Origin of the sequence: Ruegeria atlantica (assembly GCF_947495585.1) — a bacterium.
Classification (GTDB): domain Bacteria; phylum Pseudomonadota; class Alphaproteobacteria; order Rhodobacterales; family Rhodobacteraceae; genus Ruegeria; species Ruegeria atlantica_G.
In genome coordinates this window covers 338253-395923 of the sequence record NZ_CANLZK010000002.1, presented here as the reverse complement: position 1 = coordinate 395923, position 57671 = coordinate 338253, and the positions used below count along the sequence as shown (strand labels likewise).

Sequence of the window (57671 nt, the reverse complement as noted above, 5' to 3'; positions counted from 1 at the left end):
TTGTGATTGATCCTGAACAGATTTTTTGGATCATATTTGCCCTTTATTTTCGAAAGCTTCCCGCTGTTTAGGCCGTATGCACCAGCCATATGTTCCGCTTCGTCTTCGGGCATAAAGTTTACATACGCGCTACCGGTCGCATGAGGCCGCATCTGATCATAAAGTCCTTGCGCCCACGCAATACACTCACCATCCTTGTTTGGGTCTTCCCATCGTGTGTGAACATTCATTATGAAGTGTGCTGATCGTTGCGGATAAGCTGTTGAGTCTGGTTCAATGCGTGCCATTGCGCCACCTACATGCGCTATAAATACTTCGCAAGCAGGGTCGGGAAGGCTGGAAACCGCGTCGAGAAGTCCTGTGATTGCTTCCGAGGAAAGCGCGTCGAAATCATGGCTTTTCCAATAGTTCCGAGCGCCCGGTGTAAGCAAAGGGTCGAATGCTGCTTGCCAGTCTACAAACTTGTGAGGTGAGATAACGTCGGCTATAGGTTCTCCAAGCGCGCGCAAAGCCGACATTGCTATTTCACCCTCGTTCATAGGGCCGCTGTAGCAAGCCGCGAAGATTAGCACCTCTCTACCATGCCACTCTTCTGGTAGGAACGGGAGAGGAGGAGCTTTTCGCATCACGCTCCAGACGGTCAGCTCATCGGGTGAATCATCTGCAATGGCTGCGAATTCTGCAAGCAGCTCTGGCGCCTTTTCGATCGGGTGAACGATCAGGCCGGACAGAACATCGGGCCCAAGATCATGCAACTGGAACTCGAATGAGGTCACGACGCCGAAATTGCCGCCTCCACCGCGGATGGCCCAGAAAAGCTCCGGATGGCTTGTGGGCGAGGCGGTGACAATCGTCCCATCTGCCGTCACAACTTCTGCCGACAGAAGATTGTCGATCGTCATTCCGAATTTCCGCGTCGTCCACCCAAAGCCGCCACCAAGAGTCAGGCCAGCGATTCCAGTTGTCGAATTGATGCCGACAGGGACAGCAAGCCCATGAGCCTGAGTTTCGCGATCTACATCGCCAAGCAATGCACCCGGTGCAACCCTAGCAGTCTTGTTGACAGGGTCTACGTGTACCGATTGCATCTGGGACAGATCGAGTAATACCGTCTCGTCTGCAACAGCGTGACCTGCAATTTGATGCCCACCTGATCGGATTGACATTATGAGGCTGGCGTCTCTAACAAAGTTTACAGCTTTCTGTACGTCGCTCGCCCCCATCGCGCGGATCACGAACCCAGGGTGACGTTCGAACATGCTGTTCCATGTTGTTCTTGCGCCTTCATATTCCGGAGTGCCCTGTAAGTAGACGCCGCCGCGAAGCGAGGAATTAAGCGCATCCAAAGCGTCTTTACTCACAGTTGCCGTGATTCCGTCGAGTGTTTTTATGTCGTACATGCATAGGCCTCCCTGTTTTCAGGTCAGGCTTCTTGCGCGGCTGCCTCATGTAGTTGTGACTTCCGATGCGTTGTCCCGCAGATAAATCGCCTCGGATTAGGTTTTTGAACTGCGAATATTCAGGCGAAAATTCCGGGATCTATCTGATCCACGGGTGTAATGACATCGGCTGGGATGTTAAGGCGCTCGGCCGCCTTTCTAAGACTTTCCTCGTCGGGGGCCTCATACAGGCAGTATGTTTTGCGCTTGTCTGCGCTGAGGAACGAGAAAATCCACTCGACCCCGACTTCGTCATTGATCTCTTTGATGTGAATTTTGTCGTCGTCGCTGACGTTCAGCTGCTCGGCAAAATTTCTCTCAATTATGTACCTTGGCATAATGCTCCCCCAAGCATCTAAATGACTTTAAACAGCTACTCCCTCGAGCTTTGACCTAAGGAAAACCATACTCAATTGCTGTGAAATTGCCAACGCTTCCCCTTCTAGTTGAAACGCTAGTTCCAAATCATTCGTGCGACCCCGTTGCCTTAGCGCGGATGCATACGCGGCCTTGCTGTGCGCAATCCACGGTGGGCACTTCATGCGCGTGTCTATTTCGATGGCCTTATGGAACATCCTCTCAGCGGCGTCCCAGTTTTTCAGCACCGCTGCCAGATTGCCCAGACGTCTTGCAGCCGCCCCGGCGCAAACTGTTGTGGCCCCAGCGGTGATCGTTAGCTCTTCGTATGGGGTCAGCATTTCATAGAGGGTCTCAGCATGTCCCAGATGCTCGACTGCGACACAAATGTCAGCGAGATAAGACAAAGTAGTTGAAAACATAGCATCAAGGGGAAGATCGAAGCCATTCTCTGCCATTTCATTCAGTATGCGTTCAGCTGGTTCCTTGTATCCCAACTCGGCGGCAATAAGGCCAAATCCTGGTTTCCAGGAAATGTCTTCCGGGCTATCCGTCATCAGCTTCTTGATCACCGGTGCAACTTCGTGCAACCGTTTTTGTTCGCGGCGGATGGTAAACATCTGAACACCGAAGACGCCCTCAACATGTTCTCCATGTGTCTGTCGACCGATTTTCACCGCTTCGTTGGCATGCATCTCCGCCTGCTCAAAATTGCCATCCATAATTGCAACCATGGCGCGTGCGTGTTTCTGTACCCAGTAGAGTTGCAGATGGTTGTCCTTTTCCGAAATCTCCGTCAGCAATTCGAGTGAATGATCCATCAAGTCGCGGTCGGCCATTTCGGCCCCGACAAAAAGACTAAGTGTTCGGTCCCGGCCCTGATCAATACTCCCCAGGTTTTCGGCCGCTCGATGCATCGCATCAAGATTTTCACGCCAATGACGTACCTCTCTTCCTTTGCGTGCGACGAATGGTGCCCCAAAATGCATCATCATCACTGAGAATTGGGATTTATAGTCCCCCAGTTTCGCGGCCAGTTCCATTGATTGCTGACCAAAGCGTGCGCCTTCAGAAAACTGGCCGACAAACATATGTGCCCGTGCAAGTTGGCTCATCAATCTGCACTGCCGAACTTCGTCATCGTCGGGAAGGTCGTTTAGAGCTCTAACACAAAGCTCAATGGCCTCGCCGTGTCTCTTACTCGACATCATACACGAGTCCGCAAAATGGTTCGCAGCATCAGCGGCGAGCGCCACATCGTTTATTCCACGGGCGGCGTCCGAGGCCTCTTTCAAAGCCGCTATCCCCTCTGGCAACTGACCCAGGCTGTCATGGCTGCGACCAATCAGGATTTTGGCTTTGATCGTTTCGACGCCGTTGTCAGATCCAAGATTTTCAGCCGCTTTGAGTGTTTCCCTAGCGTTGACCATCGCCTCTTGGCTGGCGGATCGCGCCAATGCCATTTCGGTTGCCGTCTGCCATTTGTCGAACGCAGCACGCCATTCTTCGGCCTCTGAAAGATGGCGGGCAACCAACTCGGGCCGGCGTTCAATCTCTGCTGACCGCAACTGCATCAAAGCACGGGCCACGTTTGCGTGTTGTTGCCTGCGGGTTGAGCCCAACATGGATTGATAGGCGGTATCCCGAATAAGGGCATGACGGAAAACGAAATACCCTCGATTGTGCCCGCTTTCAAAGATCAAACCCGTTCGAGAAAGCTCTTCTATACGAGATTGAATTTCCGCACTGGCAAGACCTATTGCGGAAGCCAGCAAGCTAGGCTCGAACTCCCGTCCAATGACGGCTCCTGTTAACGCTACTTGTTTGGCCTCTGGTGAGACTGCGTCAAGACGTGCCATCAGCGTGCCTTTCAAAGACGAAGGTATGTGGACCTGCCCGTGCTCACCCGCCTCAACAATCGCCCGGGCCAACTCCTCGACGAACAATGGCACGCCGTCCGTCTTTTCAATGATTGTGGCGATTAGCGCATCGTCCGGTGCTTTTCCGGTAACATTGAGAACTAGGTTCGAGACATGGGTCGTATCAAACCGACGCAGCTGGAGCGTATGTACGTGCGCTTCGCCGTCATCATGGGCAAGTTCCCAGCCGGGCCTGTGGGTGATCAAAATCATCAAAGGCAGATCTGCGCAAATTGCTTTGAAGCGATCCAAAAGAGCTTGGGTGGAAGGATCAATCCAATGCGCGTCCTCAACACAAAGAATAACAGGACGCGTGCTTGCGCGTACCTGAACCGTGTGGATTAACGTCTGAATCGTGAGGTCACGTTGCTCCTGCGGTGACATATCGAGAACGCTTCGGGCAAGAGCACTGTGAGGCGCAACCAGCGCGGCAAAGACGGGCAGAACCTTTTCCCATTCCAAGCCCTCCCGGCTTTCCAACATTTTTTTGACAAGATCGAGAATTTGATCGTCATCAAAATCTGTCCCCACACCAGCATCCTGAGAAATCCTCTGGGCGACGGGGTGGAACGGGCTACTGGAAAGGTAAGGAGAGCAGTTCAGCCTGATAATATCAGCTTCGCTAGCCGCTACGGCATTAGCGAGAAACTCTTCCGCCAATCGCGATTTACCGATTCCAGCTTCACCGGCAAGCAGAACAACCTCTCCCTGACTGTTCTGCGCACGCAGCCATGATTGTAAAAGGATACCTTTTTCGTAGTCGCGACCAATCATGACGCTGCCACTTTCGTCCCTATAAGACGCTCGAAACCGGCTTTCCGCGCTGTGTTCTGATACGACAGTCAAAAGGGTCCGTGGTTCTTTGAAACCTTTCAGCTCGGTTTGTCCAAGAGACGTAAACTCAAATAGCCGATGCAAAGTTTCTTCGGTCTCCTCAGCAGATAAAACAACTGAGTTCGGTTCTGCGTGTTCCTGAAGCCGCGCTGCCAGATTGACAATTGGCCCCGTCATGGCCCCTTCTTCGTAGGTGTTTTCACCGATCGTATCGCCAACTACCACGTCGCCACTCGCGATACCTAACCTGGCTGACAAACGCTCACCGTCAGGTGTTTTAAGCTCTCTGACCCGCCGAACGGCCTCAAGACCAGCCTTTACAGCCCGAACTGCATGATCTTCATATGCCGTCGGCCAGCCAAAAAACACCAGGAGACCGTCGCCCAAATACTTCGAGACGTAGCCGCCATACCTGCTAACTGCACCTGCAACCGCATCCTGGTAGCTCTGCAGCAGTTCGCGCATGTCTTCGGGATCAAACCGGTTAGTCAACTCAGTCGAGGCGACGAGATCAGCAAACAAAACTGTTAAGTGACGCCTCTCTGCGAGCGCTAATGAAGCAGGCTTCCTTGCGGATAAGGTCACGCCTTGCGATTCATCCGAAATGGGGACCCGGCCGACTTCGCCTGCATCCGCGTCTACGGCTTGTGGCGGTTGAGACCAGTGCTTTTGGCCAGTCAATTCCTGAACCGCTGCCAGGATGATTTTTCGGTGGCCCAGACTAACCCCAAGCTCTTTAAGGTCGTCGTTTGACAGCAATGGTAGTACACGCGCGTCGATATCATGCCGTGCAAAAGCGTCTGAGTATTGTCCCAGTTCGAGATCGTCCAGCCATTTGTCGATTTCAATCGCCATAACGGGATCATGCTGAGATACGAGGCGCTAATCAAGAAAACGCTGTAAACACGGGCTGTTTTTTGGCGGCCAAACGTCTGTATTGCCTTTGACAGAAATGACACCTGCTGATCCAACTCTTTTCAGAATGCAGTGGTTTATTGCAGGTAGATCTCCCTTAGCGTGCATTTGCTGCGCTGCCGCGAAAGGCAACTTTGTCCGCAGAGTGGTCGTTCGGATGTACTGCAGCGAAGGTCCGCATCGAGCCCAAAGTAACCTATGCTGGAGTTTGCACTGAAGTCAGCTAAGCACTGAAAGGCGACATCAATTGCAGCTCAAACTGAGTTGGTGCGCAAGGTCATCTTACGCGCACCAACCCCAACCGGATCAGATCATAGTTCCACAACGACTTTTCCGACGGCACCTCCATGCGTTAGATGCGCATAGGCGGCATCGACATTGCCCCACCCAAACTTCTGTTCGTCGACAATTGGCTTGAGCCTGCCAGAATCCACCAGATCCGCCAACGACCGCAAGATGTCTCCATGGGTTTGCCGCCCGACATCGTGCATCATTGGGATCAGCATGAAAACGACGTGCAGAGACAGACCTTTGAAATGCGCAGGCGTCAAATCAATCTCGACCATCGCGACCGTTGAGGCAATTTGACCATTAAGTTTGGCCGCGGCGAATGAGTTTGTCATATTTGGCCCACCAACGCTGTCAAACACCACATCGAAGCCTACGCCATCAGTATGCTCGGCAACAAAGTCCTCGACTGTTTGCGTTGTAAAATCTAGGGGACGCGCACCAAGACCCTCGATCAAGGACAACTGATCTGCGCCGCGGCCTGTCGCGGACACGTTTGCGCCAAGATGACGGGCGATTTGAACCGCGACATGACCAACGCCACCTGCGCCGCCCTGAACCAGAACAGTCTGCCCTTCGCCAACACCGGCGCGGGTTAAACCTTCGTAGGCCGTGATGCCAACGAGAGGTAGAGCGGCGGCTTCCCGCATGCCCAGAGTCTTGGGCTTATGTGCAATCAGGCGGGCATCTGCATTGATGTACTGTGCCAGAGAGCCCGGAAGGTCCACCAAACCACCGGCGCAGCCGAACACCTCATCGCCTATGGCAAAACCTGTCACGCCTTCGCCAATCGCGATGACCGTGCCAGCAAAGTCCATACCAAGCACAGCCGGCAATTTGGGGGACAGGGGCAGGTCCGCGCCCATGCTGTGGATCATTGTATCGACGGTATTGACGCTAGTCGCGGCCACTTTGACGACCACATGCCCAGGTATCGCGACCGGGTCGGGCACTTCAGCAAGCTCGAACGGTGCATCGGGTCCGTAGGTATTTAAAACCATTGCTTTCATTGGGGTATTCCTTTTCTTCCGTGATGGTTTGGTTCGGGGGATCAGTTGATGTCCTGCACCTGCATCACCAGATCGCCCCACTTGCGCTGGTTTTCGATGTCGTGTTCCAGGCCTTGTTCATCCGCGATGGTGAATCGTTTGACCGCCGGAGTTTTGCTGGTGGCCTGATAGAGCCAATAGGCTTCGGCCTTCAGCGCCGCATCAATTGGTTTGTCGATGGATTCGTAGACCATCTGCTTGCAGGCATTGATCGACTCTGCCGGGAATTTTGCGATCCGTTCGGCCAGAGCGGTCACGTAGGGACCAATTTCATCCGGCTCCAACGCCTTGTTGATGGTGCCCAAACGCTCGGCATCATCCGCGTCGTAGTCTTGCGCGCTCAGGATGATCTCGAGCGCTTTGCCAAGACCGGTTTGACGCGCCATGCGCGAGGCACCGCCGCCACAGGGCAAGATGCCCATGCCAACCTCCATCTGCATGAACTTGTACTTGCCCCGCGCCGCAAAGCGCATATCCAGCGCCAACGCCAATTCGTGACCGCCGCCGCGTGCAAACCCTTCCAGCTTTGCGATGGTGGCCTGTGGAACCTTGCTGATCCGCTCGCAGACCGCCTGCAGATCCAAAAGCTGCGCATCCTCGCGGGATACTGCCTCAGTCGACATGTCCTTGAGCAGGTCGGTGTCGTAGTGGCAGACCCAGATTTCCGGATTGGCAGATTGAAAGATTACGACCTTGGTGTCGCGATCACGCTCCAGCCGCATGGCCAGACTGTTGAGATCTGCCAGCATTTCCTGGCCCTGCACATTCACGGAGCCAAAGTTGAATGTCACTGTAGCGATACCGTTCTCAACGGCTACGTCAAAGGTTTGAAAGTTCTCGTATTTCATCAGGCAGTCCTTTCTTGGGCCTCGACGCGGCATGCGCGAGGGTCAGGGGAGAGTTAATGGTGGAAGTACGAGGCGCTTTCGCGCCGCGTTGGTCAGGCAGTCTGGCTGATCAAGCCTCTAATTGTGTTCATGACGTCTGCAACGTGACCTTTGTCCAGCGCCGCAGCATGCGGATTTGCGAAGGCTCCACTATCATTGTCGAAATATGCACCCGACGCACCAGCGAACTGCTCACCCAACGCCGCATCAACAAGAACATCAGCACCTATGCTCATGTCGTTCCCGGCAACGCCGAAGCCCTCTTTCACCATTTTTGAGGCCAATAGTGATCCGGGATTTACAGCAACCAATACCGGTGCCTCGGTTTGCGATCTCGCCCATTCACGGGTCCAGATGGTGATGGCCAGCTTGCTTTGAGCATAGGCTTCCATATCCGCAAGCGGAACATTGCCCTGCATGGCCCGGATGTTCACCGGGGCCTGCGCCGCCGATGACAAGTTCACGACACGCCCGTCAGCAGGAATGATAGGCAGCAGCAACTCGGTCAGCAAATACGGAGCGAGCGTGTTGACGACAAAGCGGATGTCCAGTCCGTTCTCAAGCACAGTTTGCGGGGCTTTCAGCACACCTGCGTTGTTGATCAATACATCCAACCTGTCATGTTCGGCCCGTATGCTTTCGGCCAGTTTTCGAACCGCGGACAGATCGCTCAGATCAGCGGCATAGGTTTCGACATCGCCTCCGACAGCGGCAGCTGCGCTCTCCAATTTGGGTACACTGCGACCATGCAAAAGCACTTTGTGCCCATCGGCGGCCAGCTTCTTTGCTGTGAGCAAGCCAATGCCGTCGGTCGAGCCTGTGATGAGAATAGTTTTGGTCATCGGTCTGATCCTTTAGGAAAAGTCAGACAGCAAAGTGTCTGCCAGGTGTTCGAGGGTTGAAACGATAGATGCTTGATTGAACCGAAGGTTCAGGGCGACGTGATTGACCCCGAGCGTTTCAACCTCGCGCAGATAGCTGCGAAGGAAATCGGTGCCAGACTGAAACCCAAGATGGATCGGACGCGGAGGCGCAGCGGGGTCGGCAACGACATCGACATAGAGCGATTGCATAACAGGCTTATCCGGTTCGCCCGCTGCTTTCACGCGTCGCCGGTAGTCTGCGATGACTTGGCCCTGAGCCACCGCGTTGCGAGGATAGGTCATCCAACCGTCCCCGTTCTGCGCTACCCAATCGGGTGATTGCTGGCTACCACCGGTGATGAGCATCGGCAGTCGTGTGCCATGCGGCTTTGGCAATAGGTCAATACCGCCAGACAGCGTGCCCTGAGCGCTATCATACTTGGGATAGGCCGTTCCAACCGCGCGAATGTAGTCAATGCTGTCGCGGAAACGTGCCCCTCGGTCGTCAAAGCTGTGGTTCATCGCCGGGTACTCCTCGGGGCGGTCACCTGAAGCAACGCCCAACAGTAACCGACCACTCGAGAGCATATCTGCGGTCGCCGCTGCTTTGGCCACATGCGCAGGGTGACGCAATGGCAGGATGACACTCGACGTTCCAAGCGCAATCCGGTCTGTCACTGTTGCCAGAGCCCCCAGATAGACAAATGGATCGTAAACTTGTCCGGGATCACCAAAGCTTGGAACATTGAAAGGTACGTCGCGCAGCCAAAGTGCTGCAAACCCAAGTTCCTCGGCTTTCTGAGCCGCTTTCAGGTGTCCCCGTAGCGTCGGCTCTGCGTCGACGGCATAGGCTTCGAGAGGCAACACAAGGCCAACGCTCAGTCGTCCGGGACGGAACACCCGGTTGTAGGCCACGTTGATCTGGGCAAACTCAGTAGGCTGCACTTTATCCAACATCTCTGGGTTCCTTTAGTAGAGCACCAAAGTGCGGCTCTCGATGCATTTGCGCGTTGCATGGGAGTCATCCGTCCGACCAGTGTGATCAAAAACTACAACCTCGCGCACGCCCAACCTGTCCGACAACGTCGCTGTCAGCTCAGCATCGTATACCGGTTTCCAAGCCTCTCCGGCAAAATCCCGAGCCTGCGTTTCTAGCGATATGAATTCAACGGCATCAGAGGCAAATGCAACTGTGTTGGTAGTCGCGCGGGTATCTTCCAGTGCAACAACCGCGGAGGTCAGTTCGGGGGACACCAGACTACCAGCAGTCCCGCCTTCATCTAGCTCAAATGCTTGCCGATAGGGTTTGTGAACGTGGTAGTTGACTGTGGCTGTCCACGCCATTTGCGCCTCCTTCCCATGCTTCATTGCATCGATGAGAGGGATTTAACGTCAATCCAATTGCATATAAACTACCTATTCACGGATTGATAATTCGGGTTTGCCACATAATGGGAATTGATACAGACGCGCTGCGATTATTTGTAAGAGCGGCAGAAATGTTGAACATCAGCGCGGCGGGGCGCGCATTTGGAATGGCCCCGGCCGTCTCAAGCGCAAAGCTCGCCAAGTTGGAGCAGAGCTTGGGTTCCGAATTGCTGCATCGCACTACACGCAAAGTGTCGCTGTCAGTTGAAGGTGCCGATTTCCTGCCTTTCGCCCGAGAAATCATCGCGCAGGAAGAGGCCGCACTTGCGGCTCTGGGCAAGCAAAAAACAACCATCAAGGGCACGTTGCGCTTCGCTGCGCCAAGCAGTTTTGCACAGCTCTACATTGCGCCAATCCTGCCTAAGTTCCTTGAACAGCACCCCGACCTCACAATAGATCTACGTCTGTCGGATGTGCAGTTCGACCTGATCGAAGGAAGCTATGATCTGGCACTCAGGAACGCGCCACTTGTCGACAGCAGCCTTAAGGGTCGCAAACTGGCTGATGACCAGCGTATTCTTTGTGCCGCGCCGCACTACCTCGACACGCACGGCGTTCTCGATACACCAGCCGATTTGACAAACCACCATCTGATCGCTTTCCAAAACCGACAACCGCGACCACTGACAGGACCGGCAGGCGAGAACGCCATTTTCGATCCCGCATCAGCCAAAGGTCAATTGATTATCGATGACGGTCAATGCCAGGTTCACGCCACATTAGCCGGAGCCGGTATTTCCTTGAACGCTCTATGGAGCGTGCACGATCAACTAAAATCAGGCCGATTGATACGGGTTCTCCCAAGCTTTGAGGCCAGCGAAGACAATGTCTTGTGGTTGATCTATCCCAAGTCCAACGTGCTGTCCCCCAAAGTGCGGGTGTTCATGGATTTTCTGGTCGCTGAGATTGGCACAAAGCCTCCTTGGGAGACATGAGTGCAAAGTAGGTCAAGTGCGCTTTCAGACATCCTGACGCCAAGGTCGGAGACTGGCGCTAAGCGGACATGCTTTGTCCAATCGCGAAAGCCTGGTTTGTCCGCTTATCGGGATTTGCAAAGTTCAGATGGGAACGTCCGGTTAGGGCTGGAAGCGGCAGTCTTCGAGCTTCACGGGAGCCACGACAATGGCATGGGACCAACCAAAATTTGTACAGTGCGCAATTAACTTTGAATTCAAAATTCAATTGGTGGCTATTGCGTCCAAAGTTTTGGGCCAAAGACGCAAACCTTTAGGCGAAATGCAATGCTATGGGCGCACCTACAATAAGCTGTAGGGACGCGCATAACACCGCACTGTGGCGCACGAAATTGCAGTGAAGATTCGGCGTCGTTACCAAAAACTGTGCACTCGGATTCAACAGTAACTTTGCACTCCAAATTTCTGGTTTATTTCGCATGCCGCCACCGTTCGTGGTCGGCGAAGCTCGCCTCTCCCATCGAAATTTCCGAAGGAGGCAAACGGCCCAAAGCGGCCGTTTCCGTCGGCCTCATCGAAAGTCGGCTTAGAGCCCAAAGCAGTCGTTCATCCGTCGATGCAGAGTAGGTGCTCGAAACATGTTTGGTGCCGCCGCTACTGACGGTGAGTTATGATGTTAAAACCTTCTTCGGGTGATGGTGGCACGAAATGCCGCGCAATACGGCGATATTGATCTTCTGTTGGTGCAAAGGCATGCGCGCCTTCTCTGTTGCGCTTATGCAGCCGGTGCAGACAAACCTCATCTGGCAAATCCAAAAAGTGAAGGTGGTGCTGCGCAGTAGTGTCTTTCAGCAAGTCGCGCATCCAAGCTCTATTTTCAATTGTGTTAGCTGGAAAATCGAGAACCACTGAAACGCCAGCCTTCAGCAAAGAAGCCACGTGACGCCCCATGACCGGTCGCAGTTTCAAAGCGCAATTCACGTAGTCCTGCAGGGACTTCATCTGGTCGCCAAACAGGGCGCTAAGCCATTCATCTTCCGAAATGAGCACGACTGCGTCTCTTTCCGCTAGTTCCGCTGCCAGAGTAGATTTTCCAGAAGCGACTTTGCCGCATAGCAAGTGAAGCGTTGAAATAGCCTGTGACATAGAACGAACTCCCGGATTACCTGATGGCCCCTGCGCTAAGTTGGTCCGCTAGTTGATCAAACACCAACCTGATCCTTCGTGCGGTATGTAACTCGGAGTGTGTCGCCAGCCAAATCGGGAACTTAAACGGCTCGCGGTCGGGGAGCACGCGCTCCACACCAGGTGTTAAGGCAGCCACATCATCCGACATTACACTTATGCCAAAACCTTGGCGCACCAGTTGCCAGGATACAATCCCGCTTTGTGAGCCAATCCTGAAGCTCTTTCGTGTTACTTTAATGCCCGCCGGATCGAGAAAACCGATCATCGTGTCGATGTCCCCAAACCCGACAAAGTCCAATTTCGCAAGTTCGTTTTCATTTTTCGGCCGTCCCACCTGATCAAGGTACGAAGGTGCTGCGTAAAAATGGGCCGTGGCCTCGGCGACAAGCTTTGCTGTCAGATCCGGCTGAGTTGGACGCACATGTCGGATTGCGATATCAGCCTCACGTCGCTGTAGGTCTCGTATGTCATTTGCAGCAACGATGTCGATCTCTAGTCGCGGTGCCGCAAGTCGGATCGTTTTCAGTATAGGTGGCAGCTGATAAGCAGACATCACATCGGACGCAGTAATCCTGACTTGCCCTTCAACAGCTTGCGACTGGCTTGTCGCAGTAAGAGAAATCCTGTTCGCCACATCCGCCATTTCTCTGACATGCAACAAAAGCTCGGCGCCAGCAGTCGTCAAATTAAGCGACTTGCCGACTCTTTCAAACAGGGTGATGCCAAGGGCCGTTTCCAGCGCAGCAACTTGACGGCCAACAGTGGGTTGAGTTTGCTCAAGAACGCGTGCCGCTGCAGAAAACGAGCCTTCTTCGGCTGTCGCAAGAAAGGACCGTACCTGGTTCCAGTCGAAATTGATTGCTTTCCAGTTCATGCATTTATGCATAACACTTCTGCAAATTGCGGCAATTCCATAAATGATTGTTTGGAAGTAAAGGATACGGCAACAACCTTTTTTGAGAGTAATGAAATGACTGCTTTGTCCAAGGATGCTGCGTTCTGGAGCAAAATCTCGCAAAAGTACGCGGCAGACCCAATCCGCAATATGGAAGGGTATCTGAAAACACTCGAGCTTACGAAGTCCTACCTGAAAGCGGAGGACAACGTACTGGAAATCGGGTGCGGGACGGGTTCAACCGCGCTGCTGCTTGCACCGCATGTCGCCCATGTCACTGCCACGGATCTCGCTCCGGGCATGATCAAGATTGCCGATGAGAAGCGTGCTAAAGAAGGATTGGAGAACGTCACTTTCAAGGTGGCTGAAGTTCTTGAGCACGGTTTAGATGAAGGTTCTTACGATGCGATCTTGGCGCATAATTTGCTTCATCTTCTGCCCGATTTGGACCAAGCGCTCGAGCACATTTCCGCGCTTACAAAACCCGGTGGGCTTTTCATATCCAAAACCGTCTGCGCACCTGAGAGCGGTGGTTTCAAGTATGCGATGATCAGTCGGATCGCCATCCCAGTCTTGAAGGCTCTTGGGAAAGCCCCGTTTGTGCATTTTGTGTCTGGATCAGTGCTTGAAAGGAAAATCGCGTCCGCAGGCTTCGACGTGCATTATACTTCTGATCAAGCCTCAATGCTCCAGAGCCGCTATATTGTCGCGCAAAAATCTTGAAGTTTTAGTTCGTTTAGCTGCATCCGTTGAAACGATCTTTGCGTACACTTGCACGATACTTTCATACTGGAAGGAACGGAGTTACCTCGGTCTGCTTGTACCTTAAGAGTGTTGTTGCGAAAGGCCGTTTTGTCCGCAATGCGGCCTCTCTGGAAAATTTAGCAAAAGACCGCATTGAGCCCAAACTCTCGAATGCTGCGCAAAAGAACGTCGGTACGAATTAGGCGGAGGCCAGCTGTTGACCTCTGCCTTATGGGGTCATTTGCTGAAAAACTCTGCCACAGCATCAGTCGACGCTTTCACTGCCTCAGGCTTGTAGTAGAAGTCCACATGAGAGAATTCGTCAAACGCCAATTCTTCATGTTCGTTCGTCAGCTTGGCAACAAACTGGGTTGAGCAAGGCGCGATAGGTGTCTGGACACTCGGAGATCGACTTCCAAGTGAACGCCATGACTACTTGCCGAAGGTCTCTGTTGGTAACCGCAATGGCTGATCCGCACACTGCGCGGGGACAAACGGTGGCGCTGATTGATGCGGTAAGTAATCTTCCGCAGTTGCACTCTCTACAAATTCAACACGGAGACGAGGTCATTTTGCTCAAGCCCAACATGGCGCTGGCTTTGATAGGTTGGCCAATCTGAAGTTTTGTTCGAAAAGCATTGTGGCTCTGTTGCTATGGACGGCAATAGATCGGCAAGAAATCCCACCTGTAGTCGAATTTCCTTGTTGGGAACTCATTTAGTTGAGAAAATCTTCACCGAATTTACTTGCCACGTCGACCACACGGTTATCGTCAGTTTGAATTGAGTTCGCGGGATTGCACCCTCCAAGTTCAGCCTTAGGAGAGGTCATCCAAAAAGCTCGTTGCCAGGGCGTCATATCGGCCGGCAGCGCCTTTAACACAGTTTCCATCAAAGGAAGCGGAGTTCCGTCTTCTGCGAACTGGAAAGATGGGTACGCGTCGATGCCTTCATATGGGACAGAAAAGACCTTTCCGGTCCTCTTCCAGATCTCACCTATTCGCGTGATTTGCCAGGAACCTTTCTTCCACTGCGCATGTACAGACCCATTGTCCAGCAACGGATATTTCCGGGCAAACTCATCTTTGCGGATGTCATCGTCCGCGCAAAACGGTTCTTCGAATTTGGTAAAATACATCTTCTAACCAACAACACTTGTTGAAACACGCAGGTCTATACTGTCAGAAACCCAACTTCTTGAAAGTAAGGTTGTTCACACATCGTAATACGTTCTTTAGTGAGATTTCAGGCTTATACTATTGAGTTTAAAAGATTTATTTCTAGTTCAGTTCGAAGGGAAATCGCCATTTGCTCAGCGTAATAGCCCCCATTGCCGCAGATCGGGGCGACAATCATTGCAACATGAACGTATTGATCACACATCATGTATGAGCCGCGTAGAGGTCTGCATCGAATGGGTTATACGAAGACTGCATTATTGATGGCCGCAATGACGGCCTTGTTCATGGGGTTGGGATACCTTCTGGCAGGAGCGGGCGGCATGCTGTTCGCATTGGTGCTGGCAGCAGGCATGAACCTGTTTACATGGTGGAACTCAGACAAAATGGTCCTTCGTTTGCACAACGCAAGGCCAGTTTCATTTGGTGACCATACGGGGTTGTCCCAAATGGTCGGCGTAAAAAATTCAAACCGTTTTCGCGAATCCAAATTGAGTGGCTGCGACGGCGGGGAGGTTAATAGTAAACGATCTTTCAGGAAATGATATCTGAGAAACGATACTCGTGTCGGAAGATCACAAAGCGTGAATGTCGAATGGATCGGAGAAGCCCTTGATCTGGGTCCCGCCAAATGTCTCCTGAATATCAACTCCGTCGAGCAGATCCAGGGTCTCTTGATCGACCAAAATCCGGCTTCCGGTGTTCTGGGTTTCCGCTTCCAATCGGGCTGCGAGATTTACCGCGGATCCGATACAGGTATAGGTCGCCCGGTTGTCAGTGCCGGCATAGCCCGCGACGACTTCGCCTGTGGCGATACCGATACCGATCCTGAGATTCCGTTCTCCATCCGCGAGCCGTTCGTGATTCAGCATCTCTATCATGCTATGCATTTCATGCCCCGCAGCTACTGCACTTTGGGCTGTATTGTTCAGAGGTTGTGGAACACCGAAGAGAGCCATCAACCCGTCACCCAGCATCAGGCTGACAATACCGCCATTGCTGGTCACCGCCTCGAACATCAACGTGTAGAAGGTGTTGAGCAGATCAATTGTTGCCTCGGGTGCTAGGTTTTCCGAAAGGGCTGTGAAACCGCGAATGTCGCAAAAAAGAACCGAAGCGTTTGCACGTTTGCCACCGATGGCAAAGCCAGACTCTTGCAGGTCTTGCGCAACTTCTGTGGTCGCGAAACGTTCGAGCAGGCGTCTTTGTTCGTCCCGCAATCGCTTCTTTTCAATGCCGCTGGAGACGCGGGCGCTGAGAAGCGTCTTGTTCACCGGCTTGGGCAAGTAGTCTTCTGCGCCTAACTCGATGCAGCGCACAATATTGTCGAGCCCTTCGACAGAGGAGGTCACAATTACCGGCAATTCGCGCAGGTCGGGGTCCGCATTGATTGCCTCCAGAACCTGAAACCCGTCCATTTCCGGCATTTCGATATCGAGTAGAAGCAGGTCATAGGACTGACTCGACAACATCTCCATCGCGACAAGGCCGTTCTCCGCGACAGAGGCTTTGTGCCCCAACAGTTCAACATTGCGAGACAGGAGTAGCCGATTGACTTTGTTGTCATCAACGATGAGGAGATGGCCGGGTGTATCAGTCATTGTTCAGGGTCCGCAGGGCCGCAGCAGCTTTGGCGAAAGCGGCCTCCAGAGCTTTCGCATCTGTAAGGTCGCCAGTCGCTGGTATGTCCCCGAGCTCGATTTTTCTGGCCAACTCGGCCAGTGCAGTCGCACCAAAGGTGTTTGCATTCGACTTAATGGAATGAGCCGCGCGGCGATATCCATCAGCGTCAGACGCGTCGACAGCCGCTTTCAATTCGGCGATCATGCCAGGGGCTTCGTCGAGGAAGGTGTTCACAAGCTCGGCGGCAAATTCGTCGCCTGTCGCGTCCTTGAGTTCAGCGAAGATATCAAGATCAATTGGACCGTTTGTCATGGATTACTTGCTTTTCCTAGGAACATTCAAAAGGGCTTCGAAAAGAATAGGCAGGCGGATCGGTTTGGCGATGTAGTCGTCCATCCCGGCATCTAAACACATCTCGCGGTCGCCTTGCATGGCGTTAGCGGTCATGGCGACTATACGCGGTCGGTCTTCTCCGGGAAAATCTTGGTTTATGCAGCGTGAGGCTTCGAGCCCATCCATTTCGGGCATCTGCACGTCCATCAATACGACATCGTATGCTTGCCGGTTCACGCTTTCGACCGCCTCAGCGCCGTTGCTGGCCAGATCAGCGCGATAGCCCATCTGTTCAAGCAGGCGAAGCGCAAGTTTCTGGTTCACCAAATTATCCTCAGCCAACAGAATACGCAGAGGGTGGCGTTTTGCCATCTCTGGATCGGTCTGGGGTTTGTCTACGGGCTTGGCCGGCTTCACTGGGGTATCTTCGGTTGAAAACAACGTGACCAGAGTGTCAAAGAGATGCGACTGACGCAGCGGCTTGGTGAGGTTGGCAGCAAAGAGGCCGTCTTCGAGGTCAATGTCGCGCGGACCAAGAGAACTAAAGAGGATCAGCGGCAAGTCCGGATGCTTGGCCCGAATTTTCCGGGCAAGTTCCTCACCATCCATTTCTGGCATGTGCATGTCGAGAATTGCCAGATCGAACTTTTGAGCCTTCTCGAGTGCGGCCAGCGCATCGGACGGGGTTTCGCAGGTAGTGGTTTTAGTGCCCCATTTCTCGGTCTGGAGCGACAAGATTTTACGGTTGGTGGCGTTGTCATCCACCATAAGGATGCGTTTGCCTTCAAGCTCGGACTGAACGCCCACCAGATCGCGCGACGATGATTTGACCGGTTTGGAGGGTTTGGCCTGGATCGTAAACATAAAGGTCGAACCATGCCCTTCACCGTCACTTCGTGCCCACATGGTGCCGCCCATGAGTTCCGCAAGACGCTTGGAAATTGCCAGGCCGAGTCCGGTGCCGCCATATTTGCGGGTTGTTGAGCTGTCTGCCTGACTGAAGGACTGGAACAGACGGCTCATACCTTTTTCGCTCAGGCCAATACCAGTGTCGCGGACTGTGAAAGTTAGCTCAAGCGATCCGCGTTTCTTGGTGGTTTGTTCAACAGATAAAACCACTTCCCCGCTTTCGGTAAACTTCACGGCGTTGGAAAGAAGGTTCAGCAGGATCTGCCGCAACCGGGTCAGGTCGGCACTGATCGCAAGGGGCAGAGCGTCGTCAAATTCATAGGCCAGATCAAGCTTCTTTTCGGCGGCCTTGCCGCTGATCAGATCTAGCGCGCTTTCGATACATTCACGCAGGTCAAACGGATGGTTCTCGATGTCCATCTGCCCGGCTTCGATTTTCGAAAAATCGAGAATTTCGTTGATGATGCCAAGCAGCGCGTCGCCACTGTCGCGGATCGTGTTGGCATAATCGCTTTGTTCGGCATCTAACTTGGTATCCATCAGGAGTCCACTCATCCCGATAACGGCATTCATCGGTGTACGGATTTCGTGGGACATGGTGGCGAGGAACGCGCTCTTCGCTTCGTTAGCAGACTCGGCCACCTCACGGGCCTTTTCGGCCTCGCGGAAAAGGCGCACGTTCTCAATGGCAATAACAGACTGATCCGCAAAAGACTCAGCCATAGCAATATCGTCGTCCGAAAACGGTATTTTTGATTTCCTGATGAAATAGAGTCCGCCCAAACACTTGTCTCCGCGCATTAACGGTATGCCAAGAAAAGCTTCAAATCCGTTTTCTTCGTGAAGCTTCTTTGCTAACCGAGGTAAGCCCTGCGACGTCAAATCGTTTACATGCATGGTTTTCCCGGACAGTAACACGGACGACAGAAAATTATCCTTCGGGTCCAACGGGTGTCGGGTTCGTCCGAAATCACGTAATAGGCCTTTTGGCGTCGCCAAAGCCACTTGCCACCAGAAACTGTCATCTGACAAAGCGGCGCCTGCCATGTCGCATGAAACAAGCCGTGTCGCGGAATTTACAATCGCCTCAAAAACAGGTGTGGTATCTGAAGGCGATTGGCTGATCACCCGCAGTACATCAGCACTGGCAGTCTGTCGCGCTAAGGAAGCCTGAGTTTCATTGAACAGACGCACGTTTTCCAGCGCGATGATAGCCTGATCCGCGAAAGATTCGGCAATGGCTACTTCGTCATCACTGAAAGCCTTCGACGTTTTCCGAATAAAGACGAGAGTGCCGAAACAGTCTTTCCCTCGCATCAAGGGTACCATCAAGAACGACTTGAATCCTTGTCGCTCTACGATTTCCGTGTCCCGCGGAGATAGTTCATCAAAGCGCGATTCATCCAATTGCAGCGTCTTGCCGCTCTGGATGACGCGGGATGGCAGGTTGTCGTCGGGATCAATTGGCAGGCGCTCAGTCCAAGTGATTTCCTCTAAACCATCCGGAGTTGCGGCCGCCACTTGCCAGTATTCAGTTTTGTTAGCCTGCATGGCAATCGACAAGTCGCAATCGATGAGAGCTGTAGCCAGTCCGACAATCTTCTCAAAAACCGGTTTGGTATCTGTCGGGGATTCCGAGATCACTCTGAGAACATCCGCACTTGCCGTTTGGCGAGAGAGTGCGACTTGCGTATCGTTGAACAATTTAGAGTTTTGAATCGCTATGATCGCCTGCGAGGCAAAAGTCTCCATCTGCTTGATTTGCTTGTCCTCAAAGGCGGCTTTATTTCGGCTGCCCATACTGATGACACCAATCGTGTCACCGTCGCGTATCAAAGGTACAGAGAGAACCGACCTGTATCCTTGCAAGTTGGACCTAAGGACCGGATCATAGTTAGGGTCCGCTTGAGTATCCTCAACGTAATCGGCGCGCCCATATAAAAGCGCCCGGGCGGTCGCCGACGTTTCCCCTGGCTCAAATGGATGCGACTCGAGGAATTTGGCAAAACTCTCTGTGAGATTGTGCCCGGCAAAAAAATGAAATTTTCCGTCCTCGGGTTTCTTAAGCGCCACAAAAGCATCCTGCAGGCGGCAGATGCGCGACGAAACGGCAACTAACGCTTCCAAAACCGGCTCTAAAGCGTCAGGGGAACGGGAAATCACCTCGAGCACTTCGGATGTGGCTTTCTGATACCCCAATGCCTCTTCAACTTCTGCAGTGCGGGCCTGCACTTCTTTGAACAGTCGCGTATTGTTGATGGCGATCACGGCCTGGGACGCGAAGGTTTCGAGTAGGCTGACTTGTTTGTCGCTAAACGCTGCTGCCTGCCGATGCGCCATAACAATAACGCCAACGGTTACGCCATTGCTGACCAAGGGGACACCAAGAGTGGTAAGGTAGTCCCCGATCTCAGCCGCTTTTTTCCATGTGTAAGTCGGGTCCCTACGGGTGTCTTTTATATAGACCGTCTTGCCATTCAGGGCCGTGCGCCCGATGCAAGAACCTTCCTCGGGCGCGATAGGGTTGTCGGACAGGAATTTGAGAAAAGCATCACTGACATTGTAAGACATGGCCACGCGGTATAGGCCATCGTCAACATCCTTCATTGCAAAGAACGCGTATTCCGGTGAACAGATACGCGACGAGACCTCCAGAATGGCGTCCAAAACCGGAGGAAGATCGTTCGGTGAGCGCGAGATGACGTCGAGCACTTCAGACGTCGCCGTCTGATACTTCAGCGCCTCCTCGACTTCAGCAGTACGTTCCTGAGTTTCCCGGAACAGCCGTGCGTTCTCGATGGCGATGCTGGCTTGATTTGCAAAACCCTGAACGAGTTCGACGCTGTTTTGTTGCGGCGGTCCGGCCTCTGCCCAACCGACAATAATGACGCCCCAAATCCGCGCCTCTGCCCGGATCGGTACGGCCATCAAGCGCCGATACCCAGCCTTTCGGGCAAGCTCTGGACTGAAATACTTGGGCCCCCGCGCATCTGCTAGATGCTGGACTTCGCCGCTTTCCACGACCAATGGTGCCAGATGACCCTTGGAAGCTTTTAGTGGATAATCCGAAGTCAGTGCCTTCAAAGTAGTCTGCGGAAACCCGTATTGTGCGCAGAAATGATAGAGATTGCCGTCAAAGCGCTCGAGGACGCAGAACTGCGCCCCACAAAGCTCAGCGGATTTTTGCACGACAAGATCAAACACAGGCTGGATGTCGGACGATGCTTCGTTGATGAGGTGCAAGATTTCAGCACTGGCACGTTCGCGCACCAATGCCTCTTCGACCTCGGCCGTGCGCGCCCGAACTTGCTCAAAAAGCCGTGTGTTATTGATAGCAATCAAGGCTTGGGAGGCGAACGTTTCCAAGAGCGCGATCTGTTTTGAATTGAATGGTGCAACTTTGTCGTGGCAGAGCACGATCACACCGACCACAACCTTATCCTTGACCAATGGGACACCCAGAAGCGAGCGATACTTGCCAATACGTGCGGCTTCCTTCCAGGCGTATTCGTTAGCTTCAGTGTCCTCGTAGTAGACTGTTTCTCCTCGTGCAGCTGTTTGGCCAATACCGCTCCCATGACCTGCCGGCACTGGGTGTGCCTTCATGAACTTCATGAAATCACTGTCAAAGTCGAGCATGATGTCAGTATGGTACAGGTTGTCTTGGGGATTCAGAATCGAGATTGCCGCATATTTTGGCTCGCAAATCCGGCTGGCGACTCTCAGTATCTCCGTCAGCACCGGCTCCAGCTCATTCGGAGATCGCGAAATCACCGACAATACGTCTGAAGTGGCGGTCTGATACTCCAGCGCCTGCGTGACTTCTTCTGTCCGCTCCTCCAACTCGTGGAAAAGGTTTGCGTTGGTAATCGCGATAACCGCCTGATCCGCAAAAGTTTCCAGCAGTTTGATCTGTTTGGCGGAAAAACCCGAGACCACTGGCGCCCCAAGAGAGATAACGCCTACGACTTCGCCGTTTTTTACCAGCGGAAGTCCAAGCAATGATTTGTAATCACCCACGCCGCTTTCTTCCAACCAGGTATAGGTGTCATCCGCTTCGACATCTTCGACATAGCTTGTGCGTTTCGACAAGATGGCACGCCCACTTACACCGTTCTCCGTTGGCGAAATCGGGTGAGCTTTGACGTATTCTGCAAAGGCCGTATCTTGTGTGAGCGTCGAGTGCACATGAAAATGCCCATCGTCAGGGTCGAGCATTGCGACATAGGCATCCTGCAATTCGCAGATGCGCGACGCTTCTTTAAGAATGGCGTCCAGAACGGGCGACAGTTGATTGGGAGACGCTGAGATCACACGCAGCACTTCGGATGTTGAAGTCTGATACTCCAAGGCTTGCGTGACTTCCGCGGTACGGTCTTGCACTTCTCGGAACTGGCGTACGTTATCCATTGCGATAACGGCTTGGGCCGCAAAGGTTTGGACCAGAGCGACATCATCATCCGAAAATGGCGAAGCTTCGCGGCGATAGAGAACGATCACCCCAAGACCCGTGTCGTCTTTCATCAACGGCACCGCAAGGACCGAGCGAGCCCCTTCAATCTCAACCATCTGAACCCGTTTTGGATCGCGATCCTGATAATAAAGCGGATCATCTGCAATATCGTCTTGCCGGATGACCTGGCCATCGATCATAGGGCGGATTGCAACGAGTTCCGTACGGGTCAAGGGCTCCACGAACCCCTTCAGGGCCTCATCAAAATCCGTTCGCGCACCGATATTGGCCGGAATTGTTGCAAGGCCACGTTCGTGATCGGCGACACACAGAAATGCCAGCGGCGCTTTGCACAAACGGCTGGCATTTTCGAGTATGCTATTGAAGACAGGGCTATCGTCATCGCGACTGCGGCTGATGACTTCGAGGATTTCGCGCGATGCTTCTTCCCGTTCAAGTCGTTCCTGAACTTCACGAAACTGGCGCGTGTTTTCGATGGCAATGACTGCATGTTTGGCGAATTCTTCAATCAACTGTACGTCAGGGTCAGCAAATGGCCGTACCTCACGGCGGCTGACCGCGATGGCTCCGATAGCCTGATCTCCTTGCATCAGGGGGACTGTAACGCGTGACCGAATGCCTTCGATCTCAACCATCATGGCAGCTGTAGGATGGCCCGAGCGATAAAAATCCGTGTCGGTCAAATCATCGATGCGACCAACCTTACCTGTTCGTATCGCAATGGCTATGGGAATCGATTCGTCCAACTGCCACTCGTCTCCAACATCAAATCCGGTTCTCTGATGTCCCCAATTCGCGGCCAACCGCCCGTGGGTCCCGGCAGCGTTGATAAGAATAAGTACAGCCTGATCTGCATCACATACCCTGGTGGCCTGCTGAAGCACTGAATCAAAGACGCGCGCATCGTCATCACGGCTTTGGCTAATGACCGTTAGAATTTCTTGCGTTGCCGTCTGACGCTCCAATTGCGTGTGCAGCTCATTCAATTGGCGTGTGTTGTCCAAGGCGATCACGGCCTGGGCGGCAAAGCCCTCAACCAGAGAAATCTCGTCGTCTGTAAAGGCCCGAACCTCACGTCGGTAAATCCCGATAACGCCCACGGGCGTACCATCTGCCGACATTAATGGGACCGTCAGAAATGACCGGACACCTTCTTCGTCTACAAGTTGACGGCGCCATGGGTCGCCCTTGATATACTGGTCAGTCAGGCGCAAATCGACATTGTGAACAACGCGCGCCTCGCGCACGGACTCCGCAATCTGGAGATGTGAGTCCAGTGACCAACGATCTACGCCAACCTCGTAGGTCGCCAACTGATCACCAAAATGGGCCGCATATTCAAGGTGGGTTCCAACCTCATTCAAAAGGCTCAATGTGGCGACATCTGTTTCGCAAAGCCGAGCGGTGTTTTCCAGGATCGTCTGGAACACCGGCGTCTCATCTTCTCGTGATTGGCTAATTGTCTCAAGAACTTCACGCGAGGCGCCTTCGCGTGCCAGGCGGATTTGCAATTCGCGGAATTGGCGAACGTTCTCAATGGCGATTACCGCTTGGGCGGCAAAGGTTTCGACGAGCTTAACCTGATCGTCGGTATAGGGCCGCACCTCGTCTCGCGCCAACATCAAGCATCCGATTGCACCGCCGTCCACCTTTAGAGGAACAAACAGATTGCTGCGGCACCCATGCTTGTCGACAATCAACTTGAACCGTTCATCGCCGGATTTGTGGAAATCAGTGTCTCCCATATCCACAACGCGTTTGGTCTCGCCGCTGAGGATTGTTTCAGTCACCAGAGAATTGCCCGGCTCCATCGTGTATTTACCGTCGCGCCAGAGCTGCTGAATGTCAGGGTGCAGGTTAACACTGGCCACGAGCCGCTGAAGAGCGTCGCCTTCCTGTCCAAGAACCAAGCCAGCAAAAACAGCGTCGCAAAGGTCTTTGGCAAGCGCGACAATCAGATCGCAAACCGGCTGTACGTCGTCCTTGGTCACAGAGATCGCCTGCATCACGCGAGCGGTGGCTTCAAACCGCGCCTGTTGATCAGCTGCGCTTAACTCCGAACTTGGCGCAGATGATGGCGCAGGACTTATAGGGGTCCCTGATGCCTTTTTGTCGCCCAACTGCGCCCAAACTCCCACGTCAATTCTGACTAACAACTGCCCGGAGTTTAGAGAGCATGTAATAGAAGTCACTGGAATTCTTTACGGATGATGCCCTTTGCATTCATGCACATGCGAGCACGGCCCACTAAGCTCGGATCATCCAGCAGGTCAGCGCGATGAATCAACAGTATAGTGTCAAGGCGCTGAAGGGCCTTATAGGCCTTACTGCTCTGGCCCTCCATACGCGCTTCGAAATCCTCAGGATGTTCGACCTCTGAGGTGCTCCATCGAAGGTTTAGTCAGCAGAACGGCACTGTCAGAAGAAACTCACTTGAGCCGGGCAGGGTGGTTTCGTGGTTTTGTCAGAAGAACTTTGCTTGAGCGGGGCAGGGCGAGCGCGTAGCTTTTGCACATGACCAGACCTGCCTATTTCAAATACTTCAAAACCAGTCCCGAGATCATCCGCCTCGCGGTGATGCTGTACATCCGTTTCCCTCTCTCGCTTCGGAATGTCGAAGATCCGCTGCACGAGCGAGGCATCGATGTGAGCCACGAAACTGTCCGATACTGGTGGAACAGGTTCGGTCCGATGTTTGCATCAGAGATCCGAAGAAAACGGGTTAAGCAACTCCGAGCCTTTTCAAAATGGAAGTGGCACGTAGACGAAGTATTCGTGAAAGTGAACGGCAAACGCCCTACCTCTGGCGTGCCGTCGATCACGAAGGTGAAGTGCTTGAGGCCGTCGTCACGAAGCGTCGAAACAAATCTGCAGCATTGAAATTTTTCAAGAAATTGATGAAGCGGCACGGTTGCGCCGAAGAAATCATCACGGATCGCTTCGCCTCATACAGAGCCGCGCTCAGAGAGCTGGGTGCACTCGAAAAGCAAAGGACGGGCAGGTGGCTCAACAACCGCGTCGAGAATTCGCACCTGCCGTTTCGACGACGCGAACGCGCGATGCAGCGTTTCAGGCGGGTGCGAAGTTTACAGAAATTCGCCTCCGTCCATTCCTCCGTCTACAATCACTTCAAGCTGACCCGCGCCGCCGCTCTTAGCGAGTGGCGTCAACTTTGTTCCGGATAGGTTCGCGGTATCCGCGGCAAACTGAGACTGGTTAGAATTCGTCTGACAGCACCTAGTTCATGACGGAAAGAACCGTCTGGATGGCGTCGGGAAGCAGACGTTGCTTGCGATAGATCGAAGGTCGGCTTTGTCCGCATAGCAGTCGTTCAGATGCACTGCTGCGAAGGTCTTCTTCGAGCCCACTTTGACCGATGCTGCGCGATGCCCCAATTACAGCAATGCGCAGAAAGCGGGCTTTGCAAAGTTTAGCGAACAGCTCTCATCTGACGTCCAAGGGTAGGTCTCTATTCTGCGGTCGCAGCTCGCATTGCTGCCGTTCGCTACAAGAGCAATATTTTGGTTTGGGTGAGCTCACAGTCTGCGGACGAAGCTATCCTTCGGTTGCAGGAGATCAAGGATCGGTTCGAGCCCAATACAATCATGTTAGCGATGAAATAAATACATGGCTGGCCAATCCGCCAAAGTTTGCGGACTTTTCCAGTTTCAACTTGCAGCCGTAAGCGTTCAACAAGTCGACTGTTATTGCCAAACCCAATCCGGTGCCGCTGACAGAAGTGTCCAGCCGCCCCCCGGAACGAAGCACCCCTTCACGTGCAACTTTCGGAATTCCAGGCCCATCATCCTCAATGCAAATTTCAATGCCGCCCGCAACACGTTTTGCAGTGAAGTGAGTTGTCGTTCGACACCACTTGAGCGCGTTGTCGAGGAGGTTTCCAATCACTTCTTCAACGTCCTGAGTGTCCATTCGGACCTGAAGCCCATTCTCGCAAACTGTTGTCAGTGATTTTCCTTCGCGCTCTGCCATCACCGAAAACAATCTGGATAGCCTGGCGACTGAATCCGAAAGATCGGTTCGCGAGTGCGTAAGCTCAGCTGTGTTTGACGCCCGCATGCGCGCAAGAGAACGCTTAAGCTGAGCATCAATCCTGTTCAGCGCCTCGTCGGCAGGTTCAGTGTCTGCCCCTTTATCCGACAAACTTGTCAATTCGTTTCGCAGTATTGCGGTAGGCGTTTTAAGCGCGTGCGCCAAGTCAGCTGCTTGCCGTCGGGAACCAGACACGATCTCGCGGTTTCTGTGCAGCAATTGATTGAGGTCCTCGACAAGTGGTGAAACCTCTTCTGGATAGTCTGCCGGTTTCAGATCGTCTCCCTGATCCCAGCGATGCGCCACATCTGCGCGCAGCTTCCTGAGGGGGCCGACAATTGCAGACATCAACAAAAGTGACCCCGCGACTCCGATCAGGCCGACCAACCCAAAAACCGGCAGCAAGTTGTTCTGCGCGGCCCTGCGTTCGCTGATCAGTTCAAGCCTGCTTTCAGCGACCGTCACGCCCCATTCGGTTCCGTCTTCGAACGTGATTTTTTGAAAGACACTGCGAACGGCCTCATTATCTGGGCCAGAAGTGTTCCAGGTGATTGCCTTTTTACTCGGAGGTGCAGGTTCCGATATTGTTTCATCAAAGAGCGAGGCGGATGTAAATGTAGCCCCGTTTCCATCCGTCACCTGCCAGTATCTGCCTGAAAAAGGCGTTCCATAGGCCGGGTCGAACATGAGATCACGCAGAGCCTCCGGGGCGTCCGTCGTTGCGCTCAGCCCGACAACGAGTTGTGTGTGCCTGTCGCGCAGCGTCTCATCGAACTGCTCCAGGACACGGGTATTGATGTACGAAAACACGACCAAGGTTCCAACGCCAACAGAGAGTGTGCCAGTGGCGAGGCCGCCAAGCAAAGCGCGTTGGCGAAGCGATAACATCAGGCGGAATCGATCATATAACCGCGCCCTCTGACCGTTGTAATAAGGCCGGAGCCCAGTTTTTTTCGCAGCCGGGTTATGAAAACAGCAATAGTGTTCGAGTCACGGTCGCCGTCGTATTCGTAAATGTGCTCTGACAACTCGGTGCGCGACACCATGCGCCCGATATTGTGCGCAAGGTATGTCAGGACTGCGATCTCTTGCGCGGTCAAATCGACGGGAATTCCGTCAACACTAACCCGTCCGTTTCGTGTATCGAGGGAGACATCGCCCATTTCGATCACTGGATTCAACTGACCGCTCTGTCTGCGCAGGATTGCGCGGACACGTGCTGCAAGCTCGGGCATGTGAAACGGCTTGGTCATGTAGTCATCCGCGCCCGCGTCAAGACCATCCACGCGCTCGCTCCACCCATCGCGAGCCGTCAGGATCAATACAGGTGTCTTGACGCCTGCGCTGCGCCATTCGCGCAGGACAGAAATACCATCGCGTTCCGGCAACCCAATGTCGAGGATAATCATGTCGTAAGGTTCAGTCGCACCCATGTGCAAGGCGTCTGTTCCATTATTGGTCACATCTACTACGCGACCTTCTGCACTTAGAAGTTTCTTAATCTGCTCGCATAGCTGCGGCTCATCTTCGGCCAGAAGTACTCTCATATTCAAAAACTACAGTCACAACGGGTTTAGTTTAAGCACTATTTATTACCGTTGCCGTTGCCATTACCGTTTCCGCCAGAGTTGCCGCCCCCGTTACCACCGCCATTGCCGTTACCGCCGCCATTGCCGCCCCCGTTACCGCCGCCGTTGCCATTGCCGTTCCCATTACCACCGCCGTTTCCGTTACCGCCGCCATTACCACCGCCGTTTCCGTTACCACCGCCGTTGCCGCCGCTGTTTCCGTTACCGCTGGCATTGCCATTGTTTCCGTTGTTTCCACGGCTCGCAGATGCGCCACGGTTACTGTTGGTATTGCGACTGTTGTTGGCATTGGCGGGGTTCGAGCGGGCTGCATTCGAAATTTGACGACCAACACTGGATCGATTGGAAACGACCGTACCTGTCTGGGCATTCACAATTACACTGACAATTTTTCCATCAGGCTTTTTGACCAGAATGCGATAGTATATCTGATCCGCCTGAAACGCACGCGCATCGACCGGGGTGCCGCCATAGGCTTTCTCGACACCTTTAATAACCCGATTTAACCGGATAGTTGCACCAGTCAGGGTCGCCTTGCGCAGTTCACCTTGCTTAAGCTCACGTGTCTGTGCTGCCGCTTCGCCAATGGGCAAAGCAACAAGCAAGCTTGCAACCACCAAGAACGCCTTCGCACGCATGAAAGTCCTCGTAATTCCCGGCTGGAGACTACGTCCTTCGACATGAACCGATGATGAACAAGCAGTTAGCCCTGCGTTCAAGCACGCTCAAGTTAAATGGCAACCAACTTTGAAGATTCTTACTTGAATCAAGACGATTGAACACAGCGAATTGGTTCGAGGAACTGATGCCCGCTGATTTCCACGGAGGAGGTTGATATGAAGACCACCAGTTTGGGACTGCTAAAAGCATATACTCTGGCAATCGCGTTGCTGGGATCAGCAGCCATAGTCGCCACCGTTGCCGTGCCGGATGTTGCCTTTGCAAAGGAAGGTAAAGGCAAAGGAGGCGGAAAAGGTAATGGTGGAGGAAACGGCAAAGGCGGCGACAACGGAAACGGTGGAGGCAACGGCGGAGGAAAAGGTAACAGTGGTGGCAAAGGGAACTCTGCCAACGGAGACCGTGGTGACCACAGTGCCGCCGGCAACAAAGGCGGGAAAAAAGGTGCCGACAAAAGCCGCAATGGCCGAAGTGCTAAGGACTCTTCTGTCGGCAACTCGAAGTCAAAATCTTCACGCTCGGCTTCGGGCAAGGGCGGTCGATATTCCTTGAAGGATATCTTTAGCGGCAAAGGTAAGTCGAAAACGGTCGCCACCTCCAAGAAAGGTTCGACCACTAGCGATAAACAAACGCCGAGCACGCGCAAGAAGCGTTCGAAAACTGTAATTGTCGAGGAATCCATTCGGCCAGCCGTCCGAACCAAGGGCAATAAGATGGCAGCACTTCTTGGTGCTCACCCTTCTGAGTTAGGAGCGCTCAACGCAGCCAATGCCAGCGCAACTGCATTAGCAAACGCAGCACCTAATTCCCGCGTAGGTCGAATTGCCAACTACCGAGATACCGTTCTGGCCGGAGAACCGCTGCGCGAGGAGCTTGCGGAACAATTGGAAGAACTCATCGGATTGGAACCTCCAGAGCGGACAATTCCGGAGATAGAAGAAGATCTGCGCACCGCACTGGATGATGTGCAGGAGAATCGAGAGAGGGTCGAAGGCCTTGAACAGGATCTCGAAGACGCCGGTGGAACTGACCCTGAGATCGAGGAACAGCTGGAAGAAGCGCGTGCGGATTTGGACAGTTCGGTCGATGAAGCGCAGGACCTGAACGATGAACGACAGGCTGCCGTCGAATACGAAGAAGCGACTGAACAAGTGCAGGAACTCGCTGATTTGGTTGAAGAACAGGAATTGGATGAGCGGGAAGCCTTGGAAGCCGCGGCCAACAAACCAGTCACAGATGCCGTTGAAGAAGAGGTTAAGGCGCTGTTGGGCCTGTAAGAGAAAGATCTCTGCCTCTTCCCGTCAATCAACTCGAAGTGCTGACCATTCACGCAAGCACTAAGCGCCGGGCCAGCCAAATGTTTCCCAAGGATGAGAAGCGGCTGGCCCGAACTTCATTGAATTCACCAAAGGTTACGTCTTTTTTCCTGGGGCGTACAAAAAAGAAACCCCGCCCCAAACCGGAGCGGGATTCAGTTATCAATTCCAATATTTAGGACGAATATCGGGAATTGTTTGGGGGTCTGCTGAACTGCCTTCAGACGTTGTTATGTGCCTCAAAAAGCCGCTTGTTTTTAACGATTTCTGTCAGTGCATTTTCTATAGGAGGGAAGCGACCACTGCTCGACTCGGTCGTGGTTGGCAAACGTTCCAAGGCAACTTTGCCGGAGGTTTGCATCACAGCTGTTGGGCTGGACTCTTCAGTCACAAAGGCAGATTTTATCATGCGTTTCCCCTTGTCAGCGATCAAACGGTTTACCACTCGTCGACCCAACATGAGCACTATGCCTCAGTTTGTTTGAACACTCTGAGAATACATTGTTCACGTTCCGTTAATGTTGTTCGCGAAATAAAGACAAAGGAATAAGTGGGCGACTAGGTGGACGAACGGCATGCTGCCTTAGCACTTTACTAGGGTCGTGGGATGACAATCTCAGAACATGGTTTCAGTTCGTGAACAATCTACCGCATTGGAAAGCAACTCTTCGCTGATGAACTCGCCAAGACCAGTTCAAGAATATAGATAGGCAATAAACAAATGAGGGCGCTGGGAATGAAAAGCAATGTTGGAATTCTGGCGGTGGCATTGACCATACAAGGCGCATCAATTGCAAATGCAGATCACAGCCTGTGGCGCCATAGCGTAGGGCACGTTAGTGGGGTTGACGCTACCACTCCAATCCATGTGAAATCCAAATCTGGACATTGTCCGCCAGGCTTGGCGAAAAAGGCTATCCCGTGCGTACCGCCTGGACAGGCCAAGAAATACCGTCGCGGGGATTACATCTATGATGGGTATGTCCGTATTGATGATCCCAGCCGTTGGGGACTACGACGCAATGGATATTACGTGCGAGCCGGAGACTACGTTTACGAAGTAAACCGCGAAACACATGAGGTGCTGAACCTGATTGGTGCAATCGCGGACATTCTTAATTGAGTGCTTTAGCTATTTCTTGCCTTTAGCTCGGTTTGCGCCCATTCGGCGCGTCTCGTAGCAGCCAGCTGTTAGGGCGTGATGCGAGCCCGCAGGGTGCATCGATTGATTATTATGGCACTTTGTGGTCTTGCAATGAAATCTGGTTACTGCGACTGAACTCTACAGCTTTGAGCCCGATTTAGAAATGGTCCTAAGCTGACACCTTCAAACTCGGCCAAGTGGATGCGAAGAGTGATGGCCGCGGCACAGCAAGAAAAGCCACCGTCCTATCACGGCGCATTGCGGCCGATGGCATCTATTTCAATTCTGCGAAAAAACTGACCTAGTCTGCAGCATGGCGTAATTCTTGAATATTCCAGAGATGTTGCCGAAACACTTTCAAACACTGGCTGCCTGACTTCAGTGTTCGTTTTTGCGGAGTGTAGCAAGCGCCAACTTGAGTATTTCTAAGCTCGCGGCGCGTTCTTCTGATGTCATTGAGCTCGGGTCTAACACCATTCGAAAATTCGGGTTTTCGTATACAACTTTTTCTGCTTGCGGTCTCGAATTCTTTTGACCTAAGACACGGTAGGTCATGACAGGTTGAGCCACACCCTTTACCTGGATGGCGCCGACTTTTTCTGTTTCTACTTCGTGGTTTACGTGCGCCCAAGTTTCGTACGAGATATAAATCGCACCCTCGTCGGCTTGATGCTCCAACCTAGAAGCTACGTTCACAGCCCCACCAATAATGGTGTAGTCCATACGGTCGTCACTCCCAAAGTTTCCGACAGTACAAAAGCCGGTATTGATACCAATACGGCATTGTAACTGTTGTCTAATTCCTTGACGCCTCCATTTTGCCTGCAACTCTGCCAACTTGTCTCGCATTGCAATTGCCATTCTCACGCATGCCAAAGCATCTTCCCGCACACCTTTAGTCTCCGGGTCTCCAAAGAAAACAAGGATTGCGTCGCCGATAAACTTATCTATCGTCGCACCGTATTGCAGAGCGACTTCCGCCATTTCAGTCAGGTAGCTGTTCAGGAGTTCTGTTAAATCTTCCGACTCCATCTGATCCGTAAGCTCTGTGAAGCCGGCGACGTCCGAGAAAAACACTGTCAGCTTTTTTCGCTTACTCGCGAGTTTAACTTCTTGGCGACCGGAAAAGATCGAGTTGTAGACTTGAGGCGATAAGTATTTGGCAAGCTTTCCTGACAATGCCTCAAGCTCTTGGTTTTTTTGGGTAACTTCTTCGGCGGCGATGCGCTGTTTTTCGGCTAGTGCATTCAGTTCCCGCTCGTTGCGATCACTCAATCGCATCATGCGCCGCGTGGTTCTGAGCAGCTTTCTGTATTCTCCGACAAGGTTTTCAATTGACTTGCGCGTTTCATCATTCGGAAATTGTCCACTGTTTAAAGCTGCTTCCGCGACTTCCAAAGCCTCATTCTCGCGAACAAAGAGATCGTCGATAGTCATCGATCCAACAACTTTTCCAGTGTGAATTTGGCATGTTTCAAGTCTTCCCCAAACTCCTCCCCAAGTTCTTCCATGGTCTCGTCTTCGGGGTCGTGAAACCAATAGACGTCAACGCTTTTCCCCGCCTCAGCAGCGGAATCCAAAAGCTCCATGATCATCATGATGGCCTTGGCGCTGGACGAATTGAAATAGATGAGTTCAAATTCAAAACGACATTTGGATATTGAGCCATCCGACAACCAACTTTTCAAAGCATCAAACAACGGGTTGTAGAAGGTCGTAACATCCTCAGGGTAGGACTCCCCAATCAGTTTGAGGTGGCCAACGTCAAAATCGAACGCGACGGCCGGAGTGCGGTTTGTTGCCGGGATATCAATATTTTGCATCCGTACCCTCTTAAACCGTCGCCTTGAGTGCGAAGAATGCGTGCTGATCGTCAATCCGCATAAAATCAAATTCGATTGGCTTTGACGCTCGACGCGCAATTTCAATTAACCCGATACCTGCACTATTGCCGACAGCGTCAGTTTCTGACCGGAGTTGGTCTTTGTATGCGGCCCTAAGTTCTTCACGATTCATCGCGCGTAGTTCTGAAAGTCGTCCTCGCATGTTGTCTACGTCACTCAAAAGGATCAGATTGCCCGCATGAACGACATAGCCGCCGGCCTCGTTTCCGATGGTCACAATGCCGTAACTTATGTCCAGCACCTCAGTCTCACCGTCGGTCGGTAGCCGTTCAACAGAATATCTGATGATGTTCTGCATTTGCTCCACAAAAACAGCGAAAACACTTCGGAGAGTTTTGGTGTCAGCGTCTTCAGACACTAATTTCTGCTTTAACGCATCGCCAACACCGCTGAGGATACCTTCAGTTACATAACCACTGTATGCAAAGACAACGCCTTGTCGGCGCAGGTTCGCGCGCAGTTCGTAGACTTCGCTAGCAAGCATTTGTTCCCCTTGGTCATGCTTGGGTGGAACCAAGTTCAATTCAGGCCTTAATATCATAAGATACACATTTATGCATTTTTAGTGTATCAATTGTTCAGTGTTATTAGTGGGGAGGTTAGCATGATTAGACTATTGTGTTTGGTCGCCGTAGTAGTATCGTCCAACCCGGCAACAGCGGCCGACATTCCAACTGAGGTCAAAGCAAAGCTCCAATCCGCCATGATTTCACATGTTGATGGAGTGATGGTCGACGGTTCTTACACTTATCTGGACACGACCACCAACGCGTTTGAAACCGTTTACCCTGCAAATGTTCATCCAATGGTTATTCTTGCGGGAAGTGACTATTTCGTCTGCTCTGAAATGATAACCGAAGGTGGCGACACCGTGACCGCAGACTTTCTAGTTCGGGAAGTTTCCGGGGACTACAAAGTTGTACAGATGATCGTCAATAATCGTGGCGCTCTTCAGGCCGCGATGAAGAACATCGGGAACTAGATGCCAAACACTGTAGAGGCGTTTAGTGCGTAAACTCTGGACCTTCTTAAAGCGCCGAATATTCCTGAAGCATATTCTGGCGACCCTCCTGCTCGGAGGCGTGCTAAACGCCATTGTGCTTCTCTTTTATTATGAATTCAAAAGGCAAGCTCAATCGGATCAGGTTGCCGCGGAAGTTGCAACGATTGCCAATCGTATCGCCCGCCCGTTGGCTGAATTGGTTGAAACAGGAAATCTTGCGCAAGCAACGAGCCTGCTGGCGGTCTATTCGGGTTTTCCTTACGTTATCTGCGCTGAACAGAGGTTAGAGCAAAGCTCAGAAACTCTGGTTTCCTGGCCTGCTATAGGATGCGACAAAATAAAAAAACCTGGCTTAGACATCGTCGTTTCTGTTCCGACGGCAGCAGGGCCGACCACGATGTTGGCCCGAATTGATCAGGAGGTCTTGAACAATGAGTTAAGGACAGAAGTAGGGGTTGTGGTCCTTCTTGGAATTCTCGGCGGATTTGCACTGATCTTAGCAGGCGCTGCTGCATTTTTATGGCTCATCAACAGACCTCTCGGCCAAATGTTGAAAGCCATCGAAAGATTTGAGCGATACGATGACCCTCAGATTGTCCCATACGAGTCGGAAGATGAGATTGGCAAAGTAGTTCAAAGCTATAATTCAATGCTGGGTCGGGAGGTTGAACGAGTCAACGAAATCCGAGAGGCGCACCATCAGATCGTCGCAAGCGTAAATTATGCCACGCGAATTCAACAGGGTTTGTTACCCACGTCAAGTCAGTGTGATGCCGCATTTGCCGATTTTGCTGTTAAATGGGAACCTCGCGATTTGGTTGGAGGAGATATCTACTGGATTAAGTCGGATGGCCCAATTTCGACGCTCGCCGTAATTGATTGTACAGGTCATGGCGTTCCTGGAGGCTTCATGACTATGTTGGCAATCGCTTCTCTCGAGCGGCTCTACTTCGAAAATGAAACGCTTAGCCCGTCGCTGGCACTGTCTAAGTTGAGCGATTTGACGCGTGCACTTCTAAATCAGGATACTGCAGACGGGGCTTCCAACGACGGCATGGACGCTGCGATATGCCAGATCGATTCAGCAAAAGGGATAGCGACGTTTGCAGGTGCTCATATGTCTCTTTTGGTCAAATCCAATACCGGCATTGACCGAATCCGAGGTGACAAGCTGAGCATTGGGTATGTGGATACTCCAATTGGCCCAAAATTTTTCGAACACGAAGTTCAATTGGATCAAATCACAGATTTTTTTGTTTCAACTGACGGCTTGATTGACCAATTAGGTGGAGGAAAACGTTTAGCTTTTGGTTTTCAGAGAGTTGTATCTGTATTTGAACAGGAAGAGTGGTCGTGTTCGGAAGAGCTATTGTCGGCTATTCACAGCGCTTTTCAAGACTATAGTACGAAGGAAGAACGCTTGGATGACTTGACAATGATTGCTTTTCGCACTGCCTGAAATGCAGATTGAGGTGTGTTTGAGAGATGCGACGCCCTCTGCTAATCCGAAAACGTTGAAATCTACTCCAGTACTAACTAAGGCTTTGTTAGGCGTTATGAAAACTTAGGTGACGTCGATTTTTCCGCGCTGAACAGTCGCTACAATGAACTGACCGTTCTACAGTGCGCTTCGGTGACATAGTTGTGGCCGCGGGATCGTCGAGATCGTCTACTGAACCTGAATGGCCGCTTTTTGAGTTTCCCATAAATGGTATTGCGACTGCTAGGAACGGCAGCTTGGGTACGGGTTCTTCGTGGCTCATATCCAAGGGCCGAAAGAGTCCTGACGCCAAGATCTTTGAAGCTCACTCGGCCTGAGAGAACGCAACTGACGACTTTTGCTGGCTTACCGTCAGGCATTTGTGTCTCGCTTGCGTTGAAATCGTTGATGAGCTTCTTCAGTTCTCGGGATTTCCCAACGCGAGAGTTTCCAGTCACTACGATGCCGCGGGCCTCGACACCTTCGATCAATTGGCTGCGGAATTGGTCTTCGAGGCGTCTGCTGAATGCGGCCTTCAATGGTTTTGCTCGAGAGAAAGTAAAGTGAGCTCTCCTTAGTTGGTTTCCGATTTTGAAGCTCTCTGGATTGACAAAACTCATGTGAATTTTCCCCTGTTCTTAGGCCGGCCAATTGGTCGGTTCTCGTCGTTTCTGGGCGCGCGTTTTTCCTGCTCGATGGCTGCGCCATCGTGAGGTGCCCCCGAATTCTTGCGAATAATCGGTTTCGGTGGTGTGGAAGCTGATTCAGGGTTTTCACCGGTCACTTTCGCCCTCACGCCGCTACCCAAGGAAAACTCCTCTGGATTGTCGGTTCCTGCACTGATTTCGCCGGATTGGAGTGTTGGAAGCTCACTAGGTGAGGGAACTACGCGAGCACCGCTAAACGCCCGTTCGGCCTTCGCTTTTGCCTCTTCGATTGTCGAGTAACTCCTGGAAAGACCGTGCTCGACACCGATCATTTCAAGCTCGGCATAGCGCTTCTTTCTCGTCGCAATAATGCGATCCTCATAAATCTCAGAAACGTCCGGATTCTCGTTGCGGCGCGCTTGAAGCAACCCGATTGCTTCAGGCAGCGTCAGATCTGCGAACGCTGTAATTTGGAGACGAAGCCGAAACACTTGCTCTTCATTGGGGATAACGGCGGTGACATGTGTAAGGTTCTCAGGGTCAACGAACACCGAGACCTTTGTTTTTGGGTGGCGGTCAACAGCGCGCTGAAACTCATCCGAGTTGTACCAGATGCCGGAAAAGTCCTGACTCCTTCATCAGTGGGCGTGACCGACTGCTTCCATCCCAGATGAATACGGCGCGTGTCCTCCTTGATTGGACGAAGCAAACCGCGAGTTTCGTTGAGTTCCTTGGCGACTTCCGCAGGCCTGCGACCGTCCATGCCAATACCCATGTGGCGCCGCGAAGGGTATTCATCGATAAAATAGCGGGTCAAGATGCCGTACAACTCTTCGGTGACCAATACTCCGTTTGCGGTTGCATCGTAGGAAGGCAGCTCGCCCGGCCTTCTGCCGGTATAGCCGTGGATCAGTTTAATGACTTGGGACTCAAGCGTGCCGAAGCTTCGCTCCACATTGGTCCTGTCCGTCGAGGCATGGGTTCTACCTACGACGTATCTAGATCCCAATCCCAAGGCCGCGCCAATCACGACCTTATTACGCAGACCGGAACCATTGTCCGACATGATGCTCCCAATGCCCATGGCCGGAGCAGGGTCTCCTTGGCAACCGTACTTGATCTTTTCGCGGGTCTTGTCACGTGTTGCCATTCTCACAAGAGCAAGTGTGGCCTCCGCTTTTGGTTTATCGCTCAACACCCAAGCCAGCGGCATCCTCGAAGCAACGTCGATCATGAGCAACAGGTGCAAGCGTTGTTGAACGAACTCGTCAATTTTCTTCAGCGCCTTCCTGTCTCCGTCAGACAAGCGCTCCCAGAAACCTTGTTCTTTTGCTGTAGTGATCAGCGAAAGCTTGCACTCATCAATGTACGCCATTTCGCCAACCAGAAGTGCGCGGATGTCCGTACTTCCACGGCCGCGTTTGTTGCGGGTGTAGTTTTCACCTTTCGTCGCAACCATCACTTCAGTCGGCAAAAGGAGATAGTCTCGATGTGCTGTGAGGGTTTTTTGAGAAGGGAGAGGGAGTTCTTTGAGCCTATTGCTTCTGCGTAGCTTGTTTTCGTCAAAAAAGGAAACTTGTGGCTGGGTTGGTAGGATTTTTTGTCAACATATTGAAAATTAACAAAATAAAGGAAATGTGGTCAATGGGTAGTGTTCGGAAATTGGTTTGAGTCCAGTATTGTGCCTCACTGTTCTGCTTTTGACATTTTGGACGTTAGCGAGTTCGCCGGTCATATGACTTGCGCGGGATCGGACGGAAACTGAACCTTCGCTGCGCATTGCGCCAATGTCCGCTCCATTGAGGCCTTGCTACCTACGTACTGCTCAATTTGCGAAACTTAGATGGTGAGATTCCAAACCAGCTGGCAAATGTGCGGCGGAAGCTGTTGACCTCGCTGAAACCAAGATTGAAGGCAACCTCCGCTACAGAAAGGTCAGTGCCCGACAGCAGCGACCTGGCTCGATCTGTCTGTTCAGCCACACGGATCTCTTTGAAACTGGTGTTCTCCGCAGTGAGTTGCCGTTGCAGCTTGCGTGCGCTGACACCCAATGTGGCCGCCACCGTTTCGATGTCGGCGTGCCCCATGGCGAGTTGCGCGCGCAAGGCGTTCCCAACCACCTCTTTGGTGGTTGAGGGCGTTTGCCGCGACCGCACATCGCGGATGCCTGCCAACGTCATCGCCAGCCTCTCATCGGTTGTCCGCGGATTAGGGGTTTCGATTTCTGACAGAGGGATCGCAATGCTGGCGGCGGATCCCCCCACACGCACCTCTGCGTTATAGATGTACTGCAGCGCGGTTTCGGTGCCTCGGTGCAACTCTGGCATCTCAACCCAGCTCGGCCGCCAGCGGCGTCCACAGAACTCGCGCACCACAGACTGCAGCACAAACGGCAGGTCCTGATCGATCAAATTTGCCCCGGCGATTCCGCCGAGCATGGCATCAAACCCAAGCACAAAATGATCGCCAACCACGCGGGTGCGCATAACTGACCCCCGTTGCAGGAACGGCAGGATTTTTTCGGCCCGCACCAGGGCCACATCCAGTTTCGGCGCACCGAGCACATAGTCTGCGTAGGCCCCAAAGGAGGCGTAATGGAAGTCTTGCGTGATATAGGCACCGATGTGTTTTTCGGAGATCTTCAGGCTGGCGGCTTGCATGAACCGCGCCTGAAGCCGATAGGGGAGGAACACCGTCGGGTCTTCCATTACCGCTCGCGACAGCCCGGCTTCTTTCAGCGCATGTTCGGACACCCGCGGCGATGCAATTTGGTCAAGCCCTTGAAGCGCGGGGCGAAACGCCAAGGTGCTTTGCAAAACCGTGTCCATGACGGATAGTTTGTCGTGAAATGATCACTTTTGGAAGTGGCGTGGCCTCCCCCCGCAAATTACCTTCATTTTAGCGAAACGAACAACCCAAACTGAAAGTTGGAGACCAAATATGAAACGCCGTTCCGTCCTGAAAGTTGTTCTGACAAGCGCACTGATTGCAGCTCTTTCGGTGCCTGCGGTCGCCACCGCAGACAGCGCAAAACCCGTGATTGAAGGTCTGCCAATGGCGGCGCGGACCGCACCGGTTCCTGCGGGCGTGTCCCCGGAATTGGCCGGGCTCATCGAACGCCGTCAAGTTGATACGCATGCCGAAACGCCATCCTCCACCGAGCAATGGCTTACGTTGCAAGCCGAGTTTGACGCTGCTTCCCTGCAAGGGGCCGCACGTTTGCTTGAGATGACCGGCGCTCAATTCGCCATCGAGAACGTGGCGGGGGTGACCACCTACCGTGTCACGCCAACTACTATTGATCCCCGGTGGGCGGAAACCGTTTTTGTGCACGTGCACGGCGGGGCCTTTGTCTTTAATGGTGGTGAGGCCGCCATGGCCGAAGCGATCTGGATGGCGCATGGTTTGGGTGTTGAGGTGGTGTCCGTCGATTATCGCCGCCCACCGCTGCATCCGTTTCCTGCCGCAACAGACGATGTGATCGCCGTGTGGCAGCAAGTTATCAAGGACCATGACCCAGCCAAAGTGGCGATGTTTGGCACATCTGCGGGGGGCAACCTGGTGTTGTCGACGGTTTTACAACTGCGCGACATGGGCACCCCTTTGCCTGGAGCCATTATGGCAGGCACGCCCGCTGTGGATCTGGCGCAGACGTCGGACAGCTGGGTCACGTTGCAGGGTCTTGATCCGCTTGGCGCCCGCGAGGGTGTGATTGAAGGCACGTTTGACATTTATGCGGACGGTACCGACCGCACCGATCCGCGACTGTCCCCGATCTATGCCAATCTGGACAACCTACCGCCGACGGTTCTTCTGACCGGCACACGCGACCTGTTGCTAAGCGACACGGTGCGCATGCACCGCGCCCTGCGCGCCGCCGGGGTTGCCGCCGATCTGCATGTCTACGACGGCCAGTCACACGGCGACTACATGGCAGGTTTCTTCGTGAACGCGCCAGAGACTCATGACGCTTGGCGTGAGCTCAACACCTTCTTTGACCTGCATCTGAGTGACTAACCATGACTGGTTTTGCAAAACTCCCACTTCTGCTGTTGGGTCTTCTGATGACACACAGTGCCCACGCGGAGCCTGTGAAAGACTTCACCAACATGCTCGCCGCAGAGACATTTGCCGGACGGATAGAGGCCAGTGAGAGCGCCCTTGTGGCCAATTCGGTGCGCGGCATCCTCGCGGCGGTGCATTTCAAGCCGGGCGATACGGTGGAGAAAGGCCAATTGCTGTTTGAAATTGCGGCCCCGGCTTACGAACAAAAGCTCGCCGCAAGCCGTGCGGTCGAAAACCGTCGTGAGGCCGAATTGGCAACAGCGGAGGCCGAGGCGCGACGGCAGGCGAAACTTGGCACGCGCGATGTGGTTTCCGAACAGGCCGTTCAAGACGCTATGGACCGGCTGATACTGGCCAAGGTGGCGTTGCAAGAGGCGCAGGCGCACCGTGCATTGGCAGAGCTTGAGATGGCTTCGACACAGATCAGGGCGCCGATTTCGGGGCAAATTGGGCTCGCCCGCAAACAGGTGGGCACCTATCTGGACACAGAAAACGGTCAAGCGCTGGCGCAGATTGTGCACACAGACACGGTCCGAGTTGTGTACGGAATGCCGTACAAATCCCTGATCGCGCTGGACCAGTCGACGCCAGAGGGCCTGAGTGCTCTGATGGAGCGCTTTCAGGTCGACTTGCATTTGCCAGGTGACGTTCAGCCACTGGCACAGGGTGGCCGTGTGCTTTTTTCTGAAAGCGTGCTGGTTGCGGACGAAACCCTCCGCATCTGGGCGGAAATCCCAAATCTTGAGCGCGGCCTCATTCCCGGCTTGAACATCGAAGTCAAAGTCAGATTACCAAACTAAAACAGGTCGCGCGTCAGGCGCGGTCCACTTTCCCTCTCTTTCCTGGAGCAGTTCCATGGCCCGGTTCAGCGATCAAATCCATACCCTGAAATACCTGTTTATCGCGGTCGCGGCGATACAGTTGGTGACTGCGGCATCGGGCACCATCGTCGCGCTCTATTTTGCCCAAACCGGCGCGTCTCAGGAAATCGCCGCGCTGGCGCCCGCTGCTTACTCGTTGGGATTCCTGATCGGCTGTTTCTACATTGCAGGCTGGATCACCAGCATTGGACATATTCGTGCATTTTCTGCGGCGGCGGCCATATGTACCGCTGCCGCCCTGCTGTTTTCCGTGACTGAAAACGAGCCCACGCTGCTAATCGTGCGCCTGATGACCGGCGTTGCAACCGCGGGCCTTTTTGCCATCGGTGACGCCTGGATCAGCGAAACCGTCGACGAAAAATCGCGGGGCCGATTGCTTGCCGTGTTTGCCATTGTCCTCGGGTTGATGTCGGTTCTCAGTCAGGTTCTCGTCATCGTTACACCCGACGACCTGAACCAGTCTTTTGTGCTGATGTCCTTGCTCTACTGTCTGGCAATTGTGGTGATCGCCGCGACGCCCAGCACGCCGCCCGAGGGCAAAGAACGGGCGAATGTACGCTTCAAGGCGCTGTTTCAAGACGCGCCCACTGCCGCTCTCGGCGCGCTCACCGTTGGTATCGTGTCCACAGTGTTCATGAATGTTGTGCCGTATCGGGCGGCTGTCATTGGCATTGATGCCGCGGATGTGGCTATTGGCATCGCTGCTATTTACATCGGGCGTATCCTGTTTCTCTATCCGCTTGGATTTGTGTCAGACCGCATGGATCGGCGCCGCGTCATTGTAGTGACGGCGACAGTCGCAACCGGCGCCCTTGCGGCCTTCGCCACTTTCGCCACTGGCGACGGTGCGCGCTACTCAGCCATCGTGGGCACACCACTTTACATTGCAATGCTCGCCGGATTGATCCTCCTGGGCGGATCGATGCTCACCCTCTACTCGCTGCTTTTGGCTCACGCGATGGACCGCACTGTGCCCGTCTATGTCGCGTCCAGTGCTGTCACAATGCTGTTTGTCTTCACTATCGGCGGCATTGCAGGCCCACTCATGACCAGCGCGCTTTCGGCGGTATTTGGCGATGCGGTCATGGGCTGGATGCTTGTACTTGCTATGGCCGTCTTCGCGGGCTTCTCCGCTTTCAGGATCAAAACAGTGGCCCCGGCTGCCAGAGCGGAACAAACCCACTTTAAGGCGACCGAAACCACCAGCCTCAAATCCGTCCCCACCCAGAAACGGTAAGGTAGGAGACCACCACCTCCACAAACCTCTTTCGCGCAGAAAAAGCCACTCTACTCATCTGGCTCGTATTTGTTGCCATGACCTTCGCCGGCGACCTCATCAAGCCAACGGCCACTGGCTCCATCATGTCCTGGCTCCTGCTGGGCGGCATTTTCGGCGTGATGCTGTCCGTGGTCTTCCGCGTGGTGCACCACGCCGAGTGCTTGGCCGTCATCTTTGGCGAGCCTTATGGCACATTTATCCTGACATTGTCGGTGATCGGCATCGAAGTGGCTCTGATCACAGCTGTTATGCTGACCGGGGACAACAACCCGACACTGGCTCGGGACACTATGTTTTCCGTGTTGATAATTGTCATGAACGGATTGGTTGGTCTCAGCCTGCTGATTGGGGGGCTGCGGCACGGGCTGCAGGTGTTCAACCTCTCGGGTGCTAATGCCTACCTTGTGGTGCTGTTGCCAGTGGCCATCGTCAGCCTCGTCTTGCCAAGCTTCACCACATCCGCCCCGGGCGGTGGTCTGTCGGCTCTGCAAACTGTCTTCATGATCGCCATGTCCGTGGTGCTCTATGGGATTTTCCTCGTCTACCAAACCGCCGGCAAACCCGAGATTTTTCGACAGCCTGAGGAAGACCTGCCAACAACCGGTGGCTCGGATGCGCATCATCTGGAAACCAAAAGCATCGGTTTCCATGTTCTTTGGTTGGTGCTGGCGATGTTGCCCCTGGTTTTGATGTCCAAAAAAATGGCGCTGTTTGTCGATTTCAAATTGCTGGAATTTGGCGCACCTGTCGCGTTGGGTGGCTTTCTGGTTGCCGCCATGATCCTGACACCCGAAGCCCTCGCCGCGCTGGACGCTGCGCGGGCCAACAAACTGCAACGGGCCGTGAACATCTGTCTGGGGTCGGCTTTGGCAACCATTGGCCTAACAGTGCCCGCTGTGCTGATCGCGGCACATTTTGTTGCGCTTCCCATCGAACTTGGGCTCGGCGGCGCGGAAGTCGTCCTCCTGGCCCTGACAATAGGGATCAGCATCCTGACCTTTGTCGGAACCCGCACCAACGCGCTTCAGGGTGTCGTGCATCTGGCCGCCTTTATGACCTATGTGTTCCTGATATTTGACTCATGACCGTAGGTTTAAGTTGCGTTGGGTGAGCTCAAAAGGCAGCCCCTCACTGGCGGCTTTTTGCACCAGACCGAGTTTAATATTGCTAATTCGGACCTTCACTGCCCGACGCGTGAAGGTCCGCTTTGGGCCGTTCACAAACTTCTCGATTTAGATGTAGAATTATGAGTTATTCCCTGCCAAATCGACCTGAAGACGTCGAAGCACGCAATCAGCATGCCGCCTTACATAGCCTCCAACGTGTGGGTGAGGCCGTTTCGGATGTGATCTTCCAACAGTTTCTGGGCCGTGTCGGCGTCTCTGGCCAGTGCTGCATCAAACATGCCCTTGTGCTCCTTGACGGCCTCTTCGCCGCGATAGGTCAGCACGAGCATCTGATACCGCAGATACTTGTCGTAGATGATCGAGTGCAGAGACAGAAGGTTCTTGGAATTGCAGGCCGCTATCATCGCCTGGTGAAACTCCCAATCATATCTTTTCCAAGTCTCTTTTTCGGATTCATCTCCTCTGAGAAGCTGTTGTTCCATCAAGTGCAGTTTGTGGTGTGCGGCAACCAGGTTGCCTTCCCAGTCCGTGTCGCCGTTCGCAATGGACAACTCCAACGCGTGGCATTCCAACAGGACGCGCAGCTCTGAAATCTCGGTCAGGTCTTCTCGTGAAACCGGCGTGACCAGGAAACCCCGTTGCTCGGGAGCTTCGACAAATCCGTCGCTGGCGAGCCTGTTCAGCGTTTCACGAAGTGTCGAAAGGCTTGCCGAGTAGCGTTCCTTCAAGGCGTCCAGCTTCAGTTTGGAGCCGGGCTGCAACTCCCCGAAAATGATGTCCCGCTTGATGCGCTGATAGGTACTTGCACCTATCGTAGACGGCTGTTTCGCCATGCGTTTCACCCGATATTATCAGTTTCCTCGTTCAATTAGCATTTTTCAGAGACATCAGCAATCCAAACTGATGTATGGTAAAAATAAAAATATCATACATTATTGCGGAATCGCGAAAACCCCAATACGGTCGTGGCCAAGTTGGGCAAAGCAGCCCGATCGCAATCATCGGTTTCGGGATTTTCCGGACCCTCCGGAAGGAAGCAAAGTGTCTAAGAATTTTCGCATTGCCATTGTCGGCATTGGTCTTGTTGGACGCCGCCACGCAGACGCTATCCGAGCGTTGCGCCATGTTGATCTCGTCGCGGTGGTCGACCCCAGCGATGAAGGTCGTGCTTACGCCGTTGAGCACGGGGTCGCATGTTACGAGACCCTCGAGGAAATGTTTTCAAATCAGACGCCGGACGGAGCTGTTCTTGCGACCCCGACCACGCTTCATGTTGAACAAGGCCTCACGTGTGTTCGACATGGTTGTCCCGTTCTTGTCGAAAAACCGATCGCCGTAGAAGCCACCGCTGCACTTGAGCTTGTTCAAGCAGCGGAGAAGGCCAATGTGCCACTGATGGTCGGACATCATCGTCGACACAATCCTCTGATCCGGTCGGCTAAGGAAGCCATTGTCGATGGGAAGATTGGAGATGTGCGCGCTGTTCATGCGAATTGCTGGTTCTATAAGCCAGACGAGTATTTTGATGCTGCGCCCTGGAGAAAGAAACCCGGTGCAGGGCCCATCTCGGTCAATCTTGTCCACGACGTTGATCTGCTGCGGTACTTGGCCGGAGAAGTCATGACCGTACAGGCTCAGTCGGCTGCATCGCAGCGGGGTTACGACAACGAAGATGTTGCCGGTGCTCTGTTGACGTTCGAAAGCGGAGCGATAGGGACCATAAGTGTGTCCGACAGCATCGTTGCCCCATGGAGCTGGGAGATGACGTCTCAGGAATATCCAATCTATCCTTCAACCACTGAGAGTAGCTACATGATAGGTGGCTCTCATGGTTCGTTGTCCGTTCCCGATCTCCGCCTGTGGAGTTACCAGAGAGAGCAAAGGGATTGGTGGACGCCAATCTCATCAACCGCGCTGAAGAAGGGTGCCTCTGACCCCCTGGTCAATCAACTCAGGCACTTTGTTGAAGTTGCTCGGCGCGAAGCAGAGCCGATTGTGTCTGGGTGGGAAGGTTTCAGAACGCTTCAAGTTATTGAAGCTATTCAGAATTCCTGCAGAACTGGCGAGACTGTCAGGATAAGAAACCTTCAGGAAACGCAGCAACAGAGATTGCAGGTAATTAAAAATATCTGATATTTTGTAAAACATCTTGCAAAATGCCCAAAATAGGTCAAAACTCTGAATCGCAAAAAAGAAGCATCATGATGTCTCAGGGAGGAGCAAAGTGATTACCAAACTTACCCGCCGGGCTGCTGTATCAGCCCTGGTCGCAACCGGTGTTCTGTTTAGCGCAACAAGTGGTGCGCTGGCGGAAGACAAAGTGCAACTTCGCCTCGCAACATCAGGATCGGAGACCGATCAGCGCTCGGTCGCTATGGCCGAGGTTTTCGCGCCCATGGTCGCTGATTTCGCAAGCTACGAGCCCAGCTATAATGGAACCATCTTCGCCCAAGGCACCGAGTTGGACGCCATCAGCCGGGGTAACCTGGAAATGTCGATCACCTCGGCGCAGGAACTGGCACAGTTCTTCCCCGAGTTTTCGATCTTTACCGCAGGCTATGTCCATCAGGACGCCGCGCATCAGGTGGCTGTCTTCAACGATCCCTTGATGGATGCCTTCAAGCAAAAGGCCGAAGAAGAACTGGGCGTCAAACTGCTGTCGGTCATGTATCTGGGCCGTCGTCAGGTGAACCTGCGCCAACCCAAGGATGAACTGACCGTCAGCACTCCAGCTGATCTGGAGGGTGTGAACCTGCGGATGCCGGGCACAGATGCGTGGCAGTTCCTTGGAAAAGCGCTGGGTGCCGCCCCGACACCAATGGCGTTCTCAGAGGTTTACACAGCTCTGTCGACCGGTGCCGTTGACGGTCAGGACAACCCATTGCCGACCGTGGTTGATGCCAAATTCTACGAAGTGACCAATCAGATCATCCTGACATCGCACTTGGTTGACTTGAACTATATCGCCATCGGCAAAGAAGTTTGGGATGGATTGACACCCGAGCAGCAGGCCAAGGTTCAGGAAGCTGCGGATGCAGCGGCTGAATCCGGTCGCCAGAAGCAGCTTCAGAAGGAAGACGATCTTGTCAGCTTCCTGAAAGAGCAGGGGATGGAGATCTACGAACCCGATCTGGCAGCGTTCCGCGATCAGGTACAGTCTATGTATCTGGACAGCGAGTTCGCTGGCTCATGGCCCGAAGGCGTTCTGGATCAGATCAACGCTCTGGGCAACTGAGCCCAGTAAGACAAGGGAGGGAGAACCACAATGAAAGCCTTTATAAAGGGGTTCTCCCGACTGACCGAAGCGATTGCCGGCGGGATGCTGGCGGCAATCTTCTTGATCTTTCTATTGCAAATACTCTTGCGCTACTTCTTTACCCCCGCTGGATGGACGCTTGAACTTATCGGCATTCTGTGGGTCTGGGTGATCTTCTTCAGTTGCGCTTTCATAGTGCGTGAACGTGATCATGTGAAGTTCGACATCATCTACCTTTCGGTGCCGATGCGCGTGCGGCAGGTCTTTGCAATGCTGGCGGCCGCAGCGATCGTGGTCGGTATGCTCTACAGCTTCCTTCCGACGTGGGACTACATCGACTGGATGAAAATCCGCAAGACATCGACTGTCCGAAATCCGTTCTCCGGCGAGAAGATACCGCTGCGCACAGTATTCTCGATTTACGCGGTATTCATGTTGGTCGTCGCAGCGCGCTACGCTTGGCTATTCTTCGACGTCATGCGCAATGGCCCCCCAAAGACAGAGTTGGAACTGGTTGTTGGGTACAACGTGGTTGACGACCATCCACGTGTCGACGTCGAAGAGGACGAGGAAGTTAAGAAATGAGTTTTGAACTTCTTTCCTGCCTGCTCGCTCTCTTTCTTCTGGCAGGCATCGGGACACCTATTGGCTATTCCATCCTATTGGCCTCATTAGTGTACCTGGGCACGGCCGGATTGGACGTCGCACTCGCAGGCGAGAAGATCCTGCAAGGCTTCTACAAAAGCACGATCCTGCTTGCCGTGCCTTTGTTCATCGTCGCTGCGAATATCATGAACGCTGGGTCGATCACGGACCGTCTGTTGAACTTCTGCGTCGCTGCTGTCGGTCGTTTCAAGGGCGGCCTCGGGCACGTAAACGTAGTAGGGTCTTTGATCTTTTCGGGTATGTCCGGCTCTGCCGTCGCGGATGCTGCCGGGATCGGCAAGATCATCATTGAGATGATGACCAAGGATGGCCGCTACAGCCGAGGCTACGCAGCTGCAATCACGGCGGCGTCGGCAACGATCGGCCCTATTATTCCACCCTCGATCCCGATGGTTTTGTACGCGCTCGTTTCCAAGGCCTCCATCGGGTCGCTGTTCTTGGCCGGTATTCTGCCGGGCTTGATCATGGGCGTCGTCCTCATGGCGATGAACTACTATCTGGCCGGAAAGCGGAACTTTGCATTGGAAGAACCAGTTCCGCTGCGCGAGTTGCCGGCTAAAACTGCCAACGCGTTCCCGGCACTGCTGATGCCCGCAATCCTGCTGTACGGCATATACGGGGGCGTCACCACTCCGACCGAGGCTGCAGCCGTGGCTGCGTTCTACGCCCTGCTACTTGCAGCGTTGTTCTACCGCGCACTGACCTTCCGTGGCCTTTATCAAGTGTTCGTCGACAGCGCGCGCTCTTCCGCAGCGGTCGGGGTGGTCATTGGTGGCGCGTTCATTCTGAACTTCATCGTCATTCAGGAGCAAATTCCTCAGTCGATCTCGGCACTGCTGGAGGGTTCTGATGTAAGCCCGATTGTGTTCCTGATCCTGGTTAACCTGCTGATCCTTGCTTTGGGATGCGTGTTAGACGCAACAACGATCATCCTCGTGATTGTGCCCCTGTTCATTCCAACCTGCGAAGCGCTTGGGATTGATCTGGTGCATTTCGGAGTGCTGGTCGTCGTGAACTCGATGATCGGCCTGATCACTCCGCCTTATGGCATTCTACTCTTTGTGATCAACGCCGTGACGGACATTCCGCTGCGCGAAATCATCTCCGAAATCTGGGCCTTCCTCGCGGTTCTCATCTTCGCCCTGGTGATAATGATGCTGATGCCGGATCTGGTCCTGTGGTTGCCGCGTATGTTTGGATATCAGGGATAATGTGCCTCTCGGTTTCGACAACGTCGATCCCCGGTGATCTGGCCGCAAAACTGAGTGCTATCGCTGACGCGGGATTCAGGGGTGTCGAATTACACGAACCGGATTTGACCGCTTTTGACGGGCCGCCATCGCAAATTCGGAACATTGCATCAGATCTCGGCCTGAAGATTTGCCTGCTGCAACCCTTCCATAACCTTGAAGGCCAGTCCGGCGGTGGACGGGAGCGCGCCTTTGATCGGCTGAAACGCAAACTCGACCTGATGAGCGAGTTGGGAACGGAATTGCTGCTCATTGGGTCCGCGTTCGAGGTCGATGCCGCTGCGACCGAAGAACAGGTAATCGCAGATCTTGGCGAAGCGGCCGAGATCGCGAAAGAGATGGGATTGCGTCTGGCCTATATGGGCTTGCCATGGTCAAATCTTATTCACTCGGATGAACAGGCGTTAGGCGTCGTTGAAGCTGTCGACAGCCCTCATCTGGGGTTGGCTTTGAATTCCTTCTTCTCGCTTGCCGACGGGTCCAAACCAGCCCGCCTTCGGGACATTCCTGGAGAGCGGCTGTTTCATGTGCAACTGTCCGATGCACCGCGACTTGAGATGGATATTCGCAGGCTCAAACGGCACTTTGGGCTTCTTCCAGGGCTTGGGTCGCTGAACCTTGCGGGCTTTGTGCGGGTGTTGTCCCGCGCCGGATACAAGGGGCCTTGGTCCATTGCGCGCGTCAACGAAGCGGCCCCGCAACCGGGTGGCCGGACACTGGCCCGAGACAGCTACAGGTCGCTGGTGAACCTGTTAGATGAGGTTTCCCGGACCGAGCCGGGAACCGATTTTGGCATCCCGGACCTGCCGGAGCGCGTCTATGCGTCAGGCTTTGAGTTCGTCGAATTTACAGCCGATGAATTAAGCGGCGCGCAGCTGGCGGACATTCTGTCAGCAATGTGCTTTCGAATGGAGCGAAAACACGTCACCAAGTCCGTCGAGCTGTGGCGGCAGGGTGCGATAAACATCGTCGTGAACACCGAAAAGGAAGGATTTTCCCACTCGGCGTTCCTGGGTCACGGCCCCTCCGTTTGTGACATGGGGTTGCGTGTCAAAGATGCGGATCAGACCGTTCAGCGGGCGACCGCGTTGGGCGCGCCGAATTTCTCACAACCGGTGGGAACAGGGGAACTGGATATCCCGGCCATTCGGGGCGTTGGTGGCAACGTCGTTCATTTCATCGATGAGAAATCCGATCTCCATCGGGTATGGGACATCGAGTTCGAGCCGGTTGCGAAAACCAAAGCCACCCAACCTGCCGGTCTGCGTCGTATCGACCATCTGGCCCAGACGATGCGTCACGATGAGATGCAAAGCTGGCTGCTCTACTACATTTCGACTTTCGAGATGGCAAAATCCCCTATCGTGAACGTCGCCGACCCGTCTGGTGTCGTGCAAAGCCAGGCTATCGAAAGTCCCGAAGGCGAAGTGCGCTTAAACCTGAATGGGGCAGTTGGGCGTCGAACACTGGCGGCGTCATTCCTTGAAGATGGCTTTGGGGCTGGTGTTCAGCACATCGCCTTCCAGTCGGATAATATTTTTGAGACCTCAGCTCAGTTGCTCAAGTCCGGTTTTCCCAGTCTGACGATCCCTGAAAACTACTACGCTGATCTGCAAGCGACTTTCGGATTGGACGACGATTTGATCGCCCAACTGCGCCGAGGTAACATTCTTTACGATCGGGCAGCGGGTGCTGAGTATTTTCAGATTTACAGCCGCCCCATCTTTAACGGCTTCTTTTTCGAAATCGTTGAACGCCGCATGGGCTATGCCGGTTACGGTGCGCGTAACGCGCCCATTCGCCTCGCAGCGCAAAGCAAAACCCAGACGCTCAAAGAGGTGAAGACTCAATGACTGTGCTGGATGAAAACATGACAATGGATGAGCGCGCCGTTCGCCATTGGTGGCGTACCTCCATCATCGACATGAAGCCTGGTCAGATCGCTTTTCGTGGCAACGCCATAGAGGACCTGATCGGGAACGTTTCATTCCCGCAGATGATCTGGCTGATGGTGCGGGGCGATCTGCCCAGCGACTCACAAGCGCGCTTGCTCGAAGCCGCTTTGGTCGCAGGCGTGGATCACGGTCCGCAGGCCCCCTCGATTGCGGCTGCGCGTATGGCCGCCACCTGCGGGGTAGGTCTCAATAATGCGATGGCGACCGCGGTGAACATGCTGGGCGACGTGCACGGCGGGGCAGGCGAGCAGTGTGCAGAGCTGTACTATGATATCGCAGTCCGTATGGATGCAGGAGCTTCGCTGAATGACGCTGTTCGGGATGGCTTGGACAGCTGGCGCGAGACCTACGGCAAGATCGTCTCGGGCTTTGGTCACAGGTTCCACAAACCCGTCGATCCACGTGCGCCTCGATTGATGCAACTTGTGCGTGATGCGGCGACAGAAGGTACAGTTTCTGGCCGGTTTGCCGATATCGGAGAAGAGGTTCAAACTGAACTCGGCCGTCAACGAGGCGGTCGGCCAATTGCCATGAATATCGATGGCGCGACAGCTGTGATCTTCTGCGAACTTGGCTTTCCTGCGCCTTTGTCGCGAGGGCTGTTCTGCCTGTCCCGCTCGGTCGGAATACTCGCCCACGCTTGGGAGCAGATGAACCAGGGCGGTCGGAACAAAGGGCCGATGCCCCCGAATTACTTACCACTCTACGAAGACAGGAATGATGACACGTGAGACATCGAAATCCTTCCGGGTCGGCCTTATTGGCTGTGGTCGTATCAGCGATATCTATCTAAAAACACTATCAGAATTTTCGAGCGTCGAGGTTGCTGCTTGTGCAAGTCTCGATCTTTCGGAAAGCCGCACCAAAGCGGGTCAATACGGCATCGCCAAGGCCTGCACGCCAGATGAAGTGTTTGACGATCCGACAATCGATTGCGTTCTGAATCTGACAATTCCGGCGGCGCATGCCGAAATCAGCCTGCGCGCCTTAAAGGCGGGCAAGCACGTCTATTCCGAAAAGCCACTGGTCATGAATCGGACAGATGGAAAGGCGATCCTGCACATGGCCTCTGAAAAGGGGTTACTGGTCGGTTGCGCGCCCGACACATTTTTGGGCGGTCGCTGGCAGACCGTTCGGAACTTGATCGACGAGGGTGCCATTGGCAAACCGGCAGGGGTTTTTGCACATGTCGGTACCCACGGGACAGAACGCCACCATCCCAACCCTGATTTCTACTACCAAGCTGGTGGCGGGCCCTTGCTTGACCTTGGACCATACTACCTGACCGCAATGATTTGCTGCCTTGGTCCCGTTGACCGGGTCGCCGGAATGGCTCGGCGCACGTTCGACAAAAGGATGATCGAAAATGGCCCTCGCAACGGCGAATGGATAGATGTCGAGGTGGACACGCACTCCCTAAGCCTGCTGCAGTTCTCTTCCGGAGCTATAGGGTCGATGACCATGAGCTTCGACGTCTGGGACAGCGAAACTCCGCGTTTCGAGATCTATGGTGAAGACGGCACCATCAGCATCCCTGACCCTGACCCGGTTCATGGAGCCAACATCTTTCAGGGAGATGTCTGGTTGAAAACGCGTGAAACCTCGCGCTGGTCTCATCAACCTCGTCCAACCGGTCGTGAAGACTGGCAGGTGGTCGAAAACAAACACGGGTTCAATGAAGACAGCCGCGGGCTCGGCCTTTTGGATCTGGCCTTGGCGGCAAAAGAAGGACGCCAACCCCGCGCAAGTGGAGCGCTTGCCTACCATGTTTTTGAGGTCATGGACGCGATTGAACGGGCGCCGAAATTCGGCGCCTATCAAACGATAGAAAGCTGTTGCGCGGCACCCGAGCCCTTGCCGGTCGATTTCCTGAACGATGAGAGGAAGGAGCTGGTCCATGCCGTTTGAGACGCTCGACTTTGCCCAGCCATTCTTTCGCGTCCAGCACCTCACCGGTGAAGATAGAATATCTGTCGAGGGTCGTGCAATTGTTCTTAACCTCGGGCAACTGGATCTCTCGGTCGAGGATCAGGCCGTTGCACCGCTTTCGTCCGTTATCGTGCAAGATAGCGCACTCAAAGGTGTGGAACGCGCAGTAATTGTCTACGGTTTCGACGCCCATGCCGATGACAACGAATTGTTTGAACGGGTGAAAGATACATGGCCATCTGCTTTTGACGTTCGCCAAGAGGAGCGTCTGCGCGGTGTCAGCCACTACATGTCGCCAAAGGTCTTCGTGGGTAACGTTGGACTGACCATGTACCATTCCGGCTCGGTTCCACTGAATGTCGGATTGCACAAGGATCATCCGTTCTGCCCGGTATCGGGGTTTCGCGAAGTGCATACGCAAATCGTAGGCTTTGGCAAAATGCAGCAATGCCGCGAACGGGATGTTGAAACCCTTTACCTCGAAGAATTCATGGCCCCGGGCACGACGCACAAGCCGATGTATGACGCCGCAGGCAATTATCCCTGGCATCAATACGAGACGATTACCCCCAGCATCTTCATGGCGGTGGAAATATTGCCGGAGGGCGCACGGGTCCCGGAAATGGAGGTTCAGAATGGCTGAGAGACTTTTACCCGAAAACCTGAACTTTGATGGCCCTTTCCCCCGCTTGTCTCGCCGTTTGAGGCTGGGCGTTGTTGGTGGTGGACGTATCTCTGTCACGCAAGCAACGGCTGCGCGGATGACCGACCGGTGGGAGGTCGTCGCTGGCGCGCTTAGTTCTGATGCCGCACGCAGCAAAGCACGCGGGGACGAGTGGTTCCTACCATCAGACAGATGTTATACGTCGTTCGAGGCGATGGCGCAGGCCGAGGCGGCGCGCCTGGATGGCGTGGATGCCGTCATGATCACTACCCCGAACCACGTTCATTTCGAAGCGGCCAAAGCGTTTCTGGAGGTGGGCATTGACGTGCTGTGCGACAAGCCGCTGACCAACGAAGTCGACGAGGCCGAGGGGCTTGAGGAGATTACCGCGCGCACGGGACACATCTTTGCTGTCGGCTATGCGATGTCGTGTTTTGCAGTAATCCGTCAGGCCAAACAAATCGTGGCGGAAGGCGGCATCGGTAAAATCAACCAAATCCACGTCGAGTTCATGCAAGACTGGATGACGCCCGATGATGTGGCTGATGCGCCCCATGTCAAATGGCGGCTGGACCCAAAGATTTCTGGCCCGACCAGTTGTGTCGGCGATATCGGCACCCATGCCGCGCATCTGGCCAGTTTTGTCTCGGGCCTGCCCTTGACCGACCTACGGGCCGAGTTTCATGTCTGCGGCGCGCCAAAGCCTTTGGAAGACACGGTGTTCATGTTCACCCGTTACCAAAATGAAGTCCCCGGAACCTTGATGGCAACACGCCTTGCCCCCGGAAACCGGGGTGGGTTGCGGTTGCGCATATTCGGCAGCGAAGGCGGTCTCGAGTGGGACCTGGAGAATTCGGAACAGCTGAAGTTCAATCGGTTTGGTAAGCCGGATGGTATCATCAGCCGAGGTCACGGGCATGGTATCGGACCCGGCGCGGAACGTCTGATCCGTACCGCGCGGGGCTTCCCCGAGGGGATTATCGAAGCCTGGGCCAACCTCTATACGGAATTTGCTATGGCCGTAGCCGCGCGTCGGGATGGCGTTACCGTTCCGGCCGATTGGCTTGCTTATCCCAGTGTCGAACAAGGCGCAGACGGTGTCCGATTCATTGACGCCTCTGTGCGCTCTCACCAGTCCGGAGGGGACTGGGTCACTCTCTAAGGCTCTGCCAACACGAAGGTTAAGCACGCCCGGGCAGTTGCCCGGGCGTTTTCATTTCCTGCTCTGTTTTAAAAGTTGATATTTTCAAAAATATCAGATATTTTTTACTACATGTGATGAATTTGAGATTCGCAGACACGTGGAGCTGTCGTTCATGGTGAAACCAGAAGAGGCTGGCGCAGGCCCCTCTCTCTATTCTTTGGCGCATCTGACGCTGATTGGCTGTACGCCGCCCGAGCTGGTCTATATCGCCGCCCGGGCCGGTTACGATGCCGTCAGTCCCCGCTTCATTCCGATGCATGTGCCTGGAGAGTTCACTCAATCCCCGATCGACAAGGCGCAGGTGCAGGCCACCAAAACTGCTCTTTCTACCACCGGTTTGAAAGTCCTGGATGTCGAGATTGCGCGCATTACCGAAGATGTTGATCCGCGCAGTTTTGAACCTTCACTTGAGATTGGCGGGGAACTGGGCGCTAAACGCATGATAATGAGCGCGTGGACCAACACCCGTGATGATCGTGACTTTCTGATCGATGTCTATTCTGAGACCTGCGAACTGGCCGCGCCCTACGGACTAACTGTGGACTTGGAGTTCCCAAGCTTCTCTCGCTTGCGCACGCTGGATGAGGCGCTGGATATTGTGCGCGCCTCTGATCAGCCGAATGGTGGTATTCTGGTTGATACGCTTTATCTGCATCTCAGCCGCGTGGATTTGGGAGAGTTGCTACACGTCCCCTCGGACCTGTTTCACTTCCTGCATATCTCTGATTGCCTGCCCGGCATCGCCGATACGCGTGAGGGCATGATCCAACTGGCCCGCGATGCGCGGCTCTATCCCGGCGAAGGCTGGATTGACTTCACCGGCATCATCGAACGGATGCCGCCCGTCGACTATTCCATTGAATTGCCCAACCAAAGCCGCGTTGCCGAGTTGGGATATGAAGAACACGCGCGTCGCTGTCTCAACCACGCCAAGCGAACATTCGGCTCAGCGCGATCTCAGCGCCGTATGCCCGATGCAGCAATTCTAAAACACCAAGAGGATCATCATGGGCAAAGAGCTCACTGAAAACGACCGACAACTCGCGGCCGAAATGCTGGCCCGCGCCCGCGCTGCCATGGCCGAGATCGAGGATTGGGATCAGGACAGGCTGGACCGCCTGTCTCAGGCCATTGCGTGGTATGCTGGGAACGAGAAAACTTTCACGCGTCTGGCCCAGCAGGGCGTGGACGAAAGCGGCATTGGAGATCGCGAAGGGCGTCCCGCGAAGCGGTTCAAAATCCACATGGTGCTGCGGGATGTCCTGCGTACCCCTTCGACCGGAATTGTTGAGGTTGATGAGGAAAAAGGATTGGTGAAATACGCCAAACCTGCCGGTGTGATCGCATCGCTGATCCCGATGACCAATCCGGCGATGACACCACCGGTGACCGGCGTTTCCGCCGCGAACGCCCGGAATGCGGTCATCTTCAGCCCGCACCCGCGAACCGCCCATACCACCTTCGAAATGGTCGAGGTCATGCGCGCAGCCTGCCGTGCCGCCGGTGCCCCCGAAGACCTATTCCAGTCGATCCGCAAACCATCGATCCCATTAACACAGCACCTCATGGAGATTTGTGACCTGACTCTGGCAACGGGTGGTAAGCCGATGGTCAAAGCGGCCTACAGTTCTGGGCGTCCAGCCTATGGTGTCGGCGCGGGCAATTCATCCATCGTCATCGATGAGACAGCCGACTTGGACGTCGCCGCTCAGAACACACGCATTTCGAAGACATCCGACTTTGGCTCGGGTTGTTCGGCCGACGGCAACATCATTATCCAGCGTTCGGTCTACGACGATATGGTCAAAGCGCTTGAGGCCGAAGGTGGGTATCTGTGTTCGAATGAAGAAAAGGCCATGCTCGAAGCGGCTATGTGGGACGATAAGGGCAGCCGTACGTTCCCGACCATTGCCTGTCCGCCGCAGCAAACGGCTAAGGTCGCCGGTTTTGGCATCCCCGAAGATCGCAAATTCCTGATGGTTGAAAATCAGGGGCAAATCGGCCCGCAGCACAAGTTCTCCAAGGAAAAACTGACCACTCTGATGGCGCTTTATCACTTCGACACGTTCGATGACGCGCTGGAAACGGTCAGCCAGATCTACAACACCGGGGGCAAGGGCCATTCCTGCGGCATCTACAGCCACAATGACGATCACATCGACCGGTTAGCGCGTCTGGCTCCGGTCAGCCGCATGATGGTGCGGCAGCCACAATCCAAGGCCAACGCAGGTGCCTGGACTAATGGCATGCCTATGACCAGCAGCCTGGGCTGCGGCATCTGGGGCGGCAACATCACCAACGAAAACGTCACCATGAAACACATGATGAACTACACCTGGGTCAGCCGTCCTACGCCTGAGGATCGCCCCTCGGAGCCGGAGCTGTTCGGTGAGTTCTACGGACGGGAGGTCGCGTAATGGACGGAGCGAAACTGGATGGCAAAACCGTTGCCGAACACATTGTCGACTTCCTCGAACGTCGTGAGGTCAAACATGTGTTCGGTCTATGCGGCCACACGAATATCGCGGTGCTGGCCGCGTTGGCGGAAAGCCCCATTGATTTCGTCACCGTGCGGCATGAGCAAATCGCAAGCCACGCGGCCGATGCTTATGCCCGGGTGACGGGCAAGGCCTCGGTGGTGCTGTCCCATCTCTCCCCGGGACTGACTAATTGCGCCACCGGGGTCGCCAACGCTGCACTAGACTGTATCCCGATGGTCGTGATCGCAGGTGACATTCCCACGTATTACTACGGCAAGCATCCGCATCAGGAAGTGAACCTGCACGCAGACGCTGCCCAATGGGAGATTTATCGCCCCTTCGTCAAACGTGCTTGGCGGGTGGATCGCGCCGACCTGATGGCCGAAATCTTGGAAAAGGCGTTCCATCTGGCTGAAAGCGGTCAGCCCGGGCCGGTGCTGGTCAATGTGCCGATGGACATCTTCTCCGAGGTGATCCCCTCGGACAGCTTCGACCGTATCCGCGATAACACGCGCGCGCTCAAGAAACCGTCGATTGACGATGAAACAGCGCGAGAGATTGTCGAAGCGCTGGCGAAGGCCGAAAACCCGGTTGCCTATGTCGGCGGCGGTATCCTGTTGGCGCAGGCCAGTGAGGAGTTGCGCGAGTTTGTTGAACATATGGGTCTGCCCGTCGCGCATTCCCTGATGGGCAAGGGCGCGCTGCGGGACGACCATCCGCTCGTGCTGGGAATGACCGGGTTTTGGGGCACCGAATTGGTCAACCAGTCCTGCTTGAATGCGGACTACATCTTTGCCGTGGGCACTCGGTTCAAAGAGGCTGATTGCTCCAGTTGGTACCCTGGCTACACGTTCAACATTCCCGGCTC

At 54.0% G+C, this 57671-nt stretch carries 49 protein-coding genes and 3 pseudogenes (2 of these 52 cut by a window edge); 25 read left to right on the top strand and 27 right to left on the bottom strand.

Annotated elements, in window-relative coordinates:
• The 8 genes from QMP16_RS07675 to QMP16_RS07640 all read right to left on the bottom strand — a co-directional run.
• Window positions 1-1400, bottom strand: the 5' portion of a protein-coding gene (locus QMP16_RS07675; RefSeq protein ID WP_282151875.1) for an FAD-binding oxidoreductase. 16 nt of this gene lie to the left of the window's left edge; only the first 1400 of its 1416 coding nucleotides appear in the window; the start codon lies at window positions 1398-1400; the stop codon falls past the left edge of the window.
• Window positions 1401-1519: 119 nt separating this feature from the next.
• A complete protein-coding gene (locus tag QMP16_RS07670; protein ID WP_058274660.1) occupies window positions 1520-1777 on the bottom strand; it encodes a DUF4242 domain-containing protein in 258 nt (85 codons plus the stop codon).
• 27 nt (window positions 1778-1804) lie between these two features.
• Window positions 1805-5404, bottom strand: coding sequence for an adenylate/guanylate cyclase domain-containing protein (locus QMP16_RS07665; protein WP_282151874.1), 3600 nt, complete (start codon window positions 5402-5404; stop codon window positions 1805-1807).
• 371 nt (window positions 5405-5775) lie between these two features.
• Window positions 5776-6762: a zinc-dependent alcohol dehydrogenase family protein gene (locus tag QMP16_RS07660; RefSeq protein ID WP_282151873.1), complete on the bottom strand. Its 987-nt coding sequence runs from the start codon at window positions 6760-6762 to the stop codon at window positions 5776-5778.
• 41 nt (window positions 6763-6803) lie between these two features.
• Window positions 6804-7649 carry an enoyl-CoA hydratase/isomerase family protein gene (locus QMP16_RS07655; protein ID WP_282151872.1) on the bottom strand — a complete coding sequence of 282 codons (846 nt, stop codon included), beginning with the start codon at window positions 7647-7649 and terminating at the stop codon, window positions 6804-6806.
• Between the two features lie 92 nt (window positions 7650-7741).
• Window positions 7742-8530, bottom strand: a complete 789-nt coding sequence (locus QMP16_RS07650) for an SDR family NAD(P)-dependent oxidoreductase (RefSeq protein WP_282151871.1) — start codon at window positions 8528-8530, stop codon at window positions 7742-7744.
• Window positions 8531-8542: 12 nt separating this feature from the next.
• The gene (locus QMP16_RS07645) at window positions 8543-9508 is read right to left on the bottom strand and encodes a TIGR03571 family LLM class oxidoreductase (protein WP_282151870.1); all 966 of its coding nucleotides are present in this window, start codon (window positions 9506-9508) and stop codon (window positions 8543-8545) included.
• A gap of 12 nt (window positions 9509-9520) precedes the next feature.
• Entirely contained in the window at window positions 9521-9895 is a 375-nt protein-coding gene (locus tag QMP16_RS07640) for a hypothetical protein (RefSeq protein WP_282151869.1), read from the bottom strand.
• Window positions 9896-10008: 113 nt separating this feature from the next.
• Between QMP16_RS07640 and QMP16_RS07635 the strand changes: the two genes are divergently transcribed.
• Window positions 10009-10914: a LysR family transcriptional regulator gene (locus QMP16_RS07635; protein ID WP_282151899.1), complete on the top strand. Its 906-nt coding sequence runs from the start codon at window positions 10009-10011 to the stop codon at window positions 10912-10914.
• Window positions 10915-11547: 633 nt separating this feature from the next.
• Here QMP16_RS07635 and QMP16_RS07630 read toward each other — a convergent pair.
• Together QMP16_RS07630 and QMP16_RS07625 are read right to left on the bottom strand one after the other, a co-directional pair.
• Window positions 11548-12039 (bottom strand): AAA family ATPase, encoded by a 492-nt coding sequence (locus QMP16_RS07630; RefSeq protein WP_282151868.1) that lies wholly within the window; start codon window positions 12037-12039, stop codon window positions 11548-11550.
• A 16-nt stretch (window positions 12040-12055) separates the two neighbouring features.
• Window positions 12056-12955 (bottom strand): LysR family transcriptional regulator, encoded by a 900-nt coding sequence (locus tag QMP16_RS07625; protein ID WP_282151867.1) that lies wholly within the window; start codon window positions 12953-12955, stop codon window positions 12056-12058.
• A gap of 6 nt (window positions 12956-12961) precedes the next feature.
• On the opposite strand from QMP16_RS07625, the gene QMP16_RS07620 reads away from it, so the two are divergent.
• Together QMP16_RS07620 and QMP16_RS07615 are read left to right on the top strand one after the other, a co-directional pair.
• Entirely contained in the window at window positions 12962-13699 is a 738-nt protein-coding gene (locus QMP16_RS07620) for a methyltransferase domain-containing protein (protein ID WP_282151866.1), read from the top strand.
• A 485-nt stretch (window positions 13700-14184) separates the two neighbouring features.
• Entirely contained in the window at window positions 14185-14340 is a 156-nt protein-coding gene (locus QMP16_RS07615) for a hypothetical protein (protein WP_282151865.1), read from the top strand.
• Between the two features lie 97 nt (window positions 14341-14437).
• Here the strand turns inward: QMP16_RS07615 and QMP16_RS07610 are convergent, their stop codons facing one another.
• Window positions 14438-14857, bottom strand: a complete 420-nt coding sequence (locus tag QMP16_RS07610) for a hypothetical protein (RefSeq protein WP_282151864.1) — start codon at window positions 14855-14857, stop codon at window positions 14438-14440.
• 276 nt (window positions 14858-15133) lie between these two features.
• On the opposite strand from QMP16_RS07610, the pseudogene QMP16_RS07605 reads away from it, so the two are divergent.
• Window positions 15134-15349 (top strand): annotated as a pseudogene (locus QMP16_RS07605) (protease HtpX); the annotation flags it as partial.
• A 123-nt stretch (window positions 15350-15472) separates the two neighbouring features.
• On the opposite strand, the gene QMP16_RS07600 reads toward QMP16_RS07605, so the two are convergent.
• The 5 genes and pseudogenes from QMP16_RS07600 to QMP16_RS07575 form a co-directional block, all read right to left on the bottom strand.
• Window positions 15473-16498 (bottom strand): adenylate/guanylate cyclase domain-containing protein, encoded by a 1026-nt coding sequence (locus QMP16_RS07600; RefSeq protein WP_282151863.1) that lies wholly within the window; start codon window positions 16496-16498, stop codon window positions 15473-15475.
• Window positions 16491-16832, bottom strand: a complete 342-nt coding sequence (locus QMP16_RS07595) for an Hpt domain-containing protein (protein WP_282151862.1) — start codon at window positions 16830-16832, stop codon at window positions 16491-16493. Before QMP16_RS07595 ends, QMP16_RS07600 begins: the two co-directional genes overlap by 8 nt.
• Before the next feature lie 3 nt (window positions 16833-16835).
• Window positions 16836-22172, bottom strand: a complete 5337-nt coding sequence (locus QMP16_RS07590) for a GAF domain-containing hybrid sensor histidine kinase/response regulator (RefSeq protein WP_282151861.1) — start codon at window positions 22170-22172, stop codon at window positions 16836-16838.
• Between the two features lie 51 nt (window positions 22173-22223).
• Window positions 22224-24242 (bottom strand): annotated as a pseudogene (locus tag QMP16_RS23635) (GAF domain-containing protein); the annotation flags it as partial.
• A 412-nt stretch (window positions 24243-24654) separates the two neighbouring features.
• On the bottom strand, window positions 24655-24891 hold the full coding sequence (locus tag QMP16_RS07575) for a hypothetical protein (RefSeq protein ID WP_282151901.1): 237 nt from the start codon (window positions 24889-24891) through the stop codon (window positions 24655-24657).
• Here QMP16_RS07575 and QMP16_RS07570 point away from each other — a divergent pair.
• A pseudogene (locus tag QMP16_RS07570) lies at window positions 24811-25421 on the top strand (IS6 family transposase). The gene QMP16_RS07575 and the pseudogene QMP16_RS07570 overlap by 81 nt on opposite strands.
• Before the next feature lie 418 nt (window positions 25422-25839).
• On the opposite strand, the gene QMP16_RS07565 reads toward QMP16_RS07570, so the two are convergent.
• The 3 genes from QMP16_RS07565 to QMP16_RS07555 are packed head-to-tail and all read right to left on the bottom strand — an operon-like array spanning window position 25840 to window position 28513.
• The gene (locus tag QMP16_RS07565; RefSeq protein ID WP_282151858.1) at window positions 25840-27174 is read right to left on the bottom strand and encodes a HAMP domain-containing sensor histidine kinase; all 1335 of its coding nucleotides are present in this window, start codon (window positions 27172-27174) and stop codon (window positions 25840-25842) included.
• The gene (locus tag QMP16_RS07560; RefSeq protein WP_282151857.1) at window positions 27174-27833 is read right to left on the bottom strand and encodes a response regulator transcription factor; all 660 of its coding nucleotides are present in this window, start codon (window positions 27831-27833) and stop codon (window positions 27174-27176) included. The genes QMP16_RS07565 and QMP16_RS07560 overlap by 1 nt, the downstream gene beginning before the upstream one ends.
• 38 nt (window positions 27834-27871) lie before the next feature.
• Window positions 27872-28513 (bottom strand): PepSY domain-containing protein, encoded by a 642-nt coding sequence (locus tag QMP16_RS07555; RefSeq protein ID WP_282151856.1) that lies wholly within the window; start codon window positions 28511-28513, stop codon window positions 27872-27874.
• Between the two features lie 198 nt (window positions 28514-28711).
• On the opposite strand from QMP16_RS07555, the gene QMP16_RS07550 reads away from it, so the two are divergent.
• On the top strand, window positions 28712-29830 hold the full coding sequence (locus QMP16_RS07550) for a hypothetical protein (protein WP_282151855.1): 1119 nt from the start codon (window positions 28712-28714) through the stop codon (window positions 29828-29830).
• A gap of 259 nt (window positions 29831-30089) precedes the next feature.
• Here the strand turns inward: QMP16_RS07550 and QMP16_RS07545 are convergent, their stop codons facing one another.
• Window positions 30090-30278, bottom strand: coding sequence for a hypothetical protein (locus QMP16_RS07545; protein WP_282151854.1), 189 nt, complete (start codon window positions 30276-30278; stop codon window positions 30090-30092).
• A gap of 327 nt (window positions 30279-30605) precedes the next feature.
• Here QMP16_RS07545 and QMP16_RS07540 point away from each other — a divergent pair, with 327 nt between their 5' ends.
• Entirely contained in the window at window positions 30606-30992 is a 387-nt protein-coding gene (locus tag QMP16_RS07540) for a hypothetical protein (protein WP_282151853.1), read from the top strand.
• A 399-nt stretch (window positions 30993-31391) separates the two neighbouring features.
• Here QMP16_RS07540 and QMP16_RS07535 read toward each other — a convergent pair whose 3' ends face one another.
• Genes QMP16_RS07535 through QMP16_RS07525 form a run of 3 tightly spaced genes read right to left on the bottom strand, consistent with a single transcriptional unit; the run spans window position 31392 to window position 33440 of the window.
• The gene (locus QMP16_RS07535; RefSeq protein WP_282151852.1) at window positions 31392-32450 is read right to left on the bottom strand and encodes an adenylate/guanylate cyclase domain-containing protein; all 1059 of its coding nucleotides are present in this window, start codon (window positions 32448-32450) and stop codon (window positions 31392-31394) included.
• Window positions 32447-32836 carry a DUF1987 domain-containing protein gene (locus QMP16_RS07530; RefSeq protein ID WP_282151851.1) on the bottom strand — a complete coding sequence of 130 codons (390 nt, stop codon included), beginning with the start codon at window positions 32834-32836 and terminating at the stop codon, window positions 32447-32449. Before QMP16_RS07530 ends, QMP16_RS07535 begins: the two co-directional genes overlap by 4 nt.
• Before the next feature lie 10 nt (window positions 32837-32846).
• Window positions 32847-33440 (bottom strand): SiaB family protein kinase, encoded by a 594-nt coding sequence (locus tag QMP16_RS07525; protein ID WP_282151850.1) that lies wholly within the window; start codon window positions 33438-33440, stop codon window positions 32847-32849.
• 81 nt (window positions 33441-33521) lie between these two features.
• Between QMP16_RS07525 and QMP16_RS07520 the strand changes: the two genes are divergently transcribed.
• Together QMP16_RS07520 and QMP16_RS07515 are read left to right on the top strand one after the other, a co-directional pair.
• Window positions 33522-33899 carry a hypothetical protein gene (locus QMP16_RS07520; protein WP_282151849.1) on the top strand — a complete coding sequence of 126 codons (378 nt, stop codon included), beginning with the start codon at window positions 33522-33524 and terminating at the stop codon, window positions 33897-33899.
• 25 nt (window positions 33900-33924) lie between these two features.
• Window positions 33925-35379 carry a SpoIIE family protein phosphatase gene (locus tag QMP16_RS07515; RefSeq protein WP_282151848.1) on the top strand — a complete coding sequence of 485 codons (1455 nt, stop codon included), beginning with the start codon at window positions 33925-33927 and terminating at the stop codon, window positions 35377-35379.
• 637 nt (window positions 35380-36016) lie between these two features.
• On the opposite strand, the gene QMP16_RS07510 is transcribed toward QMP16_RS07515, so the two are convergent.
• The 3 genes from QMP16_RS07510 to QMP16_RS07500 form a co-directional block, all read right to left on the bottom strand.
• Complete coding sequence (locus QMP16_RS07510) at window positions 36017-36538, bottom strand: hypothetical protein (RefSeq protein WP_282151847.1); 522 nt, start codon at window positions 36536-36538, stop codon at window positions 36017-36019.
• Entirely contained in the window at window positions 36496-37506 is a 1011-nt protein-coding gene (locus QMP16_RS07505) for a hypothetical protein (RefSeq protein ID WP_282151846.1), read from the bottom strand. The genes QMP16_RS07510 and QMP16_RS07505 overlap by 43 nt, the downstream gene beginning before the upstream one ends.
• Before the next feature lie 355 nt (window positions 37507-37861).
• Complete coding sequence (locus tag QMP16_RS07500; RefSeq protein ID WP_282151845.1) at window positions 37862-38875, bottom strand: helix-turn-helix transcriptional regulator; 1014 nt, start codon at window positions 38873-38875, stop codon at window positions 37862-37864.
• A 112-nt stretch (window positions 38876-38987) separates the two neighbouring features.
• Here QMP16_RS07500 and QMP16_RS07495 point away from each other — a divergent pair, with 112 nt between their 5' ends.
• The 4 genes from QMP16_RS07495 (at window position 38988) to QMP16_RS07480 (ending at window position 43357) form a co-directional block, all read left to right on the top strand.
• Complete coding sequence (locus tag QMP16_RS07495) at window positions 38988-40064, top strand: alpha/beta hydrolase (RefSeq protein WP_282151844.1); 1077 nt, start codon at window positions 38988-38990, stop codon at window positions 40062-40064.
• Between the two features lie 47 nt (window positions 40065-40111).
• On the top strand, window positions 40112-40912 hold the full coding sequence (locus tag QMP16_RS07490; RefSeq protein ID WP_282151843.1) for an efflux RND transporter periplasmic adaptor subunit: 801 nt from the start codon (window positions 40112-40114) through the stop codon (window positions 40910-40912).
• A gap of 55 nt (window positions 40913-40967) precedes the next feature.
• Window positions 40968-42230: an MFS transporter gene (locus tag QMP16_RS07485; RefSeq protein ID WP_282151842.1), complete on the top strand. Its 1263-nt coding sequence runs from the start codon at window positions 40968-40970 to the stop codon at window positions 42228-42230.
• Window positions 42231-42355: 125 nt separating this feature from the next.
• The gene (locus QMP16_RS07480; protein ID WP_282151841.1) at window positions 42356-43357 is read left to right on the top strand and encodes a calcium:proton antiporter; all 1002 of its coding nucleotides are present in this window, start codon (window positions 42356-42358) and stop codon (window positions 43355-43357) included.
• A gap of 221 nt (window positions 43358-43578) precedes the next feature.
• Here QMP16_RS07480 and QMP16_RS07475 read toward each other — a convergent pair whose 3' ends face one another.
• Entirely contained in the window at window positions 43579-44232 is a 654-nt protein-coding gene (locus tag QMP16_RS07475) for a GntR family transcriptional regulator (RefSeq protein ID WP_170651106.1), read from the bottom strand.
• On the opposite strand from QMP16_RS07475, the gene QMP16_RS07470 reads away from it, so the two are divergent.
• The 12 genes from QMP16_RS07470 to QMP16_RS07415 all read left to right on the top strand — a co-directional run.
• The gene (locus QMP16_RS07470; RefSeq protein ID WP_282151840.1) at window positions 44231-45532 is read left to right on the top strand and encodes a Gfo/Idh/MocA family protein; all 1302 of its coding nucleotides are present in this window, start codon (window positions 44231-44233) and stop codon (window positions 45530-45532) included. The genes QMP16_RS07475 and QMP16_RS07470 overlap by 2 nt on opposite strands.
• A gap of 91 nt (window positions 45533-45623) precedes the next feature.
• A complete protein-coding gene (gene dctP / locus QMP16_RS07465; protein ID WP_282151839.1) occupies window positions 45624-46634 on the top strand; it encodes a TRAP transporter substrate-binding protein DctP in 1011 nt (336 codons plus the stop codon).
• A 30-nt stretch (window positions 46635-46664) separates the two neighbouring features.
• The gene (locus QMP16_RS07460; protein WP_170460347.1) at window positions 46665-47240 is read left to right on the top strand and encodes a TRAP transporter small permease; all 576 of its coding nucleotides are present in this window, start codon (window positions 46665-46667) and stop codon (window positions 47238-47240) included.
• Window positions 47237-48532, top strand: coding sequence for a TRAP transporter large permease (locus tag QMP16_RS07455; protein ID WP_282151838.1), 1296 nt, complete (start codon window positions 47237-47239; stop codon window positions 48530-48532). Before QMP16_RS07460 ends, QMP16_RS07455 begins: the two co-directional genes overlap by 4 nt.
• On the top strand, window positions 48532-50424 hold the full coding sequence (locus QMP16_RS07450) for a bifunctional sugar phosphate isomerase/epimerase/4-hydroxyphenylpyruvate dioxygenase family protein (protein ID WP_282151837.1): 1893 nt from the start codon (window positions 48532-48534) through the stop codon (window positions 50422-50424). The genes QMP16_RS07455 and QMP16_RS07450 overlap by 1 nt, the downstream gene beginning before the upstream one ends.
• Entirely contained in the window at window positions 50421-51257 is an 837-nt protein-coding gene (locus tag QMP16_RS07445) for a citryl-CoA lyase (protein ID WP_282151836.1), read from the top strand. Before QMP16_RS07450 ends, QMP16_RS07445 begins: the two co-directional genes overlap by 4 nt.
• Complete coding sequence (locus tag QMP16_RS07440; protein WP_282151835.1) at window positions 51247-52434, top strand: Gfo/Idh/MocA family protein; 1188 nt, start codon at window positions 51247-51249, stop codon at window positions 52432-52434. The genes QMP16_RS07445 and QMP16_RS07440 overlap by 11 nt, the downstream gene beginning before the upstream one ends.
• A complete protein-coding gene (locus QMP16_RS07435; RefSeq protein WP_282151834.1) occupies window positions 52424-53098 on the top strand; it encodes a hypothetical protein in 675 nt (224 codons plus the stop codon). Before QMP16_RS07440 ends, QMP16_RS07435 begins: the two co-directional genes overlap by 11 nt.
• Complete coding sequence (locus tag QMP16_RS07430) at window positions 53091-54281, top strand: Gfo/Idh/MocA family protein (RefSeq protein WP_282151833.1); 1191 nt, start codon at window positions 53091-53093, stop codon at window positions 54279-54281. Before QMP16_RS07435 ends, QMP16_RS07430 begins: the two co-directional genes overlap by 8 nt.
• 154 nt (window positions 54282-54435) lie before the next feature.
• A complete protein-coding gene (locus QMP16_RS07425) occupies window positions 54436-55350 on the top strand; it encodes a sugar phosphate isomerase/epimerase family protein (protein WP_282151832.1) in 915 nt (304 codons plus the stop codon).
• Window positions 55331-56740, top strand: coding sequence for an aldehyde dehydrogenase family protein (locus tag QMP16_RS07420; RefSeq protein WP_282151831.1), 1410 nt, complete (start codon window positions 55331-55333; stop codon window positions 56738-56740). Before QMP16_RS07425 ends, QMP16_RS07420 begins: the two co-directional genes overlap by 20 nt.
• A protein-coding gene (locus tag QMP16_RS07415) for a thiamine pyrophosphate-binding protein (RefSeq protein ID WP_282151830.1) crosses the window boundary here: on the top strand, window positions 56740-57671 show its 5' portion. The gene runs 850 nt beyond the window's last position; only the first 932 of its 1782 coding nucleotides appear in the window; the start codon lies at window positions 56740-56742; its stop codon lies beyond the right edge, outside the window. Before QMP16_RS07420 ends, QMP16_RS07415 begins: the two co-directional genes overlap by 1 nt.

Bases quoted from the DNA above. Each gene is read 5' to 3' on its own strand.
- QMP16_RS07670 (WP_058274660.1), bottom strand. From the start codon at position 1,777: ATGCCAAGGTACATAATTGAGAGAAATTTTGCCGAGCAGCTGAACGTC.
- QMP16_RS07665 (WP_282151874.1), bottom strand. From the start codon at position 5,404: ATGGCGATTGAAATCGACAAATGGCTGGACGATCTCGAACTGGGACAA.
- QMP16_RS07660 (WP_282151873.1), bottom strand. From the start codon at position 6,762: ATGAAAGCAATGGTTTTAAATACCTACGGACCCGATGCACCGTTCGAG.
- QMP16_RS07655 (WP_282151872.1), bottom strand. From the start codon at position 7,649: ATGAAATACGAGAACTTTCAAACCTTTGACGTAGCCGTTGAGAACGGT.
- QMP16_RS07650 (WP_282151871.1), bottom strand. From the start codon at position 8,530: ATGACCAAAACTATTCTCATCACAGGCTCGACCGACGGCATTGGCTTG.
- QMP16_RS07645 (WP_282151870.1), bottom strand. From the start codon at position 9,508: ATGTTGGATAAAGTGCAGCCTACTGAGTTTGCCCAGATCAACGTGGCC.
- QMP16_RS07640 (WP_282151869.1), bottom strand. From the start codon at position 9,895: ATGGCGTGGACAGCCACAGTCAACTACCACGTTCACAAACCCTATCGG.
- QMP16_RS07630 (WP_282151868.1), bottom strand. From the start codon at position 12,039: ATGTCACAGGCTATTTCAACGCTTCACTTGCTATGCGGCAAAGTCGCT.
- QMP16_RS07625 (WP_282151867.1), bottom strand. From the start codon at position 12,955: ATGAACTGGAAAGCAATCAATTTCGACTGGAACCAGGTACGGTCCTTT.
- QMP16_RS07620 (WP_282151866.1), top strand. From the start codon at position 12,962: ATGCATAACACTTCTGCAAATTGCGGCAATTCCATAAATGATTGTTTG.
- QMP16_RS07615 (WP_282151865.1), top strand. From the start codon at position 14,185: ATGGCTGATCCGCACACTGCGCGGGGACAAACGGTGGCGCTGATTGAT.
- QMP16_RS07610 (WP_282151864.1), bottom strand. From the start codon at position 14,857: ATGTATTTTACCAAATTCGAAGAACCGTTTTGCGCGGACGATGACATC.
- QMP16_RS07600 (WP_282151863.1), bottom strand. From the start codon at position 16,498: ATGACTGATACACCCGGCCATCTCCTCATCGTTGATGACAACAAAGTC.
- QMP16_RS07595 (WP_282151862.1), bottom strand. From the start codon at position 16,832: ATGACAAACGGTCCAATTGATCTTGATATCTTCGCTGAACTCAAGGAC.
- QMP16_RS07590 (WP_282151861.1), bottom strand. From the start codon at position 22,172: ATGGATAACGTACGCCAGTTCCGAGAAGTGCAAGACCGTACCGCGGAA.
- QMP16_RS07565 (WP_282151858.1), bottom strand. From the start codon at position 27,174: ATGTTATCGCTTCGCCAACGCGCTTTGCTTGGCGGCCTCGCCACTGGC.
- QMP16_RS07560 (WP_282151857.1), bottom strand. From the start codon at position 27,833: ATGAGAGTACTTCTGGCCGAAGATGAGCCGCAGCTATGCGAGCAGATT.
- QMP16_RS07555 (WP_282151856.1), bottom strand. From the start codon at position 28,513: ATGCGTGCGAAGGCGTTCTTGGTGGTTGCAAGCTTGCTTGTTGCTTTG.
- QMP16_RS07550 (WP_282151855.1), top strand. From the start codon at position 28,712: ATGAAGACCACCAGTTTGGGACTGCTAAAAGCATATACTCTGGCAATC.
- QMP16_RS07545 (WP_282151854.1), bottom strand. From the start codon at position 30,278: ATGATAAAATCTGCCTTTGTGACTGAAGAGTCCAGCCCAACAGCTGTG.
- QMP16_RS07540 (WP_282151853.1), top strand. From the start codon at position 30,606: ATGAAAAGCAATGTTGGAATTCTGGCGGTGGCATTGACCATACAAGGC.
- QMP16_RS07535 (WP_282151852.1), bottom strand. From the start codon at position 32,450: ATGACTATCGACGATCTCTTTGTTCGCGAGAATGAGGCTTTGGAAGTC.
- QMP16_RS07530 (WP_282151851.1), bottom strand. From the start codon at position 32,836: ATGCAAAATATTGATATCCCGGCAACAAACCGCACTCCGGCCGTCGCG.
- QMP16_RS07520 (WP_282151849.1), top strand. From the start codon at position 33,522: ATGATTAGACTATTGTGTTTGGTCGCCGTAGTAGTATCGTCCAACCCG.
- QMP16_RS07505 (WP_282151846.1), bottom strand. From the start codon at position 37,506: ATGGTTGCGACGAAAGGTGAAAACTACACCCGCAACAAACGCGGCCGT.
- QMP16_RS07500 (WP_282151845.1), bottom strand. From the start codon at position 38,875: ATGGACACGGTTTTGCAAAGCACCTTGGCGTTTCGCCCCGCGCTTCAA.
- QMP16_RS07495 (WP_282151844.1), top strand. From the start codon at position 38,988: ATGAAACGCCGTTCCGTCCTGAAAGTTGTTCTGACAAGCGCACTGATT.
- QMP16_RS07490 (WP_282151843.1), top strand. From the start codon at position 40,112: ATGACACACAGTGCCCACGCGGAGCCTGTGAAAGACTTCACCAACATG.
- QMP16_RS07485 (WP_282151842.1), top strand. From the start codon at position 40,968: ATGGCCCGGTTCAGCGATCAAATCCATACCCTGAAATACCTGTTTATC.
- QMP16_RS07480 (WP_282151841.1), top strand. From the start codon at position 42,356: ATGTCCTGGCTCCTGCTGGGCGGCATTTTCGGCGTGATGCTGTCCGTG.
- QMP16_RS07470 (WP_282151840.1), top strand. From the start codon at position 44,231: ATGCGTTTCACCCGATATTATCAGTTTCCTCGTTCAATTAGCATTTTT.
- QMP16_RS07475 (WP_170651106.1), bottom strand. From the start codon at position 44,232: ATGGCGAAACAGCCGTCTACGATAGGTGCAAGTACCTATCAGCGCATC.
- QMP16_RS07460 (WP_170460347.1), top strand. From the start codon at position 46,665: ATGAAAGCCTTTATAAAGGGGTTCTCCCGACTGACCGAAGCGATTGCC.
- QMP16_RS07455 (WP_282151838.1), top strand. From the start codon at position 47,237: ATGAGTTTTGAACTTCTTTCCTGCCTGCTCGCTCTCTTTCTTCTGGCA.
- QMP16_RS07450 (WP_282151837.1), top strand. From the start codon at position 48,532: ATGTGCCTCTCGGTTTCGACAACGTCGATCCCCGGTGATCTGGCCGCA.
- QMP16_RS07445 (WP_282151836.1), top strand. From the start codon at position 50,421: ATGACTGTGCTGGATGAAAACATGACAATGGATGAGCGCGCCGTTCGC.
- QMP16_RS07440 (WP_282151835.1), top strand. From the start codon at position 51,247: ATGACACGTGAGACATCGAAATCCTTCCGGGTCGGCCTTATTGGCTGT.
- QMP16_RS07435 (WP_282151834.1), top strand. From the start codon at position 52,424: ATGCCGTTTGAGACGCTCGACTTTGCCCAGCCATTCTTTCGCGTCCAG.
- QMP16_RS07430 (WP_282151833.1), top strand. From the start codon at position 53,091: ATGGCTGAGAGACTTTTACCCGAAAACCTGAACTTTGATGGCCCTTTC.
- QMP16_RS07425 (WP_282151832.1), top strand. From the start codon at position 54,436: ATGGTGAAACCAGAAGAGGCTGGCGCAGGCCCCTCTCTCTATTCTTTG.
- QMP16_RS07420 (WP_282151831.1), top strand. From the start codon at position 55,331: ATGGGCAAAGAGCTCACTGAAAACGACCGACAACTCGCGGCCGAAATG.